The organism is Prevotella sp. AM23-5 (genome assembly GCF_003473645.1).
GTDB classification, from domain to species: Bacteria; Bacteroidota; Bacteroidia; order Bacteroidales; family Bacteroidaceae; genus Prevotella; species Prevotella copri_A.
Window position 1 is genome coordinate 33,664 of record NZ_QUCG01000011.1, and the last position, 40,668, is coordinate 74,331.

Annotated in this window: 24 protein-coding genes and 1 tRNA gene; 14 read left to right on the top strand and 11 right to left on the bottom strand. The window is 45.7% G+C overall.

What is annotated here, in order from left to right; translation table 11 throughout:
- Window positions 1–260 precede the first annotated feature (260 nt).
- From DW657_RS04410 to DW657_RS04460, 10 genes are all read left to right on the top strand, one after another.
- Window positions 261–3,293, top strand: coding sequence for a TonB-dependent receptor (locus DW657_RS04410; RefSeq protein WP_118311568.1), 3,033 nt, complete (start codon window positions 261–263; stop codon window positions 3,291–3,293).
- Window positions 3,294–3,312: 19 nt separating this feature from the next.
- Window positions 3,313–5,118 (top strand): RagB/SusD family nutrient uptake outer membrane protein, encoded by a 1,806-nt coding sequence (locus tag DW657_RS04415; RefSeq protein ID WP_118311569.1) that lies wholly within the window; start codon window positions 3,313–3,315, stop codon window positions 5,116–5,118.
- Between the two features lie 116 nt (window positions 5,119–5,234).
- The gene (locus DW657_RS04420; protein ID WP_118311570.1) at window positions 5,235–7,754 is read left to right on the top strand and encodes a glycosyl hydrolase family 8; all 2,520 of its coding nucleotides are present in this window, start codon (window positions 5,235–5,237) and stop codon (window positions 7,752–7,754) included.
- A gap of 12 nt (window positions 7,755–7,766) precedes the next feature.
- Window positions 7,767–8,471, top strand: a complete 705-nt coding sequence (locus tag DW657_RS04425) for an acetylxylan esterase (protein WP_118311571.1) — start codon at window positions 7,767–7,769, stop codon at window positions 8,469–8,471.
- 20 nt (window positions 8,472–8,491) lie between these two features.
- Window positions 8,492–9,982, top strand: a complete 1,491-nt coding sequence (locus tag DW657_RS04430) for a family 43 glycosylhydrolase (protein ID WP_118311572.1) — start codon at window positions 8,492–8,494, stop codon at window positions 9,980–9,982.
- A 50-nt stretch (window positions 9,983–10,032) separates the two neighbouring features.
- Window positions 10,033–12,639 carry a xylan 1,4-beta-xylosidase gene (gene xyl3A, locus DW657_RS04435; RefSeq protein ID WP_118311573.1) on the top strand — a complete coding sequence of 869 codons (2,607 nt, stop codon included), beginning with the start codon at window positions 10,033–10,035 and terminating at the stop codon, window positions 12,637–12,639.
- Window positions 12,640–13,775: 1,136 nt separating this feature from the next.
- Window positions 13,776–15,347 carry an ATP-binding protein gene (locus DW657_RS04445; RefSeq protein ID WP_118311575.1) on the top strand — a complete coding sequence of 524 codons (1,572 nt, stop codon included), beginning with the start codon at window positions 13,776–13,778 and terminating at the stop codon, window positions 15,345–15,347.
- Window positions 15,348–15,438: 91 nt separating this feature from the next.
- Window positions 15,439–18,414 carry a family 43 glycosylhydrolase gene (locus DW657_RS04450; protein WP_369973463.1) on the top strand — a complete coding sequence of 992 codons (2,976 nt, stop codon included), beginning with the start codon at window positions 15,439–15,441 and terminating at the stop codon, window positions 18,412–18,414.
- A gap of 46 nt (window positions 18,415–18,460) precedes the next feature.
- A complete protein-coding gene (locus DW657_RS04455; protein ID WP_369973464.1) occupies window positions 18,461–20,824 on the top strand; it encodes a glycoside hydrolase N-terminal domain-containing protein in 2,364 nt (787 codons plus the stop codon).
- A gap of 118 nt (window positions 20,825–20,942) precedes the next feature.
- The gene (locus tag DW657_RS04460) at window positions 20,943–23,081 is read left to right on the top strand and encodes a family 43 glycosylhydrolase (protein ID WP_118311577.1); all 2,139 of its coding nucleotides are present in this window, start codon (window positions 20,943–20,945) and stop codon (window positions 23,079–23,081) included.
- 1 nt (window position 23,082) lies between these two features.
- Here the strand turns inward: DW657_RS04460 and DW657_RS04465 are convergent, their stop codons facing one another.
- Window positions 23,083–23,829, bottom strand: a complete 747-nt coding sequence (locus DW657_RS04465) for a porin family protein (RefSeq protein WP_089544805.1) — start codon at window positions 23,827–23,829, stop codon at window positions 23,083–23,085.
- 228 nt (window positions 23,830–24,057) lie between these two features.
- On the opposite strand from DW657_RS04465, the gene DW657_RS04470 reads away from it, so the two are divergent.
- Complete coding sequence (locus DW657_RS04470) at window positions 24,058–24,225, top strand: 4Fe-4S binding protein (protein WP_006849139.1); 168 nt, start codon at window positions 24,058–24,060, stop codon at window positions 24,223–24,225.
- Between the two features lie 157 nt (window positions 24,226–24,382).
- Here the strand turns inward: DW657_RS04470 and DW657_RS04475 are convergent, their stop codons facing one another.
- The 9 genes from DW657_RS04475 to DW657_RS04515 all read right to left on the bottom strand — a co-directional run bounded on the left by DW657_RS04475 (window position 24,383) and on the right by DW657_RS04515 (window position 34,527).
- Window positions 24,383–25,804, bottom strand: a complete 1,422-nt coding sequence (locus DW657_RS04475; protein ID WP_118311578.1) for a tetratricopeptide repeat protein — start codon at window positions 25,802–25,804, stop codon at window positions 24,383–24,385.
- A gap of 23 nt (window positions 25,805–25,827) precedes the next feature.
- Window positions 25,828–26,787 (bottom strand): PstS family phosphate ABC transporter substrate-binding protein, encoded by a 960-nt coding sequence (locus tag DW657_RS04480; RefSeq protein ID WP_089544803.1) that lies wholly within the window; start codon window positions 26,785–26,787, stop codon window positions 25,828–25,830.
- 4 nt (window positions 26,788–26,791) lie between these two features.
- Complete coding sequence (locus tag DW657_RS04485) at window positions 26,792–27,640, bottom strand: energy transducer TonB (protein WP_089544802.1); 849 nt, start codon at window positions 27,638–27,640, stop codon at window positions 26,792–26,794.
- A gap of 33 nt (window positions 27,641–27,673) precedes the next feature.
- The gene (locus DW657_RS04490) at window positions 27,674–28,321 is read right to left on the bottom strand and encodes a biopolymer transporter ExbD (protein WP_089544801.1); all 648 of its coding nucleotides are present in this window, start codon (window positions 28,319–28,321) and stop codon (window positions 27,674–27,676) included.
- Entirely contained in the window at window positions 28,322–28,966 is a 645-nt protein-coding gene (locus tag DW657_RS04495) for a biopolymer transporter ExbD (RefSeq protein ID WP_089544800.1), read from the bottom strand. It abuts the gene before it with no gap.
- Window positions 28,967–28,996: 30 nt separating this feature from the next.
- Window positions 28,997–29,833, bottom strand: coding sequence for a MotA/TolQ/ExbB proton channel family protein (locus DW657_RS04500; RefSeq protein ID WP_117663293.1), 837 nt, complete (start codon window positions 29,831–29,833; stop codon window positions 28,997–28,999).
- 265 nt (window positions 29,834–30,098) lie between these two features.
- The gene (locus DW657_RS04505; RefSeq protein ID WP_118311579.1) at window positions 30,099–31,292 is read right to left on the bottom strand and encodes a pyridoxal phosphate-dependent aminotransferase; all 1,194 of its coding nucleotides are present in this window, start codon (window positions 31,290–31,292) and stop codon (window positions 30,099–30,101) included.
- Window positions 31,293–31,405: 113 nt separating this feature from the next.
- Complete coding sequence (locus DW657_RS04510; protein WP_117663297.1) at window positions 31,406–32,617, bottom strand: bifunctional 3,4-dihydroxy-2-butanone-4-phosphate synthase/GTP cyclohydrolase II; 1,212 nt, start codon at window positions 32,615–32,617, stop codon at window positions 31,406–31,408.
- 20 nt (window positions 32,618–32,637) lie between these two features.
- Window positions 32,638–34,527, bottom strand: coding sequence for an LptF/LptG family permease (locus tag DW657_RS04515; protein WP_118311588.1), 1,890 nt, complete (start codon window positions 34,525–34,527; stop codon window positions 32,638–32,640).
- Window positions 34,528–34,784: 257 nt separating this feature from the next.
- On the opposite strand from DW657_RS04515, the gene DW657_RS04520 reads away from it, so the two are divergent.
- Together DW657_RS04520 and DW657_RS04530 are read left to right on the top strand one after the other, a co-directional pair.
- Window positions 34,785–34,858: transfer RNA gene (locus DW657_RS04520), tRNA-Met, on the top strand.
- A 452-nt stretch (window positions 34,859–35,310) separates the two neighbouring features.
- Window positions 35,311–35,976: an AraC family transcriptional regulator gene (locus tag DW657_RS04530; protein ID WP_199658302.1), complete on the top strand. Its 666-nt coding sequence runs from the start codon at window positions 35,311–35,313 to the stop codon at window positions 35,974–35,976.
- Between the two features lie 136 nt (window positions 35,977–36,112).
- On the opposite strand, the gene DW657_RS04535 is transcribed toward DW657_RS04530, so the two are convergent.
- Window positions 36,113–37,531, bottom strand: coding sequence for an aspartate ammonia-lyase (locus tag DW657_RS04535; protein ID WP_118311582.1), 1,419 nt, complete (start codon window positions 37,529–37,531; stop codon window positions 36,113–36,115).
- Between the two features lie 277 nt (window positions 37,532–37,808).
- Between DW657_RS04535 and DW657_RS04540 the strand changes: the two genes are divergently transcribed.
- Window positions 37,809–40,610: a substrate-binding domain-containing protein gene (locus tag DW657_RS04540; RefSeq protein WP_118311583.1), complete on the top strand. Its 2,802-nt coding sequence runs from the start codon at window positions 37,809–37,811 to the stop codon at window positions 40,608–40,610.
- The last annotated feature ends 58 nt before the right edge of the window (window positions 40,611–40,668 follow it).

Below are 40,668 nucleotides of genomic sequence, written 5' to 3' on the forward strand. Positions count from 1 at the left end.
TATTTTCTGTTTCAATTTGTTTCTTTTTAGATAAATATTATATGTCGAAAAGTATTTGATACATAAAATAAACTCGTATATAAAAAAAAATATTAATTTTGCAGCGACTTAGTTAATAAATGCTGCATTAGCAAAAAGTCAGTATGAAGATAGAAAACAATTAATAAATATAAATTTTAACCTATTTTCTTATGAGGAACTTAAGAAAGATTCAAAAGCCGTTAGCTTTACTATCCTTTCTCTGTTTATTCCCAGCGGGAATGTCGGCTCAGAGTATTGTAAAAGGAGTAGTAACCGATCCAAGTGGCGAACCTGTTATTGGTGCAACCGTAAAGGTAAATGGTAGCAAAATGGGTGCAGTAACCGATATGGATGGTAAGTTTAGCATTGATGCTGCGCCAAACGCAACATTAACCATTACTTATATAGGAATGGAACCAAAGACCGTGAAGGTAGAGGCGGGCAAAACCCTTACTATCTCATTAAAGGATGATGCCAAGGTAATTGATGACGTTGTGGTTATCGGTTATGGTGTTCAGAAAAAGAGCGACTTGACTGGCGCCGTTGCATCTATCAAGAGTGATGACATCAAGGGCTTGTCTACAACAGATGCTGGTGCTGCCCTCCAGGGTAAGGCTGCCGGTGTACAGATCATCAACTCGGGTGGTCCAGGTGAGGCTGCCGATATCCGTGTGCGTGGTTATTCTTCTAACAGTGGAAATATCAGTCCATTGCTCATTGTTGATGGTTTGAAGGTTGACAATATCCAGTATCTTGATCCATCTATGATTCAGAGCATGGAGGTATTGAAGGATGCCGCTTCTGCTGCCATCTATGGTGCGCAGGCTGGTAATGGTGTCGTCATCATTACTACCAAGAGTGGTGCTGCCAATGGCGGTAAGGCTGAGATTTCTTATAGCAGCAAGTTTACCATCCAGTCTATTGGTAGAAAGGCTAAACTCTTCGATGCTCCGGAGTATATTTCATACCATAAGTACTTGGGCGACTTGACGGATGATAAGTTGAAGGCTGAGGGATACAATGGAGAGAACACCAACTGGTATGATGAAGCTTTTGAAAATAGTTTGGCTCATCAGCACAGCCTTACCATCCAGGCTAGCAATGGTAAGGGGCGTTTCCTTGCCAACTTGAATATCCTCAATAACAATGGTATCGTCAAGGGAGACAAGGATATTTACAAGCGTTTTACAGGTCAGATTAATGCAGACTACGATGTATATAAGTGGTTGAACATCTCGACAAACACCTCTTTCGAGAAGTGGAAGACCAAGGGTGTGAACAAAGGTTATGGTTCTGTGTTGAACTCTGTTGTTTCTGTAGATCCATTGACACCTTGCTACGTAAGCGACCCTGCTAAGTTGCCAACCAATATTTATAACGCTTATCAGAATGGCGCCCCTGTGATGAGAGATGCTGACCATAATAATGATTTCTATGGTACATCTCACTATGTAGAGGATGCTACTGGTAACCCATTGGCACAGCGCGACCGTGTGGGCTCCTACAACCAGGGTATCAATGTACGTGGTACCGTTGCTGCCAATCTCAAGCCATTCAAGGGCTTTACCTATACATCTCGTTTGGGTTACCGCATCACGCAGAGCAACTACCACAACTATGAGCAGCCATATTTCATCAATACACTCTCCAACTCCTCACAGTACAAGATTGAGGCTCGTACCAACAATGGTCTTTACTATCAGTGGGAGAACTTTGCAAACTATTTGAATACATTTGGCAAGCATACTGTAGGAGCCATGGTGGGTATGTCGTTCACCAAGAACCATTGGGACAACGCTTCCATAGGATCTGAGGGTACGGATATTCTTTCAAACTATGCTCCTAACTATCGTTACATCGACTATTTGCTCGCTGATGCTACAAAGAGCGTAGGCAATGCTCCTAACGACGCTACAGAACTTTCATACTTCGGTCGTTTGTCTTATAGCTACGACAACCGTTATTTCTTGCAGTTCAACTTCCGTCGTGATGCATTTGATTCTTCCAAGCTTTCAAAAGATGCTAGATGGGGTAACTTCCCTTCTGTTTCTGCCGGTTGGAGCATTAGTAACGAAAAGTTCTTTAAGGACCATATCAGCCGTGATGCTGTTTCCTTCTTGAAGCTTCGTGGATCTTGGGGTAAGAATGGTAACGTCAATGTATTGAGCGGTTACAAGTATGCTTCTCCTATTGCCATGAACCAGAGCTTCTATCAGTACAATCCATCTGTCGGTGATGGTAAGTTGTCTTATGGTTCTAAGCCAACAGGTTTGGCAAATCCAGATTTGACATGGGAAACTTCAGAGCAGGTGGACTTGGGTCTTGATGCTCGTTTCTTGAACGACCGCTTGACATTCTCTCTCGACTGGTATCGCAAGAACACCAAGGACCTCTTGGTAGAAATCAACCCTCTTCCTGAAATTGGTGTCAGTAAATATACAGTCAACTCAGGTAAGGTGCTCAACACAGGTTTCGACTTTGAGTTAGGTTGGAAGGATCATATCAATGACTTCAAGTACTCTGTGTCTTTCAACGGTTCTACCTTGAAGAATGAGGTAAAGGATCTTACTTCATTTATCAGCCGTATCGAGGGTATAGGTATCGATGGATTCAACAGCCGTTTGAAGCCAACCTTCGAGGTAGGTCACTCCATTTGGTACTTCCGTGGTTATAAGTATGCTGGTGTAGCTGAGGATGGTAGTGCTTTGTATTATGACAAGGATGGTAACACCACCAACGCTCCAACTGATAACGATAAGCAGGATTTGGGTGTAGGTATTCCTAAGTTTACTTATGGTATCACCCTCAATGCAGAGTATAAGGGCTTCGACTTGACCGTCTTTGGTACAGGTGCAGCCGGCAACAAGATTTATAACTTGATGGTATCTGCCGACCGTCCTCTCTTGAATGGTATCGATGAATATTGGAAAAATTCTTGGACAGAGGGCAATACTGGCGCAAAGTATCCTGATATGAAGAAGGTGGCAACCGACTGGACATTCTTCAGCTCTTCAGCAGCTGTGTTCAGTGGCTCTTACTTCAAGATCAAGCAGATTCAGCTGGGTTACACTTTGCCACGTGTTATCACAAGCAAGATTGGTATCAACGGTGTACGTGTATATTGCTCATTGGATGACTTCTTCACTATCACCAAGTATCCTGGAGCCGACCCTGAGACAGCTTCTATGAACAGTGCTCAGTCTCGTGGTTTTGATAATGGTACTTATCCAACTTCTAAGAAGATGGTATTTGGTATCAATGTAACATTCTAATTATTTAAATGATATAGAAATGAAAAAGTATTTATTATATTCTAGTATATTAGCCCTTGCGTTGACAGGATCAGTATCTTTTACTTCCTGTGAGAGTCAGCTCGATATTGAGCAGAAGGGTGCTACTTGGGAGGATCAGTTCTATAAGACTGATGCCGATGCAGAGGCTGCTTTGGTGGCAGCCTACGAAGGCTTTATGTGTAATGTAGTAGGGCGCCAGCCGGACTTCCAGGGAAGTATGGGTATCTATACTCCTCACAAGTTGATTTTGAACATGTGTGGTGATGATGTTTACTATGCCAGTGGTAACTATGGAGACCATGAGGACGCTGGTTGCCTCAATGAGTTCCGCTATGATACTGATGCCTTGGTTCCAAAGTTGATGTACTCAGGCCTCTATTCTTCGGTGTATACTTGCAACTTGGTCATTAACAAGTTTGCTAATCCAGATACACCAGTCAAGAAGCGTTGTGTGGCTGAGGCTCGTGTGCTTCGTGCTTACGACTACTTCTTGTTGGCAAACTTCTGGGGCACTCCACCATTTGTATTGCATTCTTTGTCAGCTCAAGATCTTCCGTTCAATAGCGACAAGGATCCTGAGCATCCTATGACCCACGAACAGTTGATAGAGTGGGTTGCTTCTGAATGTGAGGAAGCTGCGGCCGATCTTGATGAGCGCAAGAGCAAGGATGACAAGGATGGTGCTGTAAAGGTAACCAAGGGCTTTGCTAATGCATTGGCTGGTAAGGCTTACCTCTTCGCTGGCAAGTATGAACAGGCTAAGACTGCCCTCAAGAAGGTTATCGACTCTGGCAAGTATGCCCTTGTTCCAGGCGACAAGTATATGGACAACTTCCATATTGAGGGTGATGGCGACGAGGAGAAAGTCTTCGAAATCAACTTTGAGTATAATGCAGGTAAAGGTGCGTGGAGTGGCATGATTCAGCGTTCTAGCTGGATGGAGTCTAATGCCATGAACTGGCGTGCTGGTAACTTCGTGGTTTCTCCACAGTCCGTATATAGTGGTATCGATGGTTGGGGTGGCTTAGGTGTACCTCAGTGGTTTGGTGATGAGTTCCATGAGAATGATGGTGATTCTTATCGTTTCAAGGCTACCTTGAAGCACATTGATGATGCCGTTTATAATATGAAATATGCTAAGGAAAAGTTAAACAAAATGACTCCAGAGCAGAAGAAAACCAGCAAGGAAGTGGGCATCAAGGACCAGGTTCAGGGACTTTATGGTAACTCTACTTGGTTGGCATTCAAGACTGTGATGCGTGCAGCTGACTCAGATGGTAAGAAATATGGTGACAACATCCGCTTGAACAACTATCTCGTGATGCGTTATGCCGAGGTTCTTTTGAACTATGCCGAGGCTTGTCTCCAGACTGGCGATCAGGGTGAGGCAAAGAAGTATATTAATGCCATTCAGGAGCGTGCAGGCTCCAAGACCATCAGTGCCTCAGTAGATATGGACGTTCTCAAGAAGGAGAAATCATACGAGTTGTGGATGGAAGGTTGTCGTTGGTTCGACATCAAGAGATGGAAGGATGCCACTGCCATCAATCGCATCAAGAATGCGGGTTCTGATGTACCTCACCTCTTTGACAAGTTGTTCCGCGCACCTCAGGCTTCTGACGAGAAGGTGCACTGGGAGCATGGCACAGAGGCAAATAGCCGCTTCTATACAGTTTCTTCTCATGCAGCAAAGGATGCAGGTTTCACAGTTGGTTACCAAGAGGGAAAACATGATTACTTCCCTTATCCACAAACAGTGAAGAACATGAACCCTAACTTGGTTCAGAATCCTGGTTGGGAATAATGAAGTTGTTTTGTAAATAAAACGTTTTAAGTTTAAAGAACTATAGGTTAGTTTGATAATTAGGGGGTGTTTTGAAAAGAAGCACCCCCTTTTTTCTTCTTTAAAGGAATTTGTATATGAAAACATGGATGTGTGCCTTGATGCTGGCGTTATCGACAGGAGCTTCGGCTCAGAACCCGATTATCAGCGGACAGTATTCTGCTGATCCTACGGCTCGCGTATTCAACGGGAAGGTATATCTTTATCCTTCTCATGATATTCCGAGTCCTATCGAGAAACTGAAGGAATGGTTCTGCATGGCAGATTATCACGTTTTCTCTTCTACCAATCTTACTGAATGGCTGGATCATGGAGTCATCGTTTCGCAGGACAAAGTACCTTGGGTACAGGACGGCAGTTATACGATGTGGGCTCCTGACTGTGTAGAGAAAGATGGAAAATATTACTTCTATTTCCCTGCCGCTCCGAAAGGGGAGGAGAAGGGATTCGGAATAGGTGTGGCTGTTGCCGGCCATCCGGAAGGACCATTTATGCCGATGTGGAAACCCATAGAGGGGGTTCATGGTATAGACCCTTGCGTGTTGATAGATAAAGACGGACAGGCTTATCTCTACTGGGCTGGAGCTGGTTTGCACATGGCTAAGCTGAAACCAAACATGACGGAACTTGCCTCGGAACCAAAACAGGTAGAGGGGTTGCCTGAGGGATTCAAGGAAGGACCGTTTGCCTTCGAACGTAACGGCAAATATTATTTCACCTTCCCTTGGGTACGTGAAAAGGATGGAACCGAAACGCTGGCTTATGCCATGGCTGACCATCCGATGGGACCTTTCACGTTCAAGGGCATCATCATGGATGAGTCGCCTACGAAGTGCTGGACCAATCATCATAGCATCGTGGAATATCAGGGACAGTGGTATCTCTTCTATCATCATAATGATTATTCGCCTAAGTTTGACAAGAACCGCTCGGTGCGAATCGACTCTCTGAACTTCAATCCTGACGGAACGATACAGAAGGTGATACCTACACTAAGAGGTGTGGGATTGACGAAGGCACGTTCGCATATTCAGATTGACCGTTATTCTGCGCTGCAAGGCAAGGGTATCGGTATTGAATATCTGGATAAAAACAATTGTTTTGCCGGATGGAAGACTCTCTTCTCTAAATCGAATACTGCTCTTATATATAATAAGGTGGATTTCGGTAACGAGAAGGTGGAAGAAATCACCGTTCGTGCCAAGTCTTCAAAGGGCGGTGTGCTCGTAGTCAGAGCCGATGGCAAGAAGGGTAATATCATCGCTAAGGTGAAGATTCCGAAATCGGCAGGCTGGAAGAATGTCCGTGCCCAGGTGCTCCATGCTCCTCAGGGCGTTCATGCTCTCCATGTATCCTTGCAGAGTGGAGCCGATATTGAGGTAGACTGGCTGGGCTTTGATGCGTTGCCTTGGGAAAAGGGAGCTTTCGAAACTCATCAGTATCGCAATCTCTTTGCCGAAATGGGCTATAAGCAGGCTGATATTGACAGGAAGGTAAACGAAGTATTCAATGATGTATTCTATGGTAAGAACAAGGTTTATTTCGAAGTAGGCGATTCCATGGGATATGTCAGCGATGTGAAGAACAGTGATGTGAGAACCGAGGGCATGTCGTATGGAATGATGGCTGCCGTGCAGTTTGATAAGAAGGATATCTTCGACCGCCTCTGGCGATGGAGCAAAAGATACATGCAGCATCAGGAAGGGCCTTATAAGGGCTATTTCGCATGGAGCTGCAAGACTGATGGAGCGAGAAATGCGCAGGGAGCCGCATCGGATGGTGAACTCTATTTCGTAACTTCGCTCATCTTTGCATCCAACCGATGGGGCAATGATACGGGCATCAACTATCTGAAGGAAGCGCAGAATATTCTGGATAGCAGCATGCAGAAGGCGGGAATGGACCGCACAGCTCCGCTCATCAATCTCGAACATCAGCTCATCACCTTTACGCCCGATCATTGGGGTGGGAAGTTTACCGATCCTTCTTACCATCTCCCTGCCTTTTACGAGGTTTGGGCTAAATGGGCTAACGATGGACGTTCTCAGTTCTGGAAGGAGTGTGCTGAGAAAAGCCGTGAGTTCCTGCATAAGTGCATCAATGAGAAGACGGGCTTGAACCCGGACTATTGCAACTATGATGGCAGTCTGATGAAGACCGGTCAGTTGCTGGGTGATGCTTTCCGTTATGACTCATGGCGAGTGCCTATGAACATAGCGCTCGATTATTCCTGGGCTTGTAAGGATAAGGAGTGGCAGCAGAAATATGCCAATACGCTGCAGAACTTCCTGTATAGTCAGGGCATTGATTCTTTCCTGGACCAGTATAATGTAGATGGCACAATGGTAGAAGATATTCTGCCGGCAGGTACGGCTCCTAAGGCACTCCGCCATTCCATCGGTTTTGTTGCCACTTCGGCTGCGGCTTCATTGGTCAGCAATCATGTGAAGGGCAGGGAATTCGTCAGTCATTTCTGGAATGCCAAGCATGAGCCAGATAAAGCAGGCTTCTTCGATGGCTACTACGACGGACTGTTGCGCCTCTTCGCCTTCATGCATCTGAGTGGCCGTTATCAGATTATCGAACCTCAAAAATAAAAAGAATAGTCTATGAACAACTTTTTCAATAAAATAGTTAGATTGTTTTGTTTATGTGTATTCCTTTTTGGGCATTCCTCTGCGGATGCCCAAAATAAGGAATTACCTGCAGACATCAATCCTTATTTCGGACCAGTCGGCAAGCAGGCTGTCATGCCTAATGCGGCTGGCTTTATTCAGAGATGGTTGCTCTTGGAGCCAATCTCTATGCCGGTCAAGAGCAATGTCGTTTTTACTGATTCTTATCTGAAGGAGATATTCCATACGCAGTATTTCCCTAAACAGATGGAAACAGTTCCTAAGGATGGAGCCGTCGTGAAGGTGGGCAAGGAAAAACTGAAATGGCATGCGCTGGATAGTAAACTGTTTAATGTGAAGCTCTTCCGTTTCGCTACTTCATTTAAGAAGCCCAAGTATGGTGTCTTGTTCTGGGTGGTTACCGTTATCGATTGCCCTGAGGAGATGAAAGACGTCCGCTTGTCTGTTGGCTCGAATGGTGCTTCCATGTGGTGGCTCAATGGTGAGGAGGCGGTGATGCTCGAAGGCGACCGAAGGATGGTTCGCGATGATGTGGTTTCTAAGAAGCTTACCTTGAAGAAAGGTAGAAATATCCTTCGTGGTGCGGTAATCAATGGTCCTGGTATGAGTGACTTCTGTGTTCGATTCATCGACGGACAGGGCAAGCCTGTCAGAAACCTGTCTATTCAAGTGAAGTAGTGCAATCAATAAAGAAAGTTATGAAACAGAACAATATATTTTTCAGATATTTTAGCCCGATTGCTGTTCAGCAGAAACTTTATGCCGCTGCTTTGGTTGCCTTGTTGTCTTCATCTGCTTACGAGGCAGAAGCCCAGGTTGGCGAACCTTTCATTCATGATCCTTCTACCATTGCCCTATGTGATGGAAAGTATTATACCTTTGGAACGGGTGAAGGTGGAATCTGGTCGGAGGATGGCTGGACCTGGCAGGGTGGTGCTGTTCGTCCCGGCAGAGGAGCGGCTCCTGATGTGTTGAAGATTGGCGACCGTTATCTTGTAGCCTACAGTGCTACGGGTGGTGGATTGGGGGGCAGTCATCGCGGTGATGTCCTGACAATGTGGAACAAAAGTCTCGATCCGAAATCGCCTGATTTCAAATATACTGAACCGGTGGTGGTAGCCTCATCCTTAGATGATGAAGACTGTGATGCCATTGATGCGGGCTTGTTGCTCGACCCTACTACCGGCAGACTCTGGCTCAGTTATGGTACCTATTTCGGATTTATCCGTCTGGTAGAACTCGACCCGAAGACGGGTAAGCGGATGGAAGGCAACGAACCCGTCAATATCGCCATCGATTGCGAAGCTACTGATTTGATTTACCGCAACGGCTGGTATTATCTTCTCGGCACTCATGGCACTTGTTGCGATGGTCCTAATTCTACCTACAATATCGTGGTGGGACGTTCGCGAAAGATAACCGGTCCATACGTAGATAATGTGGGCAGAGAGATGTTGCAGGGCGGTGGAAAGATGGTGATTGCAGCCAATAATCTGAAGACGGGTCCCGGTCACTTCGGACGCTATATTGAGGAAGAAGGTGTGGAAAAGATGTCGTTCCACTATGAGTCTGATTTCAGACAGGGAGGACGAAGCGTGTTGGCTATCCGTCCTTTGTTGTGGAAGAACGACTGGCCTGTGGCTGGTGATGAATTTCATGCCGGAACCTACGAGATAGAATCGGAACGAAGAGGCTATGCCCTGGAGATTGCCGTAGATTTCGTGAGAATGCAACGTGATATCGAACCTTTCTGGATCAAGCCGACCAAGCCTCTGAAGAATATCGAGCCTCAGACCTTGAAGGAGGTAGAGGCAGAATGGCCTAAGGACGAGGTGAAGGTAAGAATGAACGATTACATGTTCCGTCCTCATCAGAAGTGGAGTATCATGCCTGCCGGAAAGGGTGGTTATCTGGGTGGTCCTTATTATAAGATCTGCATAGAAGGCACTACCCGCTATCTTACTGCAACCACTCAGCATGATGTCATTGCCAAACCTGAGTTTACGGGTGAAGATGCCCAGCTTTGGCGCATCGAGCAGCTTACCGATGGCACCTATCGCATCATGCCAAAGGCAGTGCCAGGCACAGAAGAGAAACTGGCATTGGTTTCACTCGGCGACTGTACCCCAGGTCTGGCTCCCTTCGATTTCAACAGCGATAATTCTAAATGGAATTTCAGACAACAATAAATTCATGATGAATCCCAATTTAATATGCTAATAGCTTAATAGTAATTACAATGAACAAGAAAGTTATATACGCAGCTTTGATGTTTGTGCTGACTATGTCATCCGGCAATGCTTCTGCACAGCAGTTTCCTTATCAGAATCCAGCCCTCTCGGCTCATGAGAGAGCGGTAGATTTATGTGGTCGTCTCACTTTGGAAGAGAAAGCTTCTCTGATGCTGGATGATTCGCCGGCTATTCCGCGATTGGGAATCAAGAGATTCCAGTGGTGGAGCGAAGCACTGCATGGTGTGGCGAACATGGGAGATGTAACCGTCTTTCCGGAACCTATCGGAATGGCTGCTTCGTTTAACGACAGAATGGTGTATAGAGTCTTTGATGCAACATCTGATGAGATGCGTGCCAAATGGAATGAACTGCAGCAGAAGGGAGGAGATGTAACCCGTTTCCATGCCCTCTCTGTCTGGACTCCAAACGTGAATATCTTCCGTGATCCTCGCTGGGGACGTGGACAGGAAACCTATGGTGAGGATCCTTATCTTACCAGTAGGATGGGATGTGCCGTGGTGCGCGGATTGCAGGGACCTGAAGATACGAAATACCGCAAACTCTGGGCTTGTGCCAAGCACTATGCAATTCATAGCGGACCTGAATGGGCTCGCCATACAGACAATATTACCGATGTTACACCGCGCGACCTTTGGGAAACTTATATGCCAGCCTTCAAATCACTGGTGCAGGATGCCAAGGTGCGTGAGGTGATGTGTGCCTATCAGCGTTGGGATGATGAGCCTTGTTGTGGCAACACCCGCCTTTTGCAGCAGATTCTCAGGGATGAGTGGGGATTCAAGTACCTGGTAGTTTCCGACTGTGGTGCTGTTACTGATTTCTGGGAGAATCATAAGGTTTCGAGCAATGCCAGAAATGCAGCAGCTAAGGGCGTATTGGCTGGAACCGATGTAGAATGTGGATTTAATTATGTATATAAATCGGTGCCTGAGGCTGTGAAGTATGGTGCCCTGACTGAAGAAGAAGTTGATAAGCATGTAATTCGTCTGCTCGAAGGTCGTTTCGACTTGGGTGAGATGGATGACAACAAGATAGTATCATGGTCGAAGATTCCAGTATCTGTGCTTTGCAGCAAGGCGCATCGCCAGCTCTCGCTCGATATGGCTCTGCAGACCATGACGCTGCTCCAAAACAAGAATGAGGTATTGCCTCTCGATAAAAAGGTAAAGAAGATTGCTTTCATCGGACCAAATGTGGATAACGAACCGATGATGTGGGGAAACTATAATGGTACTCCACGACAGACAATTACCATCCTGGATGGTATCAGAAGTCGTTTGAAGAAAAACCAGGTTGTCACCTTTAATGGATGCGACTTGGTGAACGACCAAGTTTTGAATTCTTACTTCGACCAGTGTAGCATGGATGGCAAGATGGGCTTTAAGGGCACTTTCTGGAACAATCGCAAGATGGAAGGCAAGCCTGTTGTCATCACCCAGGAGAAGAATCCTGTGCAGGTAACGACCTATGGTCAGCACTCCTTCGCTCCTAATGTGAAGCTGGTGGGCTTCTCTGCAAAATATGAAACCGTGTTCCGTCCTAAGCAGACAGACAAGGTGTTGCTCGACGTGGCTGGTTGCGGTCACTACGAGGTTTATCTGAATGGTGAGAAGAAGGCAGAGCATTCTATCTGGCGCACTACCGAGAGTCGTATCGAGTTCCAAGCCGAGAAGGGCAAGGAGTATAAGATAGAGATTCGCTATCACGAGATGCCTAACTATAATGCGGACATGAAGTTCAATATCGGGCATGAGAATCCTATCGACTATCAGGCTTCGCTCAAGCAGTTGAAGGATTGCGAGACAGTAGTCTTCGTAGGTGGCATCTCTCCACAGTTGGAAGGTGAGGAAATGCCTATCGAGATTTCTGGCTTCAAGGGTGGTGACCGCACCAACATCGAATTGCCTAAGGTTCAGCGCAATTTCCTGAAGGCTTTGAAGGAGGCGGGCAAAAAGGTTGTCTTTGTCAACTGTTCGGGTTCGGCTATCGCCTTGACTCCAGAGACAGAGAGTTGCGATGCCATTCTCCAGGCCTGGTATCCTGGTCAGGAAGGTGGAGAGGCAGTGGCTCGTGTACTCTTCGGGGAGTATAATCCTGCCGGCAAGTTGCCTATTACGTTCTATAAGAATTCTGAGCAGTTGCCTGATTTCAAGGATTACAGCATGAAGGGCAGAACCTATCGTTATATGAACGATGCGCTCTTTCCATTCGGATATGGTTTAAGCTACACTTCTTTCCGTATTGGCGATGCTACACTTTCTAACTCTATCTTGAAGAAGGGTGAAAAGATTACCTTGAAGGTGCCTGTAAGTAATGTTGGCAAGAAAGATGGAACCGAGGTGGTACAGGTGTATGTGAAGGATCCTGCCGATACCGAAGGACCATTGAAGAGCTTGAAGGCTTTCGAAAGAGTGGAGGTGAAGGCAGGAAAGACTGCTGAGGCTGTCATCACGCTGGATAGCAGGATTTTCGAACTCTTTGATGCTGCAACCAATACCGTCCGTGCCAAGGCAGGAAAGTATGAGGTTTATTACGGCAGCAGTTCGGCTGATAAGGATTTGAAGAAACTGGATGTTTCTATTGAATATTAAGTAACTTGAGAAAATCATCAAGGAGCTGAGTAAATATGAAAAGAGGGTGTGTCTTGGACTTTTGACACACCCTCTTTCTGTAATCAAGGATTCTCAATCAATAGAGCATCCATATTGTTCTTTATGGGTGCAAATATACAAATTAAATACGAAATTGCACTCTGCTCAGTGCACTTAATCCTTCTTTTCGCACACGTATAATTTTTTTAGAAAAAAAGTCTCATAGTCTCATTTTTAGCCGCAAATATCACGTTATATTGTTGATATAAAGATATTTATAACTAATGAGACTTCTTGCAAAAAGTAGAAAGAAGTATCATAGAAGTATCATTAAAAATCATAGAAGTATCATTAAAGATAATATAATGTATGCGAAAAGCCAGTTTAAACATCAGAAAAAGTCATTTTAAGCATCGCAAAAATGCATTTTAAATATCGCAAAGAATCAAAAGAATATTGCCCAAAAATGAGTCCGATGTTTGGGCACTCGTTGCCCGCGTTATGGGCAGTGGTTGCCCAGCACAGGGGCTGTCGATGCCCACTTGGTGGGCTACGGATGCCCGTGTAACGGGCACAGGCAGACCAACCGAAGGGCATAGGGGGATCATCTGATGAACTGACTTTTCCTGATTTCAATAGACACTTTTTTACTTTATAAACTAGAAAGGTAGACACTATCAATTTCATAAAACTGAAATAGTAGACGCATTAGCTAAAAGTGCAGTCAATGATACTTCTATGATACATCAATGAGACTTCTCGGCGCTAAAACAGAGAAGTCTCATTGTTGCTAATTCTTTATATAACAAGTGCTTAAGCCATATTTTTCAAACAAAAATGAGACTATGAGACTTTTTTCGCTAAAAAACTTTTTCACGTAAGCGATCGGTACCTATAAAAGATGAAAAACTCCCAAAAAGTTTGGAGATTTAACCAAAACACCTCATCTCATTTTATGACGCATCCTCTTCTTACTTGTTACATCCTATAAACTCTTTGATAGACGTTGATAGAGTGATAAAATTCCCTTCAAGGTATTGGATACACAGTTCAATACAGAATAAATCCCGAAATCGCTTGGCGGTTTCGGGATTTTTGCTTATCTTTGCCAACGTTAATGGTAAATAGTTGATAATATGGCAACGAAGTTATATCCAATAGGCATGCAGACCTTCTCTGAGATTCGAGAGGAGGACTTTCTCTATGTAGATAAGACGGAGTTCATTTATCGTATGACTCATACGAGTGGAAAGTATTTCTTCTTGAATCGTCCACGTCGTTTTGGCAAATCTCTTTTGGTTTCGACTTTTGAGAGTTACTTCGAGGGAAAGAAGGAACTCTTTAAGGGGCTTGCCATCGAAAAGCTAGAAAAAGATTGGACGGAATATCCTGTGCTTCATTTTAGTTTGGCAGGTGGAAAGCACATGGAGAAAGACCAATTGGTGTGCTATCTCTTATATATATTAAAGGTAAATGAAGAAAAATTTGGCATCGTCAATGATTCTCCTGACCCGAATGTCCGTATGCTTAATTTAATAAAAACGGTATATGAGCAGACTGGGCAGAAGGTCGTTGTGCTCATCGATGAATACGATGCTCCTTTGCTTGATGTGGTGCATGAAGATACTAGCTTGGATATATTGAGAGAGGTGATGCGCAATTTCTATAGTCCCCTAAAGGATAGCGACCGAATGCTGCGTTTCGTCTTCTTGACAGGCATCACAAAGTTCTCGCAACTTAGTATCTTCAGTGAACTCAATAATATCACAAATGTGAGTATGGATACAGAATATGCTGGCATTTGCGGCATTACCAAGGAGGAACTTGTGACAGAAATGCATGAAGATATTCAGCAGATGGCAGATGTGTTGGGCTTGTCGTATGATAAAACTTTGGAAAAGTTGAAGGAAAATTATGATGGCTATCATTTCGCTTGGCCTTCTTCTGCCATATTCAATCCATATAGCTTGCTCACTTGCTTTTCAAAGCGAAAGGTTGATTCCTATTGGTTTGGCTCAGGCACTCCTACCTATCTCCTTAATATGATGCGGAAATATGACTTTACACCGATTGACCTGGGTGAACAGATGGATGCATCAAAGGATGATTTCGATGCAGCCACTGAGACGATGACTACTATTATGCCTTTGCTTTATCAGAGTGGTTATATCACAATCAAGAATTATGATCCGGAAACGGAACTCTATACCTTGGCTCTGCCTAACAAAGAGGTGAGGATAGGTTTGTATCGCAGTATGTTGCCGCATTATTTGGCGGCAAAGTCTGCAATGTGCAATACGACCGTGGCCAAGATGTCGGCTCTTATCAATAAGGGTAATATGGATGGTGCTCTTCAGCTATTGAAAACGTTCTGGGAGACGGTACCTTATTGCGATAATACCGATTATGAGGGGCATTATCAGCAGACAATGTATATCATCTTTGCCCTGCTTACGAATTTCCGTATATTGGTGGAACAGCATACTTTCCGGGGAAGAACAGACATTACGATGGAAACAAAGGATACCATCTATGTGATAGAACTGAAATTTAATAAGTCGGCACAAGAGGCTCTTGATCAAATCAACAACAAGCATTATGCTGATGCTTTTGCCCTAAAAGGCAAAAACGTGGAAAAGGTTGGTATGAACTTTATGATTGATGAAGATAAGACTATCGTATTGGATTGGTGGAAGTTTGGGGAGTAAGATAAACTTAATAAAGTTTTTGAAACATTCTATAAAGTCATTATGATTATTTTTTCGTAATTTTGCAGCATTAAACGAAAAAACAATCATAATGATGAATACAACGAAAATCTTGGCTCTCAGAAAGCCGTTACTGATAAGCGCATGCCTGCTTGCCATGCAGGGTGCTGCCTATGCACAGAACCCAATCGTACAAACACAGTTAACTACCGACCCGGCACCTCTGGTTGTCGGAGACCGTCTCTATGTATATACCGGTCATGACGAAGATAAGGCTGACTTCTTCTGGATGAACGAATGGCGTGTCTATTCTACCAAAGATATGGTGAACTGGACAGACCATGGTTCTCCGCTCGACCTCAGTTCTTTTTCCTGGGCAGACGACCGTGCCTGGGCAGCACAGACCATCGAACGTAATGGTAAGTATTACTGGTATATCTGTGCGCACTCTAAACTGTCGGGCGGAATGGCTATCGGCGTAGCTGTGGCTGATTCTCCTACCGGTCCGTTCAAGGATGCGCTGGGCAAACCGCTTTTTGATAATGGAAGTTGGGACAATATCGACCCAACGGTTTGGATGGATGAGGATGGACAGGCTTATCTCTATTGGGGTAATCCGCATCTTTACTATGCCAAACTGAATAAAGATATGATCAGCTTCAAGGGTGGTATAGATGCTAAGGCAGCTGTTGATGAAAAACGTGAAGTGGGCAGAATCGTGATGACTGAGGAGGGATTCGGTTCGCCTGACGTGGAGAAGCGTGATTCTACCCGAAAATATAAAGATTGCTACACAGAGGGACCTTGGTTCATGAAGCGTGGCAAGAACTATTATATGCTTTATGCTGCAGGTGGAGTGCCTGAGCATATCGCTTATTCCATGAGCAAGAAGCCTTTCGGACCATGGAAGTATATGGGCGAAATCATGCCATTGGAAGATACGGGTTCCTTTACCAACCATTGCGGTGTGACCGACTTCAAGGGCAAGTCTTATTTCTTCTATCATACGGGTAAACTGGGTGGCGGATTCGGACGCAGTGTGGCTGTGGAAGAATTCAAATACAATGCCGACGGTACCTTCCCAATCATCCATCATACCCAGGAAGGAGTGGCTCCTATCGCAACCCTCAATCCTTACAAGCGTCAGGAGGCTGAAACCATCGCTTTCTCTAAGGGAGTGAAATCGGAGCAGACCGATGATACGGGTGTTTATATCTCTGAAATTCATACAGGTGATTATATCAAGGTACGTGAGGTGGATTTCGGAAATGAGAGTCCGGATGCATTTGCCATCTCTGCTGCGTGCTCATCGCTTGGAGGTTCGCTGGAGGTTCATCTCGATAAGGAAGATGGCGAACTGATAGCTAAACTTGATGTTACCAAGACGGGTGGCTGGGAAAAGTGGAAGACTTTCTCGGCACAAATGCTAAAGAAAGTGACAGGAAAGCATGATATATACTTCGTGTTCAAGGGATTGAAGGGAAGCAAACTCTTCAATTTTGACTGGTGGAAGTTTGAGAAGAATTTCGCCAATCCAGTGGTTTGGGCTGATGTGCCTGATGTGGATGTAATCCGTGTGGGTGACAGCTTCTATATGGTAAGCACCACCATGCATCTAATGCCGGGTGCGCCTATCATGAAATCGAAGGATCTGGTGAACTGGGAAACCGTGAACTATATCTTCCCTAAACTTACCGATTCGCCTAAGTATGACATGAAGGAGGGTACGGTGTATGGTCGTGGTCAGTGGGCCACTTCGCTGCAGTATCATCGTGGCAAGTTCTATGCGCTCTTTGCTCCGAATGATAATCCTGGTGGAGAGACTTATATCTGTACAGCCGATGATATCGAAGGCAAATGGACTATCCACAGCCGTTTGCAGCATTTCCATGATGCCGCTCTCTTCTTCGATGACGACGATAAGGCATACGTGGTTTATGGAACGGGAGAGATGGTGCAGCTGAATGCAGACTTAACTAATGTAGTGCCTGGCAGCCATCGTAAACTCTTTGAGCGTGATGCTGATGAAACGGGTTTGCTCGAAGGCTCCCGCATGATCAAACACAACGGCAAGTATTATCTCCTGATGATTTCGTGGCCACAGGGACATCCTCGTCGTGAGGTTTGCTATCGTGCTGATAAGATAACGGGGCCTTACGAAAAGAAGGTGATTCTGGAAACGGAGTTTGCCGGATTCAACGGCGTGGGACAAGGTACGATTGTAGATGATAAGGATGGCAACTGGTATGGCATCGTATTCCAAGACCGTGGTGGTGTGGGCAGAGTGCTCACGCTGGAGCCATGTACCTGGAAGGACGGATGGCCTATGCTGACCGATGAGAAGGGCAATATTCCTGCCGAGATGCAGAAGCCTGTGCTGGGCTACGATGGCAAGGGACTCGTGTATAGCGACGATTTCTCGAAGGATAAACTGGAATTGCAGTGGCAGTGGAACCATAATCCTGTGGATAATGCCTGGTCGCTCACAGAGCGCAAGGGCTGGCTCCGTCTGAAGACATCCCGCATCGTTCCTAATATCTTCCTGGCTCCCAATACCATCAGTACCCGTACCGAAGGACCAACCTGCGAGGGAATCATCAAGATGGATGTGAGCAAGATGAAAGATGGCGATGTGGCTGGTCTGTCAGCTTTCCAGGGTGATGCGGCTTTGCTCTCTATTGTAAAGGAAGGCAAGAAACTCTTTGTGGTGGGTACCAAGGAGAGTGTAGCTTTGACTGAAAAGGAAAAGGCTGTGACCGATGTGAAGCGTGAGGAGGTGTATCGCCAGCCTTTGAATCTGAAGCAGGATAAGGCAACGAAATCAAGCATCATCTATCTGAAGATGAGCTGCGATTTCCGACTTCATCAGGATTTTGCTACCTTATTATATAGTGTAGACGGCAAGACCTGGGTTCCTGCCATCAAGGATTTCAAGATGCAGTATGATTATCGCCGCCTCTTTATGGGAACCCGCATCGCCATCTACAACTATGCCACAAAGGCTGCTGGTGGATATGTGGATGTGGATAGTTTTGAGTATCAAAAACAGAATAGTAGTGAGAAATAGAATAATAGTGGGAACTATGGCTTTGGCGTTCCTTCTTCCGGTAAAGATGATGGCTAAGGCTAGCAGTTCTGATAATAGCACCCTACTTTGGTATAACGCCCCAGCCCAGCAGTGGCTGGAGGCTCTGCCTATCGGAAACTCTCATCTGGGAGGTATGGTGTATGGCGGAACCACGGACGAGAATATCCAGTTGAATGAGGAGACTTTCTGGAGTGGCGGTCCTCATAACAACAATAGTAAGAAATCCCTGGAGAATCTGCCAAAGGTGAGGAAACTCATCTTCAATGGAAGGGAAGAGGAGGCAGCGGCTCTCATCAACCAAACCTTCATCCCTGGACCTCATGGCATGCGCTTCCTGCCGATGGCAAATCTGCATATCACCATGAAGAATCAGGGAAAGGCTGAGCAGTTTGTGCGCAACCTGGATTTGAAGAGGGCGATTGCCACGACTTCTTTCGTGATGGATGGCGTAAGATATACCCGTACTACCTTTGCTTCGCTGGCTGATGGCGTCATCGTTTGCCACATCAAGGCGAGTAGAAAGGGTGCCCTGAATATTGATGTTACCCTGGATTCGCCTTTTGAACATCAGACTCAGAAAACGCCTTCAGGGGTTATGCTGAAGGTGAAGGGACAAGACCAGGAGGGTATCAAGGCAGCTCTTGCTGCCGAATGTGTAGCAGATGTAAGGACGGATGGCACCGAGACAACCATCATCGTGAGTGCTTCCACTAATTTTGTGAACTATCACGATGTGTCGGGCAATGCAGCCCAGCGCAATGCTGACTATATAAATAAGGTGAAACTGATGAGCTATGCACAGTTGGAGAAACGCCATGTGGAGGCTTACCAGAAGCAGTTCGCTACTTCTTCTCTGGTTCTGCCAACCGATATCAATGCTTCGTTGCCTACCAACCAACGCCTGGAGAAATTTGCGGGCAGTAAGGATATGGCGATGGTAGCGCTGATGTATAACTATGGTCGCTATCTGCTCATTTCCTCTTCCCAGCCTGGTGGACAGGCGGCAAACCTGCAGGGCGTTTGGAACAACAGCAAAAATGCACCTTGGGACAGTAAATATACCATCAACATCAATACGGAGATGAATTACTGGCCTGCCGAGGTAACGAATCTCGGTAACACCACGGAACCTCTGTATTCGCTGATTAAGGATTTGAGCGTAACGGGAGCACAGACGGCTAGGGAAATGTATGGTTGTCGTGGCTGGATGGCACATCATAACACCGATATCTGGCGCATAGCAGGTCCGGTGGACGGTGCGCAGTGGGGCATGTTTCCGAACGGCGGAGCCTGGCTCACCACCCATCTCTGGCTGCATTATCTCTATACGGGCGACAAGGCTTTCCTCAAGCAGTGGTATCCAGTAATAAAAGGTGCTGCTGAGTTCTATCTCGACTATATGCAGAAGTTGCCGGGCACCGAATGGAAGGTAACCGTGCCGTCGGTGAGTCCGGAACAGGGACCTATGGGTAAGAGAACTGCCGTAACGGCTGGTTGCACGATGGATAACCAGATAGCCTTCGATGCCTTAACCAGTGCTGTGAAGGCTTCTGAAATATTGGGTATTGATGAGGCTGAGCGCAAGGAGATGCAGCAGTTGGTTTCGCAGATTCCGCCGATGCAGATAGGAAAGTACGGACAGTTGCAGGAGTGGCTTGTGGATGCGGATGATCCGAAGAATGAGCATCGCCATATCTCGCATCTCTATGGATTGTATCCATCCAATCAGATTTCTCCTTTCTCTCATCCGGAACTGTTCCATGCCGCAGCCACCACTCTGAAGCATCGTGGCGACCAGGCTACGGGCTGGAGTCTGGGTTGGAAAACGAACTTCTGGGCACGTATGCTCGATGGCAATCATGCTTTCAGAATCATCAGTAATATGCTTCGCCTGTTGCCATCTGATGCGCAGGCAAAGGAATATCCTGATGGCAGAACCTATCCGAATCTCTTCGATGCCCATCCGCCATTCCAGATTGACGGTAACTTCGGAGTAACAGCCGGCATCGCAGAGATGCTCCTGCAGAGTCATGATGGAGCCGTGCATCTCTTGCCTGCCTTGCCTGATGCCTGGAACGAGGGAAGCGTAAAGGGACTTCGTGCCCGTGGCGGCTTTGTGGTGGATATGGACTGGAAGAATGGCAGACTGATGAAGGCGAAGATTCGCTCCACCATCGGAGGTGTGCTGCGTCTCCGCTCCTACGTTCCGCTTAAGGCGAAGAATCTGAAGAAGGCTGAAGGAATATGTCCCAATATCCTTTTTGCATCTGCAGAAGTGAAGCCTGTAATGGAACAGCATCGGATAGCAGAAGGAGTGAAGGCCCCTATTCCTGACGTATATGAATATGACTTGGAAACAGAACCAGGAAAGACTTATCTGATTAAATAATGTTCTAAAATTACATTTGTTGCCATAAAAGTATCATTTTGTCCACCTCTGTTTGGATAATTATTCGTACTTTTGTGGCAATATTTTTTATAATAATCTTTTAGACCTATCAATGAGAATGAAGAAAATTTTATTTGCAACCTGTTGCATCGCTTTTTTGAGCGGTTCTTTGGGAGCAGCGGCGCAGAAAAAATCTGCAACCAAGAATGTTCTGACACAGACTTTGGAGGGGAAGTCTTGGTCGGCTGATAATGGTAATGGTACCTTTACCAATCCTTTGTTTTACGATGAATTCTCTGACCCTGATATTATCAGAGTGGGGGAGGATTACTATCTGGCGGGTACCACGATGCACAGTGTGCCGGGACTGGTGGTTCTCCATTCCAAGGATTTGGTGAATTGGGAATTCTCTTCCTACTGTTTCGACCGATTCGATGATTCAGATGATTTCAATCTCCGCAATGGCAAGGAGGCTTACGGACAGGGTATCTGGGCGCCTGCCATCCGATATCATAACGGCAAGTTCTATATCTTCTCCAATATCAACGGGCATGGATTGCAGGTGTATATCTCGGACAGTGCCAAGGGTCCTTGGACGCATCACAAGATTAATGGTGATATCTACGACCTCTCTGTGCTCTTCGATGATGATGGCAAGATTTATGCCGTGCACAAGTATGGCAACGTGACCGTTACAGAGTTGAAGCCCGATTTGAGTGGTCCGGTAGAGGGCAGCAGCAAGGTGGTGATTCCGGAAGGCAATGCGATGGGGGAGGGACATCATGTGTATAAAATCAATGGTATGTACTATATCCTCTCTGCAGATTATTCACCGATGGGGCGCATGCAGTGTGCCCGAAGCAAGAGTATCTGGGGACCTTACGAAACCTGTGTGATTAGCGAACGCGAATCGTATGGTTATGCTGCTGGATGGAGCGTAGGTAACATGGGTATCGGTAGGCCGCTTCCTGAAGATGGATATCAATTTAATAACAACAGACCGAATGGCGTGAACCTGGGGTGTGCTACCATTCATCAGGGGGGCATCGTCCAGGCTCCTGATGGCAAATGGTGGGGCATATCGATGCTGGATTTCAATGCCGTGGGTAGAACGGTGTGCCTTTCGCCTGTCACATGGGTGGATGGCTGGCCTTACTTCGGATTGGAGAAGAACCTGGGTCGCTCGCCTCGAACCTGGTTCAAACCGAATGATGCGGTGAAGACACCACAGGCTCCATACGATAGATGTGATGATTTCTCGGGAAAGACTTTCAAGCCGGTTTGGCAGTGGAATCATAATCCGAACGACAAGATGTGGTCGCTGAACAAGGAGCGAAAAGGATGGCTCCGTTTGCATTCTATGCCTGCCAAGCAGCTGCTCTGGGCAAAGAATTCGTTGACGCAACGTGCCATCGGTCCTGTATCTTATACATCTGTCAAGCTGGATGTATCCCGACTGAAGATGGGGGATGAGGCTGGACTCGGTGCTATGAATACGCCACATGCTTCATTGGGCGTGATGAAGACGGAAAAGGGATTAAGTCTGAGATGCTACGACCAGAATACCAACAAGGAGGTGCTGAAACCGATTGCCAAGAACAAGGTGATATGGTTGCGCCTTTGGGGTGATTATGATAAGAGTCTGCTGCAATATTCCTACTCTCTTGATGGAAAGACTTGGGAGAATATCGGAGAGCAGATGCTTTCTCCTTATCAGTTGAAGACCTTCCAGGGTGTGCGTGTAGCGCTGTACGCCTTTAACAAGACGGGAGTGAATGGCGGCGTGGCTGATTTTGATGACTTCAAGGTAGAGGAACCGATGGCTGACAGAACTGCTAATCTGCCTATAGGAAAGACCATCCGAGTCTTTAATCTTGCTGATGGTAACCTGATGAATGCTACCGGTCATGGACTGATGCATAGCTCCTCGAACATAAAGGAGATGAGCAATGGAGTGAAATTCATCATCGAAGACCGTGGACAGGGCAAGATTGCACTGAAAACTGCAGATGGACGATATGTATATATCGCAGGTGCTGGCTTGTCAGGCGATGTGCGTCTTACTTCTGATGCCTCTCATGCAGAGGAGTTTTTATGGCAGGATATGCTTTACAACCGCTGTATGCTTCTATCACTGAAGACCCAGCGGTATATAGGCAAGCATCCTACCGACGGAAGTCCTTATTCTGCTGATTTCCAGGGCGCTGATGCCGGTATGAAGAATGGTTGTGTCTTCTCTTGGGAAGTGGTAGAGTAGGCTACTCGAAATAGAATGTCAATGCAATTATCTTACTATGAGCTCCTTTAGCTGCCAAGGCATAAGGGAGCTCATTCTTGTTTTTGATGTGCTCGGGATGTTTCTTGTCGAAGGAATCTGTCAATCCATACATAAACTTGAGTTCCGGACGGAGCTTGAAAAATGGCATGTAGAAATCGCAGCCTACGCCCAGTTCGAGAAATATTTCCGATTTCTTGAGCTTGATGTAGTCTGACTTGCTGCTGTTGAGGTTCATCATCGGATTGATGCCTGCCATCACGTAAGGTCGGTGATTATTGAACCGCTCGGCTGCGAAAATCAGGTCCATAGCGGAAGAAATATAGGCAGTCTTCATCTCCTGATGCTGCACGATGGCGTTTCCGGCACCATCTTTCTCCAAGAGGTTATAAAAGGTGAGGTGGCGAGTACCGAAGTACATGGCAGGGGCTATGCGGAACTGGAAGCTTCTGTTGAGACGGAATTCTCCTAGTACGCCAACGGTGAATCCCATATCCCAACGGTCTTGATCTACAGTGACATGAGAAGGCTGCTCGATACCGTTGGCATCGATGTATTGGGTGATTCCGGTATTCTGGAATTCCATATCTTGTGCATGTGTTCCGATGAGTACACCGAAATGGAATGGGCGCAGATCGGTATAAGGGCGATTCTCTACCGTCCTAAGCTGTGCCATGCCATTGATACCTGTATAGAAGGCTATTAGAGCCATCAGTATGATTCTCTTCATATTTGCTATTTGTTCTTCGTTATTATTAATAAACGGCAAGGTTGGCTTCTTATTGTACTAATTTATTTCGATAAAGTATAAATTGAGTAAAATCAAGAAAAAAGTCATACCTATTTGTAGGTATATCGAAAATAATTGTTATCTTTGCACCATCAAAAGTAGGTAATAACCTATCTCTAGATTAGCATAGATACAGAAACATTATTAACATTTTAAATATTTATAATTATGGCATACGTAATTGGTGACGATTGTATCGCTTGCGGTACATGTATTGACGAGTGTCCATCAGGTGCAATCTCTGAGGGCGAGAAGTATTCAATCAACCCAGATCTCTGCACAGAGTGCGGTACTTGTGCTGATGTTTGTCCTAATGAGGCAATCAGTCTTCCATAATTTATTATGGAAAGATACTTTTAGTTACAATAAAACATTGAGAGCGGTTCCTTTGGAATCGCTCTTTTCGTTTATGGTCTGATTCATATCACAAAAAAAGGGGTGAAAGCCATATCACATAGCTATCACCCCTTTAATTATGTTCTTGTTTCGTAACTTACTGTGCCTGCTGCTCCTCGTCAAGACCTAAGGCCTTCTTGGCGAGAGAGTTGTTTGGATCAAGCTTGATCAGCTTCTCGAAGTATGGCTGAGCTGTTGTCAGGTCCTTCTTAGAACCCCAGTAGATGTAACCAGCGTTCTTGTAAGCCTGCATCAGGTAGCCCTTCTCATCCTCATCATACTGCTTGCTCTCAAGTTCCTTGATAACCAATTCATAGTTAGCAAGAGCCTTGTCGTCCAACTCGTTCTGGAATGCGATGTTGGCAGCCTGGAGGTGAGCGTATGCCTTCAACTGTGGATACTTCTCAGCGAAGCTGTTATATACGTTGATAGCCTTATCAACGTTAGCCTCCTTCTGATCGCCACCCTTCTGAGCCTTTGCATTGTAGATCTCAGCCATCTTTACATAGTCTGATGGTGATACGTTAGGGTTCTTATCCATATATGCCTGTGCAAATTCGATAGCCTTATCCTCGTTTCCCATACCCTTATATGCCTCAGAGATGTACTGATATGGCTTGAAGTCTTCCTTGTTTACCTCCAGAGCCTTGTTGTACTGCTCCAAAGCCTGGTCGAACTGCTTGTTGCCAGCGAGTGCCAGACCATAGTAAGAGTAGATACTAGAGTTCTTCTTGATATCGTTGTTAGCCATAATGCTGTTAGCATACTGGAGAGCCTCAGTAAAATTCTGTGTATCAACAGATGCACGCATAGCCAGAATCAAGAAAGCTGTATCCTTAGGATACTTCTGCATACCCTTCTTGCAAAGGTTGAGAGTTTCATCCTTCTTGTTCAATACGTATGTAGTGAAGCAGTACTCGTAGAAGATGTACTCTTCCATTGTATTCAGGTTAGCCTTAGAGAAATTCTCATAAGCCTTGTCGTAGCTACCAATAGAATAGTAGTTGTGACCTGTTTCTGCCTCGATAGGGTAGTTCGGATCTACAGTTCTCAACTTGTTCAAAGCCTCTGCAGAAGCCTGTGGATCAATCTTGCGGTAAACGTTAGCGTAGCTGATGTAACCCTGAGGATTCTTAGGATCCATAGTCATACAATTCTTATACCAAGAGGCAGCCTCACCACCATTGTCCTGCATAGCGTAGATATCGCCCTTGAGGATATAAGCATCACCACAGGTCTTGTACTTAGCGATGACAGCATCAGCTACAGCCAGGGCATTGGTGTAGTCCTTGTTGATGACGAGGGCATTACCCAAAGCAACGAGTGCCTTAGGATCCTTCTTGTACTCCTTCTGATACTCCTTGAGAACCTTGGCAAAAGCCTTGGCATCTACGTTACCAGCCTTCAAAGTTGCTTCTATTGGCTTCAGAGCATCCTTGTAGTTAACGTCCTGAGCCATTGCAGGAGCCGCCAAACCCATGACGAGCAAACCTGCTACTAAATATTTAACTGCTTTCATAATTCTACTTTCTATCTAAACTTTTAACGTTTAACATTAACTGTCTTAATCGTAATATCACCTCTGTAAGGAAGTAAGCCTGTCTTGAAGAGGATAAGCTGTCCCTTAGGATTGGAAATGTAGTTGGCAAAGCTCCAAGGCAATGCCTTATGAGGGTCAACCACGATAGCGTATATAGTTCTTACGAATGGATATCTTCCATCCAACAGGTATGCCTGGTAAGGTTTCCAGCTGTTCATTGGGGTAGCTTTCTCCTTGATGGATACCTGCATTACATGAATATTCTTCTTAAAGGTTGTGTTGGTGGAATCGCGTCGGTCGTTCAACCAATTTGATCCGATAACACCGATAGAACCTGGATTCTGGTCAACGAAGTCGATGACCTGCTTACTTGTTTTTGCAGCCATGATCTTCGCACCCATCTTTTCGCCGTGGAGAACGGAATCTACCACGAAGTTGGTGGTTGCAGAGCGGGTGTTGTCGAAGATGACCTCGATATCACCTCTCTTTGATCCAGGAACAATATCACTCCATTTGGTCGCCTTTCCGGTAAGGACACGCTTAATGTCATTCACTGTGATGCAAGTATCACTATTATTCTTGTTGACAATGAATGCCAAACCATCGTATCCGATAGGGAAAACGGAAGGAATCACATTGCTCTTCGATTTCAAGTATGCAATCTCACTATCCTTCAGATTACGGGTAGTAAAGAGGAGTGCTGTCTTGAAATCCTTGATCATCTGAAGTCCAGTGACTTCATCTGTGTATTTTGGTTTGAGCTTGGCCTTTGGGTACTCGAACTCAAACTGACTTCTTTCTTCGTCAATGATAGGACTCAAACTCTCATCAGCCACAAACTCAATTGTGCCCGAAGTAGGAGTATCAGTTCTACCATCTTTGGCTTTCTTCTCGCCACAAGACGAGAAGAAAGCCATTGATAGTACTGTTAATCCTATATAAATATAAGATATTCTTTTCATTCTATTACTGCAATCTAAATACAACTGGTACAGTATACTTAACACGTACAGTAGAACCATTCTGCTTACCTGGAGACCATCTAGGCATGCTCTTAACGACACGCTGTGCCTCACGGTCAAGTGAAGGGTCAACAGAACGAGCTACCTTCACATCAGAGATAGAACCATCACGCTCTACCACGAATGAAACGATAACACGACCCTGTACGCCGTTCTCCTGTGCTACGACAGGATACTTGATGTTGCTAGCCAGATACTGCATCAAAGCGCCTTGTCCACCAGGGAATGAAGGCATCTCCTCTACAACATCGAAGACCTTAGTTGCAACCTCAGGTTTTGGAGCTGGTGGTGGAGGTGGAGCTGCTACCGCAATCTCACTTCTCACTGCTTCCACTGTACGGTCCTTCACACCTTCCTTGTTTTCTGTACCGACAGCAACCTTTTCGTCCAGTTTATCCATCTGCTTAACCTGGTTTTCCTCTTTTACGAGTTCATCCTTCTTGATGACAGGTGCAGTAAACTTCTGAGTTTCGCGAGCCACAGGTATCTCCTTCTTAGGTTCAATCTTTGGCTTCACTGGCTCCTTCTTCTTTTCTTCCTTCTTAGCCTGCTGCTGGAGTTTAGCCAACTCCATAGCTTCCATATATGCCTGCTGTTCTTCAGCTTGTTTCTGTTCGATAACTTTCCAAGCCAAGAATCCACCCACGAGAGCTGCAGCAATGACCAAGATCAGAAGAGACTTGATGTTTCGACCGGAAGTACCCTTACGGAGCTGGTATGCACCATACTCCTTGTTCTTTCCGGCGAAAACCATTTCGACCCATTTAGGATCGTAAAGATCTATTTTTGCCATTTCTTTCTTGTTTAAAATTGTTTGTTACTCATCTTACATCTTAACGTGTCTAGACTCGAGAAGCTTCTCATCGTCTGCGTTAATCTTATCGATGACGTAAGTACCAATGTTTGAAATCTGCATTTCGTCGAGAGCGTCAACCATATTCTTGTAAGAAGCGTTGTCGGTTGGCTTGATGACGATGGTCAGAGTAGGAATCTTACCATCCTTCAAGTTACCAGCCTTCAAATCGCTGAGCTTCTTCTGATAGATGCTATCAGGATACTGCTTAGGATTCTTCTGACGATCCATGTTCAACTCCTTAACAGCGAGCGCAATTCTTTCTACTGGACGTGTACCATTCTCTGTAGCGTGCTCTCTCAAGACCTTACGGATACCCTGGCTACCCCATGTTGTCTCCTTGATCCATGTAGGATCGTTGTAGTTAGGGATACCAGCACCATAATAAATCTTGTTATCAGCTGCTACGTAGAGGGTAATAGTCTCAGAAGCTTTCGCCTCGTTCTTCTGGTCATCTTGAGTATTCTCGTCATTACTTGGCATAGTCAGCTCCATAGTCTGAGGTTTGCTCAAAGATGTACACAGCATGAAGAACGTGATAAGAAGCATGAGCATATCCACCATAGGCGTAAAGTCTACGCGGACATTCATTTTCTTTTGTTTGCTTTCTTTCTTTGCCATTTATTCGTCCCCCTGTTGTTTTAACTGTGTAATCATATAGTAATGACTCTCATCCATGTCCTGGAGTTCGTTCATCACTCTCTTCACTGTCTTGTAAGGTGTAGAAGCATCTGCCTTGAGGGCAATCTTGATTTCTTCGTTAGCGTTACGAGCAGCGTCAACCCACTGCTGGAACTCGCTCATGCCACCCTTGATACTGTCGAGAGGAATACCCTTAGTCTGGAGATACTGTGGACGCTTTGCTGCGTTCATAGACAGATAAGTGCTCATGTCACTCATAGAAACACCGAATGTACCCTCGCTCTTGAATGTCTCAATCTGCTTAGGGGTCAAAGACACGCCGAAGTTGCTTGTCATTGTGCTCAGTGCTGCTCCCAACTGATCGGTATTATCAATACTCATAAATACTTGGCCCTCGCCGGTTGGTTTTCCGGCCTTGTCCTTTTCAGGACTTACCAAGATGGTCAAGACACCATTCTCAGGCACCTTAATCTCAGACACAGAACCTGGTGTGTTTACCTTCACTGGCTCATTCTTTACGAATGTAGAGGTGAGCATGAAGAAGGTAAGCAACAGGGTCATAACGTCTGACATAGGCGTCATATCGATCCAGATGTCACTCTTCTTAATTTTTACTTTACCCATAGCGATAAAATTTTAAAGGGTTAGCAAAAATTAAGCCTCTTCTGCGTGGTTAGCTTCGTATGTCTGAGCAATTGAGTAACCTACCTCGTCGAGTGCGTATGTCAACTTATCAACCTTGTTTGTAAATGTGTTGTAAGATACTACAGCACACCAAGATGTCAAAATACCGAATGCGGTGTTGATCAACGCCTCAGAAATACCTACAGAAAGTGCTGCTGAGTCAGCGCCACCACCTTCACCCATGGCCTGGAATGACTTGATCATACCGGTTACAGTACCGAGAAGACCTGTCAATGTACCGAGAGTTACGATTGTAGCGATGATAGGCAAGTTCATTGTCAAAGTTGGCATCTCCAACTGAGTTGCCTCCTCGTGAGCCTGCTGGATCTTAGCTACCTTCTGAGCCTTCTTCAAAGATGCGTTAGCACCAGACTCCATAGACTTGTAAGCGTTCAAAGAAGCCAATACTACGTTAGCAACTGTACCGCGCTGCTTGTTGCAGAGCTGCTCAGCCTTAGCGAAATCGTTAGCGTTCAATGCAGACTTGATGTTTGCTACGAACTTAGGAAGAGCACCTGTACCTGTAGCTGTCTTAAGAGCCAACCAACGCTCGATAGTCATAGCCAACACTGTGAGCAACAATGTGTGGATAACTGGTACGATTACACCACCCTTGTAAATTGTACCCCAAATGTCTGCTGGGTGATCCTGGATACCTGGATCCTGGAAGTGCATGTCGTTACCGAACCATGTGAAGAACAATGTGAATGCGATGATAGCACATACCACGATGATCCAGAATGCGCCTCTTACTCCCTGAAAGCCCTCAGACTTCTTAGCTGGGGCTGCTTGTTTTGTAGTTGCCATAATTTTTACTTTTTTAAATTATTAGTTAATAAATTATTAATATTTCTTATTTATTTCTCGCTCTATTTTAGTTGTTTTGTATGCCTAGTTTGTGTTGTCTTGAATAAACACGCTTAGGTTATCCAAATTCCTTTGGCAAAGATAATAAATATTGAGAAACTATCGTCCTAATTAAGAAGTTTTAACGAGATATTGGCTCATTTTTTACCAATATCTCGCTTTTTTCTTACAAAGTTGACCTTTTTAGGACTCTTTTCTCCTATTTTTATTTCAATTTGCTCAGAGCTTCCTTGATGCGGCGGATTGCCTCTACGATGTTTTCATCGCTTGTAGCATAGCTCATGCGGAAGCAGTCTGGATCACCGAAGGCATCTCCACCTACTGTGGCTACGTGAGCCTCCTCCAGGAGGTACATTGCGAAATCTGTAGAGTTGTTGATGGTCTTCTCACCATTGCTCTTGCCGAAGTAGCTGTTGCACTTAGGGAAGAGATAAAAGGCACCCTGTGGCATATTGACCTCAAGTCCTGGAACCTCCTTGGCGAGCTTCACGATGAGGTTGCGGCGACGCTCGAAAGCTACGCGCATCTCCTCTACAGCACCCTGGTCAAGTGTGTAGGCTGCCTCAGCTGCCTTCTGGCTAACTGAACAGGTACCGCTAGTATATTGACCCTGCAACTTGTTGCATCCCTTGATGATCCACTCTGGACCAGCGAGGAAACCGATTCTCCATCCTGTCATGGCGTATGCCTTGGATACACCATTGGCGATGATCACCTGCTCCTTCATGCCTGGCTCCTGTGCAATGCTGTGATGCTTGCCGATATAGTTGATGTGCTCGTAGATCTCGTCTGCCAACACGAATACCTCTGGGTGCTTCTTCAGAACCTCAGCCAATGCTGCCAGCTCCTCCTTGGAATATACACTTCCGGTAGGGTTGCTTGGTGAGCAGAGAATGAGCATCTTGGTCTTCTCGGTGATTGCGTTCTCAAGCTGCTCGGCTGTCATCTTGAAGTCCTGGTCGAAACCTGCGTTTACGATGACAGGAGTACCGCCTGCCAATTTTACCATCTGTGGGTAGCTTACCCAGTATGGTGCAGGGATGATTACCTCGTCGCCAGGGTTTACGAGAGCCAGTACGGCGTTGCATACGCACTGCTTGCCACCGGTGCCCACGATTACCTCGTTGACTGTGTAGTCAAGTCCGTTTTCTTTTTTCAATTTGGCAACAATAGCTTTTCGCAAGTCAGGATAACCAGGAACTGGTGAGTAACGTGAGAAGTTCTCATCAATAGCTTTCTTCGCAGCCTCCTTGATATTGTCAGGCGTGTTGAAGTCTGGTTCACCTACACTCATGTTAATTACATCGATACCCTGAGCTTTCATTTCACTACTCTTCTGTGACATCGCCAGCGTTGCTGATGGTGCCAATCTGTTAAGACGATCAGATAATTGTGCCATAATTTTATTTTATTGTTAATTAATCGTGTGCAAAATTAAGCATTTTATTTCTTTTTCGGAAGAAAATCATCCGTTATTTCGCGATTTGATGCAAAATAATAACATAATTTACATTATCCGAGGTGCAAAGTGTGCCCCATACGGTCTCTCTTGGTCTTGAGATAGCGCTCGTTGTACTCATTTGGTACTACTTCGATAGGCACATTCTCTGTGATTTCGAGTCCATAAGCCTCCAGGCCAACACGCTTTACAGGGTTGTTGGTGAGCAGGCGCATCTTGTGCACGCCAAGGTGGCGGAGCATCTGTGCGCCGCATCCGTAGTCACGTTCATCTGGCTTGAAACCGAGATGTACGTTGGCATCTACGGTATCGTATCCTTCTTCCTGCAGCTTGTAGGCTGCAATCTTGTTCATCAATCCTATGCCTCGGCCTTCCTGCTGCATGTAGATGACTACACCCTTGCCGGCTTTCTCGATCATCTGCATCGCCTTGTGCAGCTGCTGTCCGCAGTCGCATCGCTTGCTTCCGAGAATGTCGCCTGTGGCGCAAGATGAGTGTACGCGGACCATGATAGGCTCATCTTCCTTCCATTCGCCCTTGATGAGTGCCATGTGCTCAAGTCCGTTGCTTGCCTGGCGGAAAGGAATCAGACGGAAGTGTCCGTATTCTGTAGGCATATCTACCTCTTCGCCCACCTCGATGAGCGATTCCTTCTTGAGACGGTATTCTATCATGTCCTTGATAGAGATGATCTTGAGGTTCCATTCCTTTGCCATCTCCATCAACTGTGGAAGGCGTGCCATGGTTCCATCTTCGTTCATGATCTCCATAAGGGCGCCTGCAGGATAGAGTCCTGCCATTCTGCAGAGGTCGATGGCAGCCTCGGTATGTCCGCTTCTTCTCAATACGCCGTTGTCCTGAGCATAGAGAGGATTGATGTGGCCAGGGCGACCGAATGTCTGTGGGGTAGATGCCGGATCAGCGAGTGCCTTGATGGTCTCAGCACGGTCGTGGGCTGAAACACCGGTTGTACATCCCTCCAGCTTGTCCACGGTGATGGTGAATGGGGTGCCGAGCATGGATGTGTTGTCTGATACCTGATGAGGCAAGTCGAGTTCCTCACATCGGCTCAGGGTGATAGGGGCGCAGAGCACACCTCTTGCGTTCTTGAGCATGAAGTTTACCTTCTCTGCGTCGATTTTCTCTGCGGCGATGATGAGGTCGCCCTCGTTTTCGCGATCTTCGTCATCTACAACGATGACAAACTTACCTTCCTGGAAGTCCTTTACTGCATCTTCGATGCTATTGAGTTTGATATCTGCCATTTGTTTGATACTTTTTATAGTTACATTTCTTTTATCTGACTGATGATGTTTGCATTACTCTGCTTGATGGTGTTCAGATCACGGTAGAGCCGGATTCTGAATCGCCACATTCTCAGGTAGAGTACGATGCCCACAGGTACGATGATGGCTGCAAGGATGTTGAGCCACTGGCGTTCGAATGGGCGGGTATGAGCCTTCGTCGCAAGAATAGGGTAGAGGTTGAGATTGTGAAGGATGACCTTGTTCCTGGTATTGGTCAGATCCTCTATCACGTTTTCAAGCTCATCGCTAATGCGTTCAATCTCGTTGTCGGGCTGGTATTTGAAGAACACATTGATGAAGTTTGGAAGCTTCTTCAGCTCGTGTACCTTATTATATATATAGATATCGCTGTTGAGCTTTTCCAGTCGCTGTGCATCTTTTGTATATTTCGGCTCTTCGATGATGACCTCCTTGCCGAAGACATGGCGTTTGATACGGAGACCGAGCAGTTTCATGAAGAACATCTTGTACATTTCCATATTGAACACCGTAGAGTCGTTGGTTGCCTTATAGGTGACGAATACGGCAATCGGTGCCAGTACGGCTGGAGCCAGTCCCTGGCCGAACCAGATGGTCCAGGTTCCCAATCTCGACATTCGGTAGCCCGTGTTGTCGAGGATGTAGAAGATGATGAACACGAATACGGAGATGATGACTGGGAATCCCAATCCACCCTTTCGGATGATGGCACCCAGTGGGGCTCCGATGAAGAAGAAGATCAGGCAGGATAGTGCCAGCGTGAATTTCTTGATCGCTTCTATCTTGTGCTGTCTGATGATGTAGTCGGCATCGCTCGTAACCATAGCCTTGAAGTTGAGGTCGGTGAGCTCCTGCTGTGCTGTCATCTGTGCATCATTGAGTGCCCGGAGTTTCTTGTCGTTCGAGAGCTTATTATATAAGGTGTCAAAATTCTCCGTTTGTCCCTTCTTGATTTCTTTCAGCGAATCTGCCTTGTTTACCTGCGCCGTGCGGTAGAATCGGGCATTGGCTTCCGAAAGATAGTTCTTTCCTATGGAATCATACAGTCCGTTGATGGAGTCGATGGAGTGGAAGATCTCCGACAGACCTTTTCCCTTGGCATTGTTGGCAAGCGACGAGGCATCAGTAAGGTTGAAGTCGGCATCAAAGTCGAGTACAATCTTCTTGGAAACGAAGGTTTCTCTTCTGTATGGAACGGCAGCGCTGTTGCCGAATTCACTGCTCTTCATATTCTCAAACCATTCTCCGCTGTAAAGACTCAGCACGAGGTGCTTCTTCTCGGCTGTACTTTGCAGCATTCCCGAGTCGGCAAGGATGATGGCGGCATCTTCGTAGCTGTCTGTCATGCGATAGATCATGATGCCGTAGAGCTTTCCTGTATTCAGATCCTTCTTCTGCACATAGAGGTTGCTGTTCGGGATTCCATCGTAGAAGATGCCTTCCGGGATTTCCAGTTCCGGACTCTTCTGCTTCATGGATATGAGGAGTTGTGCCAGCTTCTGGTTGGAGTGGGGACCTACATTATTCTGGAAGTAGAAGGAACCGAACATGATGATGACGGTGATGACGATGAGCGAGCGGAAGGCCTGCATCAGAGAGATGCCGGCAGCCTTGATGGCAGTGAGCTCTGAACTTTCGCCGAGATTACCGAAAGTCATCAGTGAGGAGAGGAGGATGGCAAGCGGCAATGCCTGAGGTACGAGCATCAGACCCATGTACCAGAAGAACTGCGCCATCACGTCCATCGAGATTCCCTTTCCGATGAGATCGTCGATATATCGCCACAGAAACTGCATCATCAGCACAAACTGGCAGATGAAGAAAGTTCCCATGAAGAGAAGTCCAAATTGCTTGGCTATAAATATGTCTAATTTCTTAATTCTAAGCATTTCTTTTTTACTAGTAAGCTGTTTTCTCATAGTTTTGAGGTGAACAGCTATCGTTTCAGCCTGCAAAGTTACACAAAAAAATTAGAAATCCTTTCTTTTTCGCTTTTTTTATATATATAATAGGTGTAAATAGGTTGAGATTTGGGCAAAAAAAAGAAAAAACAAACTTTTTTCGAAAATTTCTCCGAAAAAATTTGGTGGAATCAAATAATTGTTGTACCTTTGCACCCGCAAATCAGAAATGACTTGTAAAGGATGGCGGGATAGCTCAGCTGGTTAGAGCGTCGGATTCATAATCCGGAGGTCGAGGGATCGTGGCCCCCTCCCGCTACGTTGAGACACTAACTTTTTAGTTAGTGTCTTTTTTGTGCCCCAAACTTTTCCTCATTTTTCCACAAAAGTCTTGATAAAGTTTTCCACAGGGGTGTTGATAACTGTGGAAAAGAAATATAAGTACCTGATAATCAGTTTAGCCTTGTTTGGATAACGATTGTTGATAACCGAATCTTCTAAAAGTTCTTCACATTTTTTATCCATACTTTTCTTGCTTTTTTCAAAAATAAATAGTAAATTTGCCCCCAACTAAGAATTTGAGTCTTTATGAAGCAGCAACAAGTTTATAATTTGAAAGAGTTTGCCGCACGACACCATCTTGAAAGTATCTTTGGGGCTTATGCCGCACATATTTATATCGACGATCTATGCGAAAGGGATTTTATAGAGATGGCTCAAGAGCGCACCCTGTTCACGAAACTCGTGTTGGTGACCAGGGGAAATATCAAAATGGGGGTACTTCATCAAAGTACTGAAGCCAATAATTCCGACAGGCCGCTTTCTGCAGGTGAATTGCTGGTCGTCTCGCCCAAGCATGTCATTGCTTTTTCCGAGATGTCGGCGGATTTTGAGGCTGAGTGTATCCTGGTGGATGAGGAGATTACGGCTGACGTGGTGTATCAGTTATCGGCTGACAAGCAGAAATCTGCCATCGATATCTTTCATATGATTCGTGATATCGTGCGGCATCAGCACATCTACAAGGTGGAGATGATCCAGTCGATGGTGAATGTCCTGAAACTTCTGGTTTCGGAACTTCCTTACGAGAATGTATCGGTGACTCGCGATTTGCGCCACAAGAAGGAAGTTTATGAGATTTTCCTTCATCTCCTGTATCGCCATTTCAAAACCGAGCGACAGATCAGGTTCTATGCCGACAAGTTGAATGTCTCGGCACCTTATCTTTCTAGGATGATCAAGGATATTTCGGGAACCACCGTGAATGATCACATCACCTCCCTGCTCTATAAGGAAATCTGTAATCTCCTGAAGCAATCTGACATGACGATGGGAGAAATTGCAGATCATCTGCATTTCAGTGATCAGAGTGCTATGACGAATTTCTTTAAGATGAGGGCGGGAATGACGCCGCTGGCGTATCGGAACCAAGACTGATGTTGAAGGCTTTTGTCCTTATATGGCATATAAGCTTTATGTATAACAAATAACCTGTAAGCTATATTCCCTTGATAGGAATACGCTTACAGGTTTTTTGTTTGTCAGCTAATCAGCTGACTGGTTATGGAAAAATTTATTTCAGGGTAAATTTGTGTGACTGCAACATCTCCTTAGGATCGAGTGCCTTGTCAAGCTCTTCCTTGCTCAGAATGCCCTGTTCGATGACGATGTCATAAACGGAACGGCCTGTGGCATGAGCTTCCTTGGCAACCTTCGTACTTTTCTTGTAGCCGATGATAGGATTGAGGGCAGTAACGATACCGATACTGTTCTTTACCATCTCGTAGCAGCGCTCCTTGTTGACGGTGATGCCGAGAATACACTCAGAAGTCAAAGTCTCAATAGCGTTCTTCATCCATGTCAAGCTCTCGAAGAGGCTCTCGGTGATGATAGGCTCCATTACGTTCAACTCCAACTGACCAGCCTCTGCTGCGAAGCTTACAGTAGCATCGTTACCGATTACCTTGAAGCAAACCTGGTTGGTTACCTCAGGGATAACAGGGTTCACCTTACCTGGCATGATAGAAGAACCTGGTGCCTTGGCAGGGAGATTGATTTCGTTCAGACCGCAGCGAGGACCAGAAGCCATCAGGCGGAGGTCGTTACAGATCTTAGACAACTTGATTGCCAAGCGCTTCAGAGCTGAAGAGTAGCTTACGTAAGCACCGGTATCAGGGGTAGCCTCTACCAGGTCGGTAGCTGTTTCGAAGTTTTCGCCAGTCAACTTGCTGAGGTTGGCAGCACAAAGCTTAGCAAAGCCTGGAACAGCGTTCAAACCTGTACCGATAGCAGTACCACCCATATTGATCTCATGCAAGAGCTTCACGTTGCGTTCCAGGTTGAGGATTTCCTCTTCCAGGTTGTTGGCGTATGCATTGAATTCCTGACCGAAAGACATTGGAACTGCATCCTGCAACTGAGTACGGCCCATCTTGATAACGTCTGCATATTCGTCAGCCTTGTAGCGGAATGCGCTGATCAAACCAGTCAAAGCACCTACCAGGTGTGTATTCATGCGAATCAAAGCCAAACGGATAGAGGTTGGGTAAACGTCGTTGGTGCTCTGTCCACAGTTGCAATGGTCGTTAGGAGAGCAGAACTGATAGTCACCCTTCTCGTGACCCATGATTTCGAGTGCACGGTTAGCAATCACCTCGTTGGCATTCATATTAACAGAAGTACCAGCACCACCCTGTACCATGTCGATAGGGAAGTTCTCATGCCATTTGCCTTCGATGATCTCGCGGCAAGCCTGAGAGATAGAACCCGAAATTTCATCGTTGATCACACCGAGGGTATGGTTGGTCTCGATAGCTGCCAACTTCACGTAAGCGATAGCGATGATGAAATCAGGGTAAGCTCTCATAGTCTTACGGGAAATGTGATAGTTGTTGATACCGCGCTGTGTCTGTACACCGTAAAGTGCTTCAGCAGGAACTTTGAGTTCACCTAAAAGGTCTGACTCTACTCTAAAATTTTTAACTTCAGCCATAATATAGTTAGTTTTGTTGTTTATACTAATGTTATCTATTCTCTAGTTATTGCATTATATTAATTCTCTGTTTTCGGAAGAAGGAGTTGTTTCCTTTATCCGCTGCAAAGATACGATGATTTCTGTAGATTCTCTTTATAAAAAATGAACCTTAATTTGTAAAAAACGCACCAAATGCGCTAAAATCCAAAAAAAAATAGTAAATTTGCACCATAACTCTTATAGAGGCAACTCTTTTAGAGCCTATCAATCTATAAATTTAAACAAAACAATATATATGAAACGATATTTATACCTTATTATATATATAGGTTTGGGACTTTCTTTGGCAGCATGCAAGCAGCAGCCAAAGAAGTTTGTCATTGGTGTATCCCAATGCTCCGAGGATATCTGGCGCAACAAGCTCAATGATGAGCTGAAGATGGGAGAGTATCTCAATGATTCGATTATCGTGAAGCTTGCTTCCTCGAATGATGACAATGTGTTGCAGAACAAACAGGTTAATCAGTTCGTGGATGAGGGCGTGGACTTGCTGGTCATCTCTCCTAATCAGTTGAGTGCGATTTCCAAGGCGGTTGAGCGTGCCTACGAGAAGGGAATCCCGGTGATTCTGTATGATCGTATCTCCAATACCGATAAATATACTGCATTCATCGGCTGCGACAACTATCATATCGGTAAGTCGATGGGTACCTTTATAGCTCAAAAGCTTCAGGGTAAGGGACGCATTGTTGAAATCTGTGGATTGGATGGATCTTCGCCTGCCATGGAGCGCCATCTTGGTTTCATGGATGCCATCAAACCCTATCCGGGTATCCAGGTGATTGCTTCTGAAGGAGGCAACTGGAAGGAGGAAGGAGGCGTTCAGGCAATGAAGCGCATCCTGAAGAAGACACAGAATTTTGATTATGTCTTTGCTCACAACGATCGTCTGGCATGGGGCGCCTACGAGGCTGCCAAGCAGATGGGGCTGCAGCATCGTTATAAATTTACGGGTGTTGATGGAATGGCTACCCAGGGGGGTGGCCTGGAGCTGGTGCGCGATGGCATCTTCGAGGCTTCCTATCTTTATCCTACCAAGGGTGATGAGGTAATTGCCTTGGCGATGAAGATCCTGAAGCATCAGCCTTTTGAGCGGAAAAACTATCTCAGTACATCTATCATTACCCAGGAAAATGCGGAGCTTACGTTGATGGAAGCCAGAGACGCTGAGCGACAGGCACATAATCTGAAGGCTTTGCATAAACAGGTGGATCGGTATCTTTCTGATTATAATTCCCAGAAAGTGATGTTGATAGGCTTGTGTCTGTTCCTGCTGGTTTGTATTGTCGCTGCAGCTATGATTTTCCGCAGTTATGTGGTGAAGGCTAAACTGAATGAGGAACTGGCGAGAACCAATGGAGAGTTGAAAAGAGTGAATGGGGAATTGGAAAGCAAGAACGCGGAGTTGAAACGACTGAACGAGGAGGTGTTGGAACTCACCCATTCCCGCCTGGTGTTCTTTACGAATATCAGTCATGAGCTTCGTACCCCATTGACATTGATTGCCGATCCTGTGGAAATGCTGCTGGAGGACAGTGGTATCAAGGGAAAGAGTCGTGAACTTTTGAAGATGGTGAAGCGTAATGCAGTAGCTCTCCAGCAACTGGTGAGCAGCATCCTCGATTTCCGAAAGATTCAGAACGGAAAGATGGAGTTGACGCTCTATCGCTTCGACCTGGTGAAAGCTTTGAAAATGTGGGTAGGCGATTTCCAGCTTACTGCTGAACGCAAGCAAATCAAGCTCCATTTGGATATAACTGATTCTGTCGGTTCTCAGGAGGTGGTTGCAGATAAGGAGAAGATAGCTCGTGTTGTCTTCAATCTTCTGAGCAATGCCTTGAAATATACACCTGCCGGTGGCGATATATTCGTATCTCTGAAAGATGAGAATGGAAAGTTCCGCCTGGATGTAAGGGATACCGGTAAGGGTATCTCGCAGGAAGAGGCGGGCAAGATTTTCGAACGTTTCTTCCAGGCTAAGGGAGCAGCAAGCGGTACGGGCATCGGCTTGGCTTTGGTGAAGTCGTTTGTAGAATTGCATCATGGCGAGGCTCGTGTAGAAAGTGAGTTGGGTAAGGGATCCGACTTCTTCGTGGTGATTCCTCGTGAGCAGGAGGATAAGTCGCTAGTTATCCACACAGATGTGGATAATGTGGATAACTCTGTAAATCTCTCTTTGTCAGATGGTAAAACGTTGGTAGATGAGTCTAATCTGCAATATATCGACGATGGAGAGAGAAAAAGTGGAAAAGTACAGCAGTTGCTGAGCGAACATGCGAATAAGCCAACCATCTTGGTTATCGATGACAACAATGATATCCGTCAGTATGAGCATACCCTTCTGCAGGATGATTATATCGTTCTGGAAGCTGCTGATGGTAAGGAAGGACTGGATGTTGCCAAGAAGGAAGTTCCCGACCTGGTGATTTGTGATGTGATGATGCCGGTGATGGACGGTTTGGAGTTTACCCAGAATCTGAAGACCCATACGGCAACCTCTCATATCCCTGTCATCATGCTTACGGCAAAGAATCTGGAAGAGCATCGTGCCGAGGGTTATGAACATGGTGCCGATTCCTACATCACCAAGCCATTCCACAGCAAGGTGCTCCTGGCACGTATAGAGAATCTGTTGAAGCAGCGCAAACTTCTGAAGCATCTTTTCCAGGGCACTCTGGAGGCAGAGCAGGAAATCGCCGATTCTCATCTGGAAGATCGTGATAAGCAGTTTATGAAACAGCTTCACGCCATCATTCAGAAGAATCTCTCGGATAGCGAGTTTGGCGTCGAGGATATCGGTAAGCAGATAGGCTTGAGCCGCGTCCAGCTTTATCGCAAGGTGAAGGCGATGACGGGTTCTTCTGTCGTTGATCTGCTCCGCAAGGCTCGCTTGGCGAAAGCAAAGCGTTTGCTGGAATCCCGCAGTATGAGTGTCTCCGAGGTTGCCTATGATGTGGGCTTCTCTGCTCCTTCTTATTTCACCAAGTGTTTTAAGGATGAGTATGGTATGTTACCGGGAGATGTAGGAAATGTATAATATGACATCATGTAATTTACGTAGTTTCTAATAATCCTAAAATCCGCAACTATCATCC

Excerpts from the sequence above, each read along its gene's own strand:
- DW657_RS04410 (WP_118311568.1), top strand. The coding sequence starts at position 261 with ATGTCGGCTCAGAGTATTGTAAAAGGAGTAGTAACCGATCCAAGTGGC.
- DW657_RS04415 (WP_118311569.1), top strand. The coding sequence starts at position 3,313 with ATGAAAAAGTATTTATTATATTCTAGTATATTAGCCCTTGCGTTGACA.
- DW657_RS04420 (WP_118311570.1), top strand. The coding sequence starts at position 5,235 with ATGAAAACATGGATGTGTGCCTTGATGCTGGCGTTATCGACAGGAGCT.
- DW657_RS04425 (WP_118311571.1), top strand. The coding sequence starts at position 7,767 with ATGAACAACTTTTTCAATAAAATAGTTAGATTGTTTTGTTTATGTGTA.
- DW657_RS04430 (WP_118311572.1), top strand. The coding sequence starts at position 8,492 with ATGAAACAGAACAATATATTTTTCAGATATTTTAGCCCGATTGCTGTT.
- xyl3A (WP_118311573.1), top strand. The coding sequence starts at position 10,033 with ATGAACAAGAAAGTTATATACGCAGCTTTGATGTTTGTGCTGACTATG.
- DW657_RS04445 (WP_118311575.1), top strand. The coding sequence starts at position 13,776 with ATGGCAACGAAGTTATATCCAATAGGCATGCAGACCTTCTCTGAGATT.
- DW657_RS04450 (WP_369973463.1), top strand. The coding sequence starts at position 15,439 with ATGATGAATACAACGAAAATCTTGGCTCTCAGAAAGCCGTTACTGATA.
- DW657_RS04455 (WP_369973464.1), top strand. The coding sequence starts at position 18,461 with ATGATGGCTAAGGCTAGCAGTTCTGATAATAGCACCCTACTTTGGTAT.
- DW657_RS04460 (WP_118311577.1), top strand. The coding sequence starts at position 20,943 with ATGAAGAAAATTTTATTTGCAACCTGTTGCATCGCTTTTTTGAGCGGT.
- DW657_RS04465 (WP_089544805.1), bottom strand. The coding sequence starts at position 23,829 with ATGAAGAGAATCATACTGATGGCTCTAATAGCCTTCTATACAGGTATC.
- DW657_RS04470 (WP_006849139.1), top strand. The coding sequence starts at position 24,058 with ATGGCATACGTAATTGGTGACGATTGTATCGCTTGCGGTACATGTATT.
- DW657_RS04475 (WP_118311578.1), bottom strand. The coding sequence starts at position 25,804 with ATGAAAGCAGTTAAATATTTAGTAGCAGGTTTGCTCGTCATGGGTTTG.
- DW657_RS04480 (WP_089544803.1), bottom strand. The coding sequence starts at position 26,787 with ATGAAAAGAATATCTTATATTTATATAGGATTAACAGTACTATCAATG.
- DW657_RS04485 (WP_089544802.1), bottom strand. The coding sequence starts at position 27,640 with ATGGCAAAAATAGATCTTTACGATCCTAAATGGGTCGAAATGGTTTTC.
- DW657_RS04490 (WP_089544801.1), bottom strand. The coding sequence starts at position 28,321 with ATGGCAAAGAAAGAAAGCAAACAAAAGAAAATGAATGTCCGCGTAGAC.
- DW657_RS04495 (WP_089544800.1), bottom strand. The coding sequence starts at position 28,966 with ATGGGTAAAGTAAAAATTAAGAAGAGTGACATCTGGATCGATATGACG.
- DW657_RS04500 (WP_117663293.1), bottom strand. The coding sequence starts at position 29,833 with ATGGCAACTACAAAACAAGCAGCCCCAGCTAAGAAGTCTGAGGGCTTT.
- DW657_RS04505 (WP_118311579.1), bottom strand. The coding sequence starts at position 31,292 with ATGGCACAATTATCTGATCGTCTTAACAGATTGGCACCATCAGCAACG.
- DW657_RS04510 (WP_117663297.1), bottom strand. The coding sequence starts at position 32,617 with ATGGCAGATATCAAACTCAATAGCATCGAAGATGCAGTAAAGGACTTC.
- DW657_RS04515 (WP_118311588.1), bottom strand. The coding sequence starts at position 34,527 with ATGCTTAGAATTAAGAAATTAGACATATTTATAGCCAAGCAATTTGGA.
- DW657_RS04530 (WP_199658302.1), top strand. The coding sequence starts at position 35,311 with ATGGGGGTACTTCATCAAAGTACTGAAGCCAATAATTCCGACAGGCCG.
- DW657_RS04535 (WP_118311582.1), bottom strand. The coding sequence starts at position 37,531 with ATGGCTGAAGTTAAAAATTTTAGAGTAGAGTCAGACCTTTTAGGTGAA.
- DW657_RS04540 (WP_118311583.1), top strand. The coding sequence starts at position 37,809 with ATGAAACGATATTTATACCTTATTATATATATAGGTTTGGGACTTTCT.